Here is a 57671-nt window from a genome sequence, read left to right on the forward strand (position 1 = left end):
GGGATTGTTTAGATGCGATGAAAGACAAGGAATATATAATTTTTTGTGATGAATCTGCCAAGAAGGGAGAGTTTTACTCGAACTTCTATGGGGGTGTGATGGTCGGATTGTCGCAATACGATCGTATTAAGGAGCGGTTGGAGTCGAAGAGGGATGAGCTAGGCTTCAGAAATGAACTGAAATGGCAGAAGGTTACCGATGCTTATCTCGATCGATATATAAGTTTTATTCAGGTCTTTTTCGATGAGTTGCGCGCCGGAAACCTGAAAGTACGTATCATGTTTCGCCAAAACAGGTATGTTCGCAGATTCGATGACCCGGAGGAAAAGGCGCTTGAATATTTCAAGCTCTACTATCAGTTCATCAAGCATAGCTTTGGACTGAAACACATGGAGCATGCCCATCCGGAAGTTTACCTGCGTCTGTATTTTGACCAGTTTCCAGACACTTCAGAGCGGGCGGAGCAGTTCAAAGGATACCTCGGAATGTTGGAGGCAATGCGCCACTTTGAAAAAGCGCGCATCCGTATTCGGGAGGGTGATATTACTGAAATTAAGTCGCATGAGCACATTTTGTTGCAGGGATTGGATATTGTTCTGGGATCGATGTTTTTTCGGTTAAACGACCTGCATAAAGCCATCCCCGAAGGGAAGCATCGCCGGGGGAAACGAACCGTAGCCAAAGAAAAGCTCTATAAATTCATTCTATCTGAAATCAAGACGGTGTATCCCAATTTCAACATTGGAATCTCAACGGGGGCAAAGAGTGAAGATGCTTGCTGGAAGGATCCATATCGGCACTGGAAGTTCGTGCCAAGGGATCATGTAATAGATAAAAGCAAAGGAAAGCGGGCAAAAAAATAAACCCCGCCTTGCCTACGATGTATCTGACGCGGAGCGTTAGACTTCGGCTTGGTAGGGTCTAACGGCAACCTAAATGATTGCCGCTGTTAGTCAAACAATAAATTGGGCGAAATCGGGGATTTTAAAGGGGTCTGCACCTGAAAAAGGAAAACTGCACGTTTAACTATCGGTAACAATATGAGCTTATTTAGGGGGAAATTTGGGAAAGGGCGGAAGGAGAGTACCGTTCGGGCCGGGGCTAAGGTGAGCCGGCCGGAGAATCCGGCCGACGATCCCAACCTGATCAAGGTGTTCGATACATATGGCCGGGAAATGTTCATCACCCGCGAGGAGTGGCGCGATAATATTCTGATGGGCAACATCGAAAAGGCATGGAACAACCCCGACGAGTTGTATGGTTTGATCGTCCAATCGTTGCGTGATGAATTTGTCGAAGAAATCGTTCCCGCGTCGGAGCAGTTGCATAAGATTGATCCTGATCCCGCGCGCGGCGCCACCATTCTCGGCATTGCTTACATGGAAACCGGGCAGCTGAAAAAGGCTGAGCAGGTATTATTGGGCCACCTTTCCAAGCATGGAAAAAACGGGGTGGTGATGACCAACCTAGCCAAGGTTTATTCCACGCAAGGGCTTGGTGAGAAATCATTGAAAACGTTGTGGAACGCGCTGGAAGCCGATCCCAATCAGGATAACGGTGTTGGCTGGTATGAAGTGATTCATCGGGAGCAGGGCGGTGACCAAGCCGGGCAGGATGCGCTGCGTCGTATTGCCGCCATCCGCGGAAGCTGGCGCGCGCAATTGTGGCTGGCCCGTTCAGAACTTGAAAAAGGTGATCTGAACAAAGCGCTCGGTTTCTATAAGGAGAGTCTGGCCAATGCCGGAAAGCCCGTGCCCGTCGACCTGCTCAAGCAAATGAGCGGGGATCTGGGCAACAGCGGCCACCTGAAGGAAATCATTGAATGGGCCGAACCGCATTTCGATGCCGGAATCCACGGCATTATGGTGGGAAATAATCTGATCAAGGCCAACCTGGATCTGGGCAACCTCGATGCCGCGCGCTCTATTCTCAACCAGCTCTATGCCCTCAAACGTCCCGACTGGCGTGAAACGCTGAGCTTCTGGGATACCGAGCTGGGCAAGGCGCGTATTGGCGACGGAGCACCGCCCGAAGAGCCGCTTGGTGTCACCATGATGTCCATCGAAGGGCCGTTGTGGATGCGTTCCGGTTCTCCGTTTAAGGATTTGAATCCCGTGAAGGCCGAAGGTGTTCCTGTCATTGGAATCCTGGGCAGTACGGCCATTTATGCCCAACCGCTTGAAAAAGCCGTTACCCAACTGGCTGATACAACGGGCCGGTTAAGTCGTGCATTGCCGATCGCGTTGGTTGAGCAAATCCATTTTAGAACCGATGCCGCGGCCCATGCACTCATCCCCTGGGCGCAGGGGCAGGGATTCGCCCTGTTCGGGAAACCCTATGCCGACGAAGCGTTGCGCGAAATGGCATCCGGCCAAAAGCTCCCGATGGATTACTTGGTCTACATCACGGTTAGCACCGTCTCCAATCCCTGGAAGCTCAAGGCGCAGTTGATGCGGGTATCCGACGGCGAAATGGTCGGGGCCGTCACGGCCGAAGCCAATCAAAACAGTCCGGGAGTGGGCGTTGAAGAGTTTCTTTCCAAGGTTCGGAACCTGATCGTTAAATGGTCGAACGTAAGTAATGTCAAAGCGCCTGAATGGTACCAGTTGCCCCGGGGCGCTGAGCTTTCCGACTATCTGCTGCGGCTGGAGCAACTCCTGGCCGTCAACTGTCATAACCTTGATTTTCTTGAAGGCGGGGGGCTCTCCGGTGAACGTGAAATCCTCGACGGCACGCTTCAGTATTGCGTCCGCAATCCTCAAAACGAAACCGCCCGCATGTTGCTGACCCAAACCCTGCGGCAAATGAAAAAGGCACGCCCCGAAATCATGCCCGAATTTAAGGAAAAGATGGAGTCGCTACAGAATGAATTTCCCATGTCTGGGACAATCGGCGAACTCGCCTCTACGGCCATCGCGGAGGTGTTTGAAGGATGAGCGCTTCCAAAGGTTGGAAAACTGAACGGCTTGGGGATGTTGCGAAAACATCGAGCGGTGGAACACCGAAACGTGGTGTAACCGATTATTACGGTGGTGACATCCCGTGGGTGAAATCTGGCGAGCTTGGTGATGGTACGGTTTACGATGTTCAGGAAACGATAACCCAGTCTGGATTAGATAATTCATCCGCAAAATTATTTCCCAAGGGAACTCTATGCATTGCGCTCTATGGAGCAACTATTGGAAAACTTGGAATACTGGGAGTCGATGCAACGACGAACCAAGCAGTGTGTGGCATCTTTCTTCCTGAAGACATTGATACGCAATACGTGTTCTATTTCTTGGAGTCGATTCGCAAAGATTTGATCAATCAGGGCAAAGGCGGTGCCCAGCCAAATATCAACCAAGGCATCATTCGCGATATTCAACTTCCAATGCCGGGAACTCTCGACGAACAACGCCGGATTGTGGCGGAGATTGAGAAGCAGTTTACACGGTTGGATGCCGGGGTGGAGGGTTTGAAGCGGGTGCAGGCCAACCTCAAGCGCTACCGCGCCTCCGTCCTCAAAGCCGCCTGTGAAGGAAAGCTCGTCCCGACCGAAGCCGAACTGTGCGGAGCAGATTTAACCACAGAGACACAGAGACTCGGAGAAAATGGTAGGGACGCCTCTCCGCAGGCGTCCGATCAGTCGCACCGTTTTGGACGAGAAGATGGTTTGGCCACAAAAAGGCACAAAAAACACAAAGACGGGGAATCTGAAAATCTCTGCGATCTCAGCGACTCTGCGAGGGATAAATATGAATTCGAAACAGGATCTGAGCTCCTCGAACGCATTCTGATCGAGCGGCGCAAAGCCCACGAAGAGCAGCAGAAAAACGCCCCCCTCAATCCTCCTTCGCCAAGGCTTCGGCGGACAAAGAAGAAATACAAGGAACCCGCCGCCCCCGATACAAAAGATTTGCCCGACCTGCCCGAAGGGTGGGTGTGGGCGACTGCTGAACAACTCACGACGCTTCTGACTAGTGGTTCGCGGGGGTGGGGCAAGTATTACGCAGATAAGGGTTCATTATTCATTCGCGCTCAGGACATAAAAACGGACTCGTTAAATTTATCAGGCGTCGCGCATGTTTCATTGCCAGAGAAGGCAGAAGGCATGCGAAGCTCGGTTGAAAACAACGACCTGCTTGTAACTATTACGGGGGCAAACGTAACGAAATCAGCAATGGTAAAAGGACTGGATGAGGTCGCTTACGTAAGCCAGCATGTTGCCCTTCTGAAGCCTGTTCGCAACGAAACGTCACCATTTCAGTTTGTATGGATTGTTTCACCTGCACATGGTCGGAATAGATTGGAGAAGTGGGCATATGGTGCGGGAAAACCGGGCTTGAGTCTCGAACAAGTGCGTAGCTTGCCATTGGGTTTACCTCCCCTCGCCGAACAAAAACGAATTGTGGAAGAAGTAGAGCGCCGCCTGAGCGTGATCGAGGAAATGGAAGCCGCCGTCGAAGCCAACCTAAAACGCGCCGCCCGCCTCCGCCAGTCCATCTTGAAAAAAGCCTTTGAAGGGAAATTGGTTAAATGAGCATTCTGCATGTCAATCAGATCGCAACTCGTATCCGTGAATCGTTTGAAGAACACATTCCGAAAGATGATTTCAATCCGAATGATCCTGAGCTCGATGTGAAAATTCAAACCCGTTGTCTAGCTGCATATGCGGTCAAATCCATTGCAGGGTGTCCTGAGATAGACGCAGGGGCATCCGTTACCGATGGAGGTAACGATAATGGAATCGACGCGGTTTTCTATTCCTCCACCTACAATCGTTTGGTTTTGGTACAATCCAAGTGGATCAAGGATGGCAATTCCGAACCCGACAGTGGGGAAGTTGTAAAGTTCTGCAACGGCGTTCGCGACCTCGTCAACAGTGATTTTGATCGGTTTAATGATCGCGTGCGTCGCCGTCAGAGCAGTATAGAGAATGCGTTATCTAGCTTTGAATGTCAGGTTGTTTTAGTGCTGGCCCATACGGGCAGGTCATCGTTGGCCGTGCATGCAACTAGACAAATAGATGATCTGTTAAGCGAACTGAATGACGCGAGTGAAATCGCGATTTTCGAGAATCTGCCGCAGGACAAAATATACACCATGTTGGCAGAGGGGGCGGCAGGCGGTGCCAACGAGCTGGAGTTTGGGTTGTCTCAATGGGGAAAAGTAGAAACGCCCCATACAGCTTTTTATGGGATGGTGACTGGAACCGAAATTGCGGCGTGGTGGAAGCAATACGGTGAAAGGTTGTTTGCGAACAATCTACGAAGTGTTCTCGGTAACACAGACGTTAATAAGCAAATAGCTTCTACTGTGGATATTCGACCAGAAGATTTTTGGTACTTCAATAACGGCATTACTGTTACCGCGAAGGATGTAATAAAGAGTCCTGCAGGGGGCGGCACTCGAGATTTAGGAACGTTTAAAGCCTCTGGTGCGTTTGTTGTAAATGGCGCTCAAACAGTTAGTAGTTTGGGGCGCTATGACGGAAGCGCAGAGAATCTAGAAAATGTGCGGGTACCATTGCGGGTAATTTCACTCGAAGCAGCTAAAGAGGATTATGGAACGTTAATCACCCGGACGAACAATACCCAAAACCGAATCGAAGCACGCGATTTTGCCTCGCAGGATCCAGAGCAACATCGTATTCGCATCGAATTACAAATCGAAGGAATCGATTACAATATCGCTCGTTCTGATGGCTTTAAACGGTCGGATACCGCATTTGATTTGGAAGAATCAACTATCGCTCTCGCCTGTGCAGAAGGAGATCCAAATCTTGCAGTTCAGGTAAAAAAGGAAATTGGTAAGTTTTGGGTGGATTTAGAGAAGTCACCGTATAAACGACTCTTCAATCCAACAACAACCTCGTTTTATGTATATCATGCAGTTCTGCTCCTTAGGCTGGTTGAAAGGCGAATAGATGAAATCCTGAAATTGTTGACGCGAAAAAGCGGCAAAAGATACGGAGTGTTGGTTCATGGAAACCGTTTAATTGCATCGGTTGTGTTTAGACGCCACCAACTGCCCAAGCGACTAGGCAGCGCAGAACTCCAAGTGGAAGAGCATTACGATTCTATTTCATTGTCATCCCATAGATATTGAAAAAAAAGGCTGGCATGTGCCGTTGAAATCCTCCACTCGGAGGGTATGAAAAAACAACATAAACACAAGCCAGCCGGACATAGGTATACAACCTTGAAACAATTGTGCAATCTGATTCCCGGACACATGGTGTCGAGCCTTGCGCAGAAGCATGGCGTGGACATTCAAAGCCGGACGTACACGCCGTGGAGCCATGTGGTTTCTTTGCTGTACGCCCACTTCTCCCATGCACTCGGACTCAACGATGTGTGCGACGCGCTCCAGATGAACGCGGCGGCGCTCTCTACCATCCGCGGCGCGGTTCCTCCGTCGCGTAACAACCTGAGCCACGCGAACAAGATCCGCAACGCGGACATGGCCGAAGAGCTCTACTGGTGCATGATGAAGCATCTGATGGATACAGTCCCGGGCTTCGCGAAGGGCAAGGTTCGGCGCGGATACCTCCGGCGCTTCAGCAAGACGATCCATGCGCTGGACTCGACCACGATCCAGCTCGTCGCCAACTGCATGGACTGGGCGAAGCATCGCCGCCGCAAGGCTGCGGCCAAGTGCCACCTGCGCCTCGACCTGCAAAGCTTCCTGCCCCGGTGCGCCATCATCGACACGGCGAAGCACCATGACAGCACGATGACCCAAAGCCTGTGCGCCGAGCTCAAACCCGGTGAAATCGCCGTGTTCGACAAGGCCTACAACAAGTTCAAGCATCTTTTCGAGCTGACGGTGCGCGGTGTCTGGTGGGTTGGCCGGGCGAAGGACAACATGCAGTACAAGGTGGTGCGCACCCTCGAAACCACCGGGCACAAGCGCATCCTGCGCGACGAGGTCATCGAGATGGTGGTCGAAGCATCGAAGAAAGCCTATCCGTGCGAGTTGCGCCGGGTCGTGGCGCTGGTCGAGATTAACGGCAAGGATGTCGAAATCGCCTTCATCACCAATCACCTGGAGTGGAGCGCGTGGACGGTCGCCGAACTCTACCGTTGCCGCTGGGACATCGAGGTGTTCTTCAAGGAGATCAAGCAGACGCTCCAACTCTCCGACTTCCTGGGCTACAGCGCCAACGCCGTGCGCTGGCAGATCTGGATGGGGCTGCTGGTCCACCTGCTGATGCGCTGCCTCGCGTTCATGCACGGATGGGAGCACAGCTTCAAGCGGCAGTTCACTGTTGTGCGCGCGGTGCTTTGGCGCCGGTGGAACCTGCCCGCCTTGCTGGATTCCTATGGGACAGCCAAACCGCCCGGCCGCATACGGGGTGCGCCGGAACAGGCGTATCTGCCGGGGTTTGTCTAAGAGCTGTGGGACAGCCATATGCACAAAGCGCGGAACCATGGTTAACCTTCAACAAAAAATCGGAATTGACTAAATGAATCGGACATCAGAAACCTTAACAAAAACGGGGTTTTACTCTCCGTCAGCACCACCTATGGGATGAATGTGATTCTATTTCTAAGCTGGTTGACCAAGCTGTGGACTCTTTAGAAGAGATGGTGGAGGAGCGATATGACGGTAACTTCCTAGCCGTTATCTTCAAAAATCCCACCAAGTCCAAAGAGCTCTTCGACATGTGTGTCGATGGCGTTAGGCGCAAGCAGGTTCAGTTGGATCTGGGGATCTAACTAGATAATGAATCCATGATATTTAATTCATACATAGGCATCGATTACTCGGGAGCAGGCGAACCAACGGGGCGTCGTCGCAACCTTCAACTTTATTTGACTGAGGGAGGCACTGAACCCGAGCAGGTGAAGGCTTCCAATGATTGGAACTGGAGCCGTCAACTTCTCGCGGAATGGCTCGAAAATTACCTGGCGACACACGACCGGGTAATTGTAGGGATTGATCATGGATTTTCATTTCCAAAGAGCTACATGCAGCGAAACAATATTCACACATGGGATCAGTTTCTGGCTGACTTTTCCAATCATTGGAAAACGGAGTCGGCCTCGGTTGAATCTTTCCGGGAAAACAATCCGCGCAGCGGTGATAGCAAAGAGTTCCGACTGACCGAGCAATGGACTTCATCAGCCAAGAGCGTTTTCCTTTTTGATGTGAACGGGAGTGTGGCCAAGTCCACCCACGCAGGACTGCCATGGTTGCTTCAGCTTCGAAGCCGGTTGGGTGACCGCCTCCATTTCTGGCCGGTTGATGGCTTTGATATTCCTGAAGGCAAATCCGTTGTTGCCGAAGTGTATCCTTCCATCTTCCGCAATCGCTATGAGCGCGATGGCCGAACAGGCGACGAACAGGATGCCTACTCCTGCGCTGCCTGGATGCAGCAGATGGATCGCAACGGTTTTCTGACGCAATATTTTCATCCACCGCTAACGGATGAAGAAAAACAGGTTGCGGCGCTTGAGGGCTGGATTCTTGGAGTTTATTAAAATGCCATGGAATGGAGATCCTTATGAGCAGTAAAACCATTATGACACCCGTGTTGAAGTTTTGGGGATTTAAGCAGCATCCGTTTGACGACCGGGTTTTGCGCGGTTCAGAACTGGAGCTGTTTGTTGACCGTAAAACCGAGATAAGGCGCCTTCAGAATGCATTGAGCAACCCGTTGTCGGGTGTTTTTGGTGCGCAGGGGGCCGGCAAAAGCTCGGTGTTATATAAGCTGGAAGAATGGGCGATCAGCGAAAGCTATCCCGTCGTGGTGACCCAGATGAGTGGTGCCAGCGAAAATCTGCTTTATCGGGAAATTCTGGCGGCGATCCTTCAGGAAATTAAGGCCGGCAAGGTGAAGGTTCTGGCCAAGCTGAAGCTGAAAGTTGACCAAGAAATTGAGCGGGTGCAAAACAGCATCAAATATACTTCGGCAGTTGAAGCGGCTGGTGAGGCCGGATGGAAGGCGATGCTGAACCTTACCCTGAAAGCGGGAATCAAAGAACAGGAAGAACGCGAGCTGGCACAGCACACTGAGGAGAGCGCCCTGGCATTGATCAAGAAAATCGCCATGCATAAAAAGGCACCTTTCGTGGTGATTGTTGATAATCTTGAACGAGCCAGGTTCCTGCTTGATGACGAGGATGCCTATTTCCGATTTGTTACCAAATTTTCGCAGACCATTGATGGCATGTTCTCTGATTTGGGCGTGCCGTTTGTCGTCTCGCTAGACCAAATTTTTGCCGACCGGATCAATGACAACCTGCCGGGTACTGAGGAGGCCGCATCGTTCTCCTTTGGCAAGTTGGTCGAGTTGTCTGTTTTTCCTCCACCTGAGCTGTACAAGTTGATCGCCCGGCGCTTGGAATGCCGAAAATGGGAGGGAGCGGTGGAAGATTTTGTTGAGCGGAATGCATTCTGGGCGTTGGTCGGTGCCACCGGCGGGCATTCAAGGCGGGCGTTTGCTGTGCTGCGCGAAGCTATGGAACTGGTTGCGGAAAGAAGTTCTGACAAGACCATTGGGCTGGAGCAGATGCGTACGGCCATCGCGCAGTGCGGGGAAAAGCTGGATGAGAAGGATTTGCTCATTTTGCAGTTCATTGAAGCGAACGGTGCGCGGTCATCCTCCGACGAGGATTTTTCAAAGGCGGTTGGCCTATCCCGTGTGCAACGGGGAAGGCGACTTAATGAATTGGTAGAGAAAGGATTGCTCCGGGTTGAAGAACAGAGCAGTGGGAAAACGAAGAAATATACCTATTTTCTGGTGAAGATTGATGAGGATGGTTGATTCTCACGCTGATTACGCTGATTACGCTGATTACGCTGATTACGCTGATTACGCTGATTACGCTGATTACGCTGATTACGCTGTTCACGCTGTTCACGCTGTTCGCGGAGTGGGGATTCCGGAAGAATCCGGCAATTGATGGCCGCCGCCGAAATTAGTGAAAAGGTCATAAAACACGCGAATTTGGCAGTTTTCCTAATAGTGAAGACGAACGAATCCGGAAGAATCCGGCAATTTTGATGAAGGAGATGTATTGATGACCAACCCGCAACAACTGGTATCCAAACTTTGGAACTACTGCAATATTCTGCGCACGACGGTTTGTCGTACGGCGATTATGTCGAGCAGTTGACGTTTTTGCTATTCCTAAAAATGGCGGAGGAGCAGGCGCAGTTACGCGGTAAGCCGTCGGCGGTGCCGGAGGAATATGGCTGGCCGAGCCTGATGGAGCGCGACGGCGATGAGCTGGAGACGCATTATCGCCATGTGCTGGAAAACCTAGGCAAGCAAAAGGGCATGCTGGGGCTGATCTTTAAGAAGGCGCAGAACAAGATTCAGGATCCGGCCAAGCTTCGCCGCCTGATTGTGGAGCTGATCGACAAGGAGCAGTGGACATCGATTGCGTCGGACGTGAAGGGCGATGCCTACGAAGGGCTGCTGGAAAAGAACGCATCGGACGTGAAGGGCGGGGCCGGGCAATATTTTACCCCCCGCGCGCTGATTGCGGCCATGGTGGATGCGATGGCGCCGCAACCGGGGCAGACGATCTGCGATCCGGCCTGCGGTACGGGCGGCTTTCTGCTGGCGGCGCATGATTATCTGGTAAAACACCACGAGCTCGACCGTGAGCAAAAGAAGGCGTTACGCAACGAAACCCTGTTCGGCATCGAGCTGGTGGACAGCGTAACCCGTCTCTGCGCCATGAACCTGCTGCTGCACGGCATTGGCGGTGATACAGATGCCAAGGAGCTGCCGGTAACCACCAAGGATGGATTGTCGGGCAAGCATGGTGAATACGACATGGTGCTGGCCAATCCGCCGTTCGGCAAAAAGAGCAGCGTCACCATCGTGAACGAAGCCGGGGAACAGCAGAAGGAAGCGCTGATCATCAACCGCGACGATTTCTGGGCATCGACCAGCAACAAACAGCTCAACTTTCTCCAGCACATTTTCACCATCCTCAAACAACATGGCCGCGCGGCGGTGGTGCTGCCGGACAACGTATTGTTCGAAGGCGGCGCCGGGGAAACCATCCGACGCGAGTTGCTGAAGCAGGCCGATGTGCATACCCTCCTACGCCTGCCGACCGGGATTTTCTACGCCCAGGGCGTAAAGGCCAACGTCGTCTTCTTCGACCGCAAACCCGCACAGGAAAAGCCGTGGACTTCCAAGCTCTGGATCTACGATCTGCGCACCAACATGCACTTCACCCTCAAAACAAACCCGCTCAAGCGCTCCGACCTCGATGACTTCGTGAATTGCTATTTTGGTGGGGACGTATCTCCGCAGGCGTCCGCGGCGGGCTCGGAGAGCCAGCCCTACCTTGGCAACCGTCACGACCGCAAAGAAACTGACCGCTTCAAAAGCTTCGACTATGCCGACCTCGTAAAGCGCGACAAAGCCAATCTCGACATTTTCTGGCTCAAGGATGAATCCCTGGAAGACTCCGCCAACCTCCCCGATCCCGATGTCTTGGCCCTGGAGATCACCGAAGACCTAGAAGCCGCCCTCGAACAATTCGCCACCATCGCCGAGGATTTGAAGGAGTAACGTGAAGGCAGATAAAAGCGGAAAGGAATAACAGTCGTTCGTTCGTGATCAAGTAGGATCAGGTGTAGCAACATCCTGTAGATCCTGTAATCCCGTCCCGCGAGCGTAGCGCTCCGATATTTTTCGAAGAAAACAATGACCAGCGGTCATGGTTCATTCCTTTTGCGCGAAGAAGGCTTCGGCGGTGTTGGAGCCTTGCAGGTATCCGTGCGAAACGAGGAAGGCGTCGGTTTTTTTGAGGGTGTCGAGGAAGGCGGGATTGCCCTTCTCTTTATAATTAAAGAAGCCGTGCCCCTGGCCTTCGTAGGGGACCAGTTCCACTGGGTTCCCCTTTTTCTTTGCCTGCCGGGTAAACAGTTCGGCGGAGGAAAACGGGACGGTCTTGTCGGCCGTGCCGTGGAATATGATGGTGGGTGGAATGCCGGAGCCAATGTGGTGGTAGGGCGAAAGCTGGTGGGAGGGGACTCCCATGCGAGCCTCCATGCCGGCAAGTTTTTTCGGGTTCCCGGAGTCATAGCCTTCCACCGGCGCGAGGACAAGGGCGGGGTTGAAGAGAACAAGCGCGTTGGGCAGGGCGCTGATGGAGGGGTCTTCGGTGGGGTCGTCGAAGGCGCTGATGGTGCCGAGCGCCCCGGCCAAATGGCCGCCGGCCGAGCCGCCGCCCGCCGCGATTCGGTTGGGATCGACGCCGAGGCGTTGGGCGTTTTGCCGCACCCAGCGGATGGCGGACTTGGCGTCGCTGAAGCAGGAGACCGCCTTTACGCCGTGGCGGCTTTTCACACGGTATTCGGCGCTCATGGCCACCATGCCGCGCGAAGCGAGATAGGTGCACTGTTTTTCAAATTGCGAGGGGGAGCCGCTGTTCCATCCGCCGCCGAAAAAAAAGACGATGGCCGGACGCGCATCGCCTGCCTTGTGGCCGTTGGGCTCGAAGATATGGATGGGCAGTTTTACGCCATCGATGGATTTGTAGATTTCGGCCCGGGCGCCGGGCAGGGGGTTGGGGGCATCCTTGGGTGGGGCTGCGGAAACGGTTCCCGCCAAAAGCACCACCAGGCCGGAGATGATTGCAATATTCCTAATCTTCATGCGAAACCTCGGTTATTGAATTCAAGTACGTGTTATGGAACAAAGGGCGGCGCGGTGCAACCCTATCGGGGCAAATGCCTCATATAAAAGCCATCTGACCGATTGCAGCCATAAAAAACAAGGGAAGGCATCGCGCTGTCCAAAATGGGCCGACAATTGGCTTGGTGTCCAAACCCTTTTAGGTTAAACGTTTATTCTTTATGAGAGGTGAACAATGAAATATGGTGTTGTGTGTTTGTTTTTAGTGAATTCGCTGCTGGTTGGGGCGGGGGCGTCGAAGGTCCTGCCGAACATTGTGGTGATTGTGGCCGACGACCAGGGCGATGCGGATGTGAGCTATAATCCGCTCCATCCGCCGGAGGAGGAAACGCTCTACGCCGACTGGTTCGCGCAGATGGCCGAACCGGCCAAGGGCTCCAAGCACTACGACCCAACGGGGGGCGGCAAAAAGAAAAAGAAGGCGAAGGGGAAGACGGGTGAGTAGTTTCCGGAGCGGGAAGGCTGCCCCGATCCCAAGCTTCCGTTGGATGAAGGGCGTTCTGGGTTGGGTTGTTTTGGTTTCGGGGCTCCGGTTGGTTGCGGAGGCCGGCGAGATCCGTGCGATGACGTTCAACGTCCGCTACCCGGCGCCGCAGGACCTCAACGAGAAATCGTGGGACCTCCGCAAGGATCTGGTGATTGCGTCCATCAAGAAGCACAGGCCCGACTTCCTCGGCACGCAGGAAATCGTGGCGGAATATCTACCCTTCCTCGAAAAGGAATTGCCGGAATATGCCCACATCGGGCGTTTCCGCAAGGGGGACGGCGACCGGTTCGACGAATGCTCGAAAATATTCTACCGCAAGGACTGCTGGGAGATCGTGGGGAACGACCACGGTTCGTTCCAGTTGTCCGACACGCCGGAGGTGGTCGGATCCCGGGATTGGACGAGCATGGCGCGGGTGACGAGCTGGGCGCGCTTCCGCCGGATGGGCACCGGCGAAACCCTTTATGTCTTCAACACCCACTGGGACCACCGCACCGGGCGGGACGAGTCTTCGCGCCTGTGCGCGGAACGCATCGCCGCACGCAAGGCCCCGGACGATCCCGTGATCTTCATGGGCGACTTCAACCGCTACCAGGAAACAAACCCCATGCGCCATCTACTGGGTGAAAAGGTGTATGGAACGGAGCCGCCCATCGCAATGGCCGACACCGATCCCGGAGTGCAAAAAATCGACCATGTTCTGGTATGGCCGAAGAGCGCAAAGGTGATCAAGGCCGGGGTTGTGAAGGACCGCTACGATGCGGGGGCGCACAAACACGTGCGCCCGTCCGACCACGATCCCACGTTGGCGATCATCGATTTCCAGGCCAGGCGCCCCAACGTGGTGCTGATCCTGGCCGACGACCTCGGCTACGGCGACCTGTCCTGCTACGGGCAGCAGAACCATCAAACGCCGGCCATCGACCGGTTGGCCGCCGAAGGGGTGCGGGCAACGGATTTCTACGTGCCGGTTCCGTATTGCGCCCCGTCGCGCGCGGCGCTGCTCACCGGGCGGCATCCCTTCCGCAACGGCCTGACCCGCAATCCGCATCCGGGCATTCACGACGATCGCGGCCTGCGGCCCGAAGAGATCACGCTGGCCGAGGTGTTCCGGCAGGCGGGCTATGCAACAACCTGCATCGGGAAATGGCACCTCGGCCACACCGCGGCATTCCACCCGACGCAGCAGGGCTTTGATGAATATTACGGCATCCTCTATTCCAACGACATGCTTCCGGTCCAGGTCTGGGAGAACCACAAGGTGGTGGAGAATCCGGCCGAGCAGACCTTGCTGACCCAACGCTACACCGAACGCGCAACGGACTTCATCGAACGGAATTCGGACAAACCGTTCTTCCTGTACCTGCCCCATGCCATGCCGCACAAGCCGCTGGCGGCTTCGGCTCAATTCCATACGCCCGAAACGCCGGACGACCTCTATGCCGACGTGATCCGGGAGCTGGATGGGTCGGTGGCAACCATCCGCCAAGCCCTCGAATCCGCTGGGGTGTTGGAGCAAACCATCTTGATCTTCCTGTCGGACAACGGGCCCCATTACGGCGGCAGCACCGGCGGGCTCAAGGGGAAGAAGGCCACCTCGTGGGAAGGCGGCATCCGGGTTCCGTTCCTCCTGCGCTATCCCGGGGCGTTCCCCGCCGGGCAGGTGGTTTCAACGCCGCTGAGTTCGCTCGATCTCTTCCCGACCTTGCTGGGGCTAACCGGGGTGCCCATGCCCGCCGGCTTGAAGATCGATGGCGAAAACATTACGGAGGTACTCCAGGGAACCACGGATACGCACGGCCCGATCTTCAGCGCGCACAACGAAGAAATCATGACCATTCGCAAGGGCGGCTGGAAGCTCTTCGTCCAGGAACCCCGCTATCTTTCGAAGCGGGATCTAAACCCGGACTATGTCGATCGCGTCTGGCCCAATGGCATCACGATTCTCGGGCAGAGGGAACAACCGACCTCGATGCAATACCCGGGGGTTCCGCCCATGCCGCTGGGCAATCCCCGTCCCTTGTTCAATCTGGCCGCGGATTCATCCGAAATGACGGACGTGTCGGGGGCCCATCCCGAAATCGTTGAGCAACTAACCGCGGAATGCCAGCGGTTCCTGGCATCCATGCCAGGGTATACAAACACGAACGGGGAAGCATCCCCGGATAAAGGACAACCATGAACTATTCGGAAACACGCAATGAAACCATGCTCTACAACCGGGTGGGCCGCAGCGGCTTGAAGCTGCCGGCGATCTCGCTCGGGATGTGGCATAATTTCGGGGAAGGCGAAAACCTCGCCAACCAAGCGGCACTGCTGCGCACCGCCTTCGATGCGGGGATCACCCATTTCGATTTGGCCGACAACTATGGCGGCGGATTCGCCGAGGTGAACGTCGGCAACATGCTGAAGTCCGATTTCGAGGGGCACCGCGACGAGCTGGTCATTTCCACCAAGGCGGGGCATCGCATGTGGAGCGGGCCCTATGGCGACTGGGGCAGCCGGAAACATATCATGGCCGGGATAGACCAAAGCCTGGAACGGCTTCAGCTCGACTATGTCGATATCTTCTACCATCACCGCCCGGATCCCGAAACACCGATGGAGGAAACGGCGCAGGCCTTGGCCGATGTGGTTCGGCAGGGCAAGGCGCTATACGTCGGGATCTCCAATTATTATGGCGCGCCTTCCCGGCGCATGGTCGCGTTGCTCAAGGAGTTCGGCGCGCCCTGCCTGCTCAACCAGCTTCCGTTCAACATGTTCGACCGCAATGCCGCCGAATCCGGCGAGTTCCAGGGCTTGGTTGAAGATGGCGTCGGGGCCATCACCTTCAGCCCGCTCGCGCAGGGGCTGCTCTCGGCGCGCTACCTCCATGGAGTCCCGGCGGACTCGCGCGCGGCAACGGAAGGAACCTGCCTCGATCGGGAGCGCGTGAGCGACGAACTGTTGGAAAAAGTCCGTGCGTTGAACGAAATTGCACGGCAACGCGGGCAGAGCCTGGCCCAGATGGCACTTTGCTGGAACCTGGATTTTGCTCCCGTGGCCTCCGTTTTGATCGGCGCGAGCCGGCCGGAGCAACTGGTTGAAAACACGAAGGCGCTGGAGAACCGGACGTTTTCCGGGGAAGAGCGGAGCTTGATCGATTCCTTGACTGCGGCATAGGTTTTCCGGGGCCGCCTCCGGTAAATTAATGGCCTTGCTTGTCTGATTCCTTTGGGCCTAAAGCGTTTATTCAATTACTGGGAGCGGATGGCGTGAAACGAGTGGTCTCGAAATATATGGTGTTCGGCGCGATCGGCGCGTTGGTTTCGGTGGCGGGGCATGCCGCTTCATCGAAGCCGAACGTGGTGGTCATCCTCACCGACGACCAGGGCTGGGGCGATCTGGGCATCAACGGGAACACGGCGATCCACACGCCGAACATCGACCGCATGGCGCTCGCGGGGGCGCGCTTCGACCGTTTTTTCGTGAGCCCGGTTTGTTCCCCGACGCGCGCGGAGTTTCTGACCGGGCGGCACCATGTACGCTGCGGGGTATACAGCACGTCCGCCGGCGGGGAGCGGATCAATGCCGACGAGACCTTGATCGCGGAGCTCTTCAAGCGCGGGGGCTACAAAACGGCGGCGTTTGGCAAGTGGCACAGCGGGATGCAGGCCCCGTACCATCCCAACACGCGCGGCTTCGACGAGTTCTATGGGTTTTGCTCCGGCCACTGGGGCGACTATTTCAGCCCGATGCTCGACCATAACGGCGACATCGTTTCGGGCAACGGCTATGTGAACGACGATTTCACCGAACGGGCGATGGACTTTATCGCCACCCACCGCGCGGCTCCGTTCTTGGTCTATCTTCCGCTCAACACGCCGCATTCGCCCATGCAGGTTCCCGACCGGTGGTGGGACAAGTTCAAGGATATGGAGCTGACCCAGGAGCATCGGGACCGGAACAAGGAAAACATCGACCACACCCGCGCCGCGCTGGCCATGTGTGAGAACATCGATTGGAACGTGGGCCGCTTGCTCGCCAAGCTCGATGAATTGAAGCTCGCGGAAAATACCATCGTGGTCTATTTCTCCGACAACGGCCCGAACGGGAAACGGTGGAACGGCGACATGCGCGGACAGAAGGGATCGACCGACGAAGGCGGGGTGCGCTCCCCGTTGTTCATTCGCTGGCCCGCAAAAATCAGGCCCGGAACCGAAGTGCTGCCGATCTGTTCGGCCTACGATCTGCTGCCGACCCTGGCCGAGCTGTGCGGGGTGCCGTTGGCAGGAACCCAGCCGCTGGATGGAACCAGCCTCAAGCCGTTGCTGCTTGGCCAGACCGCCGGATGGAAGGAGCGGACGCTGGTGCACTATTGGCGAAATATTTCGGTTCGAACCCAGCGCCATCGCCTGGACTACAAGGGTAATCTCTACGACATGGTGGCCGATCCCGGCCAACGGAAACCGGTCAACGGCGAAGCTCCCGAGACCGCCGCATCGCTGGCCGCGTTCGCGGAAAATTGGCGCACTCAAATGTTGGCGGAGCATGGCAAGGCGTTCGACGGCCGCCCGTTCGTGATCGGCCATCCGGGAGCGCCCATCACCCAGATTCCCGCGCGCGACGGCGTGGGCCTTGGCGGAATCAAACGCTCGAGCAGGCATCCCAACGACTCCTTTTTCACCCACTGGAAAAACAAGGACGACGCCATCGAGTGGAATTGCGAAGTGGGCCAGGGCGGAACCTACCAGGTCGAGCTGTTCTATACCTGCCCCGCCGCCGACGTCGGATCGACCGTTGAACTGGCGTTCAACGCGGCCGTGTTGACCGGGAAAATCGTGGAGGCGCACGATCCGCCGCTGGAAGGCATGGAGCTGGACCGTGTTCCGCGCAGCGAATCCTACAACAAGGACTTCAAGCGGATGACGCTGGGTAGAATCCAGCTGCAAAAGGGCCCCGGAACACTCAGGCTCCGGGCCTTGGATATTCCCGGCGAAGGGGTCATGGACTTCCGGCTCATGCTGTTGACGCGGGTGGACTGAATGTGGAACTGTGGATAAACCTATAATGGAGACCGAACATGAAGATGAATAGAAAGCAGTTTGTTAAGGCCGGGGCCGCGGCCACCGTCGGGTTTCCGGCCATCGTGCGCGCCCAGGGGCTCAATGAAAAATTGCAGGTGGCCTTTGTGGCGGTTGGCGGGAAAGCCAAGACGCACACCAAGGAAGCCCATGCGCACGGGCTCCAGTGCGTGGCCTTCGCCGATGTTGACAAAAGAACGTGGGGCAGCGTGCACGACAAGGAGGGGTGGGGCGGTGCGACCGGCTACACCGACTGGCGCGAAATGTTCCAGAAGCAGCGCAAGGACATCGATGTCGTCTTCGTGACCACGCCCGACCATTCCCATTTTTCACCTAGCATGACCGCGGTTTCGATGGGCATCCATTGCTACACGGAAAAGCCGCTCACGTGGTCGGTGCGCGAGGCGCAACTGCTGACCCAGGCGTATGGTGAGCAGAAAAATGTCGTGACCCAGATGGGGAACCATGGCCATGCCATGCAGGGGTGGCGCGTGGCCTATGAATTGGTGAAGGGTGGGGCCGTCGGCGAGGTGAAGGAATTCCACACCTGGACCAACCGGCCGATTTGGCCGCAGGGCGGAAACCGCCCCGGCTACACCTCGCCGGTTCCGGATTATCTAAACTGGGAGGCCTGGATCGGCGCGGCCCCGATGCGCCCGTTCGCCGCTCCGCAAGAAGGCGCCCACAAAGGCTATGGACCCTATCATCCATTCAACTGGCGCGGCTTCGTGGACTTTGGTTCCGGCGCCCTGGGCGATATGGCCTGCCACACGACCGATGGCATCTACGCCATCATGAATCCGGGCTATGCCGCAACCGCCGAGCCCCTGGAGATGAACGGTTCCATTGGCGACCAATATCCCGCCGGCATGGTGGTCAAGTGCACCTACCGGGCAACGGCCGAGCGCCCCGGCTTCGCAACCTATTGGTACGAAGGCCAGGACAAGAAGGGTCAACCCTACATGCCGGAAACCCCCGAGGAACTGAAGGAGGATGACGCCACCCTGCCGCGCACCGGAAACCTGATTGTCGGCACCAAGGGCAAAATGCTGGTTCAGGGCGACTACTGGAACAGCCCGCGCATCATTCCCGAAGCCAAGCGCCGCGAGTTCGGACGCCCGGAACAGCTGCTCGACCGTTCCCCCGGCCACCACGCGGAATTCTTCATGGCTTGCCGCGGCGAAAAACCGCGCGAATTCAGCCAGTCCAACTTTTCCTATTCCGGGCCGATGACCGCCAATATCCAGCTCGGCAACCTCTGTGCCCGGGCCGGGAAAAAGCTCGTCCTCAATGAAGCCGGGGAAATCACCAGCGACCCGAAGATCAACGAGCTCGCCTGGCGCGAACCCCGCAAGGGCTGGGGGCCGCTGGAAAGCATCGTCTAGCGGTTGTTGCTCCGGTAGGCAAGGGGGCTTTGGCCAAAGTGTTGCTTGAAGCTGTTGCTGAGATGCGAGGCGTGCGGCAAGCTGCTGGCCGAGCTGCGCGATGCGGCGGCCACGGTTCAGCGGGAACCGGTGCCGGTTTCCAAACTGCGGATCGGCTTGAAGTGCGGCGGATCCGATGCCTTTTCCGGACTGACGGCGAATGCGTTGGTCGGGGCGGCTTCGGACCGGTTGATTGCGCGTGGCGGCTCGGCGGTGCTGACCGAAATCCCCGAGGCCTTCGGCGCCGAAACCATCCTGTTCAACCGCTGCGTGAACGAAGCGGTTTTCGACCGCGCGGTGGCGGTGGTGAACGATTTTAAAAACTATTTCATTTCGCATGGCGAACCCGTTGGCGAAAACCCGTCGCCGGGAAACAAGCAGGGCGGGATTAGCACTCTGGAGGACAAATCGCTCGGGTGTGTGCAGAAGGGGGGCACGGCACCCTTGGCCGATGTGATTCGATACGGTGAACGAATCAAGAGCGATGGGCTGACGCTGCTGGAAGGCCCGGGGAACGACATTGTTGCGGTCACGGCTTTGGCGGCGGCCGGTTGCCAGATGGTGCTCTTCACGACCGGCCGCGGAACGCCGCTGGGCGGGCCGGTGCCGGTGGTGAAGATTTCCTCGAACAGCGCGTTGGCGGAGCGGAAGAAAAACTGGACCGACTATAACGCCGGGGTGTTGCTGGAGGGCGCGGCGATGGATGACGTGGGCGATGCCTTCTTCGAGTATCTGGTGGATGTGGCGTCCGGCTTCAAAACCCGCAGCGAGGAAAATGGATACCGCGATTTTGCAATATGGAAACAGGGCGTGACGCTATAACAGGAATGATTTGATGACCGCGAAGGCGCAAAGAAACAAAGATTTAAAGGCTTTGCGACTTAGCGCCTTTGCGGTCAAAAACAGTGCAGGTGATATTAATATGAAAAAATGGATGATTAGTTTAGTTGCCGGGCTGGCGGTTTCTCCTTTTGGAGCACCGGGTGCGGAGCGGATTTATCTTTCGGGCCAGGGGCCGTCGGACGCGGTGGAGTGGGACTTCATCTGTTCCAAAGGCCGCAAGAGCGGGGAGTGGACGAAGATCCCGGTGCCGTCCAACTGGGAGCAGGCGGGGTTTGGCAATTATAACTATGGCCACGACGACCCCGCGACAAAACATGATGAGACCGGCACCTACCGCACCTCCTTCATGGTTCCCAAGGATTGGCAGGAAAAGCATGTGCGCCTGGTCTTTGAAGGTTCCATGTCGGAAACCTCGATCAAGATCAACGGCAAGAGCGTAGGGACTCCAAACCTCGGGGGCTACCTGCCGTTCCGCTACATTCTGAATAAAAAATCCAATTTGAAATATGGTGGGGAAAACACACTCGAAGTATTGGTGAAGAAAAAACCGGAGAACAGCAGCCTCGACCAGGCGGAACGCAAGGGCGACTACTGGGTGTTCGGCGGCATCTACCGGCCGGTCTATCTGGAGGTGCAGCCGAAGGAATTTGTCAATCGCTTGGCGATTGATGCCAGGGCCGACGGCACGCTGCGCCTCGATGTTTTTCCCCAGGTGCAGCATGAGAGCCGGTTCTGGAAAAAATCGAAGGGTTACGTTGACGAGCTCGTCGCGCAAGTCCAGACGCTGGAAGGCGAAAATGTGGGCCAACCCATGACGGCGGAAATGCACAATGGCACCGGCCGGATTCGTTTAAACACCAAAATCAAAAACCCGAACCTTTGGTCGCCGGAATATCCGAATCTCTACCAGGTCAAGGTCACCCTGAAGAAGGACGGGGAAATCCTGTCGGAAAAAACGGAGCGCTTCGGCTTCCGGACATTCGAGCTCCGGCCTCGGGATGGCCTATATCTGAATGGAAAGAAAATCATGGTTCAAGGCGTGAACCGCAATGTCTTTGATCCCCGGCATGGCCGCGCCGTGGATGCCGAAAAGGTTTGGAACGATGCCCGTGCGATCAAGGCGATGAATGCCAACCTGGTGCGTTCCCACATGCCGCCGACGACGGAGTTCATGCGGGCCTGCGATGAGCTGGGCCTGATGGTGATCACCGAGCTGTGCAACTGGCACGATCCCTATATCGACACGCCGATTGCGCGGAACATCGCCTATGAAATGGTGGTCAAATACCAGAACCATCCGTCGGTTGTTCTCTGGGCGAACGGCAATGAAAACGGGTTCAACCTGGAGATTGACGAGCTGTATCCGCTCTATGATCTTCAAGATCGCCCGGTGATTCACCCATGGACCTATTTTGACGGGATCAATACGTTCCACTATCCGGATTGGAAAGCGTTGCAGGTGCAGCTCAACCGACCGGCGGTCTATCTGCCGACCGAGTTCCTGCATGGCCTTTACGACGGCGGGCACGGCGCCGGGCTGGAGGACTATTGGAACGCCATGCGCGCAACTCCGACCTCGGCCGGTGGCGTGCTGTGGTGCTGGGGCGATGCCGCACTCATGCGTACCGACCAGGATGGCGAGCTGGACACGGCCGGCAACCAATCGGCCGATGGCATCGTTGGCCCTTACGGGGAAAAGGAGGCATCCTATTATTCCGTCCGCGAAATCTGGTCGCCGATCCAAATGGCGATGCCCCCGGATTTCGAAGGCAAGCTGGAACTTGAAAACCGCTACCATGAAACCGGCCTCGAGGAATGTTTGTTTGAATGGCGCTTGGTGAACTTTGCGGCACCGTTCGCCACCACCGTCGAAACCACGGTGGTTGCCGAAGGGAAGCTCCAGGGGCCGAAGATCAAACCCGGCAAAGTGGGAGCTCTCCAGCTTCCGCTTCCCAAGGATTGGAAAGAGGTCGACGGCCTGGAGTTGCGAGCACTCGGCAGCAACGGAGTGGAAATCATGCAGTGGGCATGGCCGTTGAAGGTAGCTCGCATATCTGATGCGAGTTTGTCCGAACGCGGATCGGATATCCGCGCTACACAGGGTGCAGAAACCGGGTTCCATTTTAAAATTGGCGATACCGAATGGAGGTTTTCCAAAACAACCGGACAGTTGCTGGGCGCTTCAGTCGATGGAAAAGATGTCGGACTTGGGATGGGGCCGATCCTCTATGCCGGCACGCTGGATGAAGTGCTGGAATTTTCCACGGACTGGAAGGCCGAGGTTTCGGAAAAGGATGGGGCGGTGGGCATCCAATCCGGGAATTCGGACGGTTCATCCTTCAAATGGACGCTTTCGGACGACGGCACCGTGGCGCTCGATTATTCGTTTGCCGCACTGACCAACGAGCTGGCCTATTGCGCGGTCGGCTTTGATCTCGCCGAGGAGAAGGTGGTCTCGAAACGCTGGCTGGGGCAGGGGCCGCACCGCATCTGGGGCAATCGGCTGAAGGGGCCGCAATTCGGATTGTGGGAAAATGAATACAACGATCGCATTACCGGCGTGGACTGGGGCGAGCCGGAATTCAAGGGCATTTTCGGGAACGTGGACTGGATGCAGATAGGCCTTTTGGATAATTCCTCGCTGCTGGTTGATCCTGATAGGTTCTCGTCCGTTGGTGTGTTGCTGCCGAGAAATGCGGAGGGCGAGCGCAATAAGAAAACATACACCAGTCCGATCCACGCCTGGTGGCACTATCCGGAAGCGGGCGGGCTGCATCTGTTCCACAAGCTTCCGGGAATTGGAACCAAGTTCGCGAACGCCTGGGAGCTCGGCCCGCAGGGGTCGCCAAGCGTGGTCGAGGGACCGATCAAAGGACGGGTTGTGTTTCGGGTGAGATGAGTAAACACAAAGGCACAAAGTTCACAAAGCTTGGTGCTCTGCGTGCCTTGGGCACGGCGGGTGTTGAAGGAGTTTTGATGACGTGTTCTGGATTAGCGATGGTGCTGTTGTGTGTTGGGAGTTCCGCGCTCGCCGTGGCGGGCAAGCCGAATGTGGTGCTTATCCTGTTGGACGATGTCAGCCATTATTCAGTGTCCGCGTATGGTGCGGAATCGATCAGCTGCGACCATCCAACGGAGCCATTCGAAAATGTGCCATTCGCGACGCCCCGCATGGATAGCTTGGCTGAAGAAGGCGTCCGGTGTGATTTGGGCAAGCGGCAATCCGGAAATCGCCACCGTGGATAAATTCGGCGTGCTGCATGCGCACCAGGCGGGCGAGGTCATCATCAACACCTATTCCTGGGACGATGCCAACCCCTCCGCAAAGAACGAAGGGGAGACCTATTCAACGTCCGGCATTAAAGGTGAGGTGCGGATCGTCATCGCGGAGTAGGTTTTAATGAGGGATGGTCCCGTCCTTTTAGCCAAGTGACAACGTTCGGCCGATATGGGACGTTGTGGGCTGATTGCGAAGGTTATGGAGGAAAGAGTCTATGAAGCATCTGTTTATCTTGATCGCGGCATCGCTGTCTGCGGGGCCTGCATGGGTTTCCGCCGCGCCATCGGGGCAACCCAATATCGTGGTGATTCTGGCCGATGATATCGGTTCCGGCGATATCAGTTTTTATCGGGAACGTTTCATGAAAATGGAACCCGTTCTGGAAACGCCGAACATTGATGCGTTGGCGGAAAACGGCATGTGGTTCACCGATGCCCATTCGTCGACTTCGCTTTGTGCGCCGACGCGCTATGCCATCATGAGCGGCAAGAACAACTACCGTTCGGTCGCGCCATGGGGCGTGTGGAACTCGTTTCTTGAAGGCGCGATCAAGGTGGGCGACACGACGCTTGGAACCGTTGCGCGCGATGCGGGCTATGCAACCGGCTTTGTCGGCAAATGGCACCTGGGGCTCAGTTTCAAGCGCTTGGATGGCAACGGATGCTATCGCGGTAACGACAAAGATCCGAAACCGGTTCCGGCGGACATGATGCAGATTGCCTACGGCGGCCCCAAGGACATGGGCTTTGATTATGGCTATGCGCTGCCGACCGGTGTGCAGGGGCCGCTCTATATGGCCTACGAAAATGAAAAGTGGGCGCCGTTCGAAGCGGATTCAAAAATGATCTGCTGGAATGAGCAAACGGCCACGGATCCGGCCACGGTTACCGCGGAAGATAAAAAGGCGCTGAACATCGAGGGCAACATGACGATCTCCGACAAGGGACCTGGCATGGGCGACTCCAACTGGGATACCTCGAAGATTCCGGACATTATCTCCCGCAAGGCGGTTGGCTTCATCAACGAGCATGCCAACAAGAAACCGTTCTTCCTCTACTACTGCAGCCCCGAGGCACACCGCCCGCACATGCCACCCGCGGAGATGGACGGCCAGAAAATCCGCGGCACGTTGCCGTCGCGCCACATGGAATGCATCAAGGTGCTGGATCTTGAGGTAAAACGCATTGTCGACGCGCTGAAAAAAAACGGTGTGTTGGATAACACGCTGGTCATCTTCACGGCCGACAATGGCGGCCTGACCTGGAATGTGCCGGGCACGATGGAGTCCGGACACAGGCCGAGCGGGCTATACCGCGGCGCCAAGAGCGCCCCGCACGAAGGCGGGCACCGTGTGCCGTTCATTGCCCACTGGCCGAAAAAGGTGAAGGCCGGAGCCATGACCGACGAGCTGGTGATCACCCACGACCTGATGGCGACGGTCGCCAAAATCGCCGGCACGAAAATGAAGGACGAGGAGACGCTCGACTCCACGAACATTCTCCCGGTGCTGCTCGGGGAAGGAAAATTCAACCCGCGCGATAAGCTGATCTGGCAGGCGGGCGCAAGCTTCGAGGTCATGTACCGCGAAGGCGGCTGGAAGCTGATCATCCAGAGCAGCCATCAGCTGGATAAATGGGAGCCGATCGCTCTGTTCAATTTGGAGTCCAACCAGGCGGAGAATGAAGAACGGAACCTGATCACACATCCTGAATACAAAGCCCGTGCAGAAAAAATGTTTAATGAATATATGCGCATCCGCGAGAGTGGTGTGCGAACGGCTCCGATGAACCCCTAATGGACCAATGGTTTGAAAAAGCAGATAATTCTCGCAATGATTATGGTGGTTGCCGTTCTTTCGGGAACGGCCGAGACACGCAAACCCAATGTGGTGATCATTTATACGGACGATCAGCCGATGGATTCGTTTGGGTTCATCCGGGGCAAGGCGCATACGCCGAACATTGACCGGCTGGCCAAGGAGGGCGCGTATTTTTCGAAGGCGTATGCAACGAGCAGCGTCTGTTCCCCGAGCCGCTATTCCGCCCTGACCGGGCAGTATGCGAGCCGCTGCCAGTCTCCCGAGTTCCGCCGGGAAATCAGCGAGGAAGGGGTAACCAAGGTGCTGTGGAACATGGGCATGTCGGAAGACCAATGGAATTTCCCGCGCGTGATGCAGGCGAATGGATACAAGACCGGCATGATCGGAAAGTGGCATGTGGGATCGAGCGGGAAACATGGCCATCGGAAAACCGTTCCGAATAACGATCCGAAAAACCCCGAGGTGAAAAAAGTCCTTCAATACAACCAGGAATATTACTGCAAGGACATCGCCGAGTTCGGCTTTGACTACGTGGGCGCGGCTTTTCATGGAAACCCGAACGACGATCCCAACCTGGTTAAAACCGGATGCAACGTGCACCTGCCGGAGTGGCAGACCAAGCATGCGCTGGAGTTCATCGAAACGTACAAGGATGAGCCGTTTGTGCTCTACTATGCGAGTACGTTGCTGCATGTGCCGGACTGCACGGCCGATCTGAAGAAAGACCCGCGCCTGACCCCGCTGGGCTGGATGGACGAACCGATCGCCCCGGGGGTTCTGCCGCCGCGCGAGGATGTGCTGCGCCGGGCCCGCGAAGCGGGCGTTCCGGACAGCCAGAATGGAAAGCTGATTGCGGCGACGTGGCTGGACGATGTGGTCGGCGCCGTGCAGGACAAGCTGATGGCGCTGGGTCTGGACGACAATACGCTGATCCTTTATTTCAACGACAACAGCACGGATGACCAAGGCAAAGGGTCGTGCTACCAAGGCGGCGCGCACGTGCCGATGATGGCCTATCTGCCGGGGGTGGTGGAGCCCGGCGAGCGCAAGGAGCTGGTGGCCAATATTGACATTGCGCCGACCATCTTCGACTACTGCGGGGTAACGCCGCCCGAAGAGATGCAACTGGACGGCGCCAGCCTGATGCCGTTGTGCCGCAATGAAACGGTGGAGTGGCGCGATTCCATGTTCCTCGAAATCGGCATCACCCGCGCGGTGGTCAGCGACGACGGCTTCAAGTATCTGGCGTTCCGTGTTCCGGAGAGCTACACCAACCGTCCGAAGGAGGAGATCCAACAGGAGCACCGCGAAGCATTGGCGAACATCCACAAGACGTTTCCATGGACGCAGGACCTGTGGCACGAGGAGGAACATCCCCGATACATGCACATGGGCATGGCGCCCGGCGGGCATCATATGGAGCGCTTCCAGCTCTACCTGAACCATCCGCCGTTCGAAAAAAACTATTTTGATCCGGACCAACTCTACGACCTGAATCGCGATCCGCGCGAAACCACCAACCTCGCCAGCAATCCCGAATACCAGGCCAAGTTGGAACGGATGCAGAAAAAACTCAAAAAGCTGCTGGCCGATGTGCCGGGCACGTTTGCCGATTTGAAGCCAACTGAATAGCTGGGCGCCGGGGCGGAGCTCGCATATCTGATGCGAGTTTCCGCCGAGTGGGAAACGCGGATCGGATATCCGCGCTACGTCGGCCAACATGCCCACATGGAAGTAGGAAATGATAATGTTTAAGAGGCCAGTATTATTGTTGTCAGCGGCAATCGTTTTCGGTGCGTCCGTTGAAGCGGCCGACTCGCCGTGGACGCGCGGCAACCGCATTGCGATCAGTACGGATGGAAATCCGGATGCCGATGCGGATGACGTCGGCGCGACCCCGTTTACGCTGACGGTGCTGGCCAAGGCCGGGCTGCAGGACATCCTGGTGCATTACGACTTCAACAACTCTCTGGAGTACAAGCGCATAGAGCCGGATCATCTGTGTTTAGCAGAGTTCATCCATAGTTTGTTTCCGATTGAAGAATATAGAATAAAGAGATCCAAAACGATCGGTTGGTGATATAGGTCATTTGGCCAGTAGGCTATGAGAATGTTATCATAATACAGTCGGGATTGATGGTAAATCCGGCTTTTAAGGAGGCCTCAGTGAAAGCATTCATTATTTCAGTCGCTATGATATTGGCTGCCGATTTGACCGTTTTGGCCCAGATCGCAGTAATTGATGAGAATTTTGATTCCCTTTCTCTGGGGGATATAACGGGCATTAACCAGGAGATTGCCGGTGCGGGGCTGCGGCTTCATAACCACGTTGTGGGTGAAGTGGTTACTCCTCATCCGGCTTTCACATCCTCGTCCGGAAATGCCTTCCAGCTGACAACTGGAACCAATCCAAGCGGCGGCTGGGGACTGTTATCCGCAGATAACAGCCCTCGCTCGGTCTCGCTGACCGTTGGAGAGGAAATCACTTTGTCGTTCGATATGTATGTCCAGGCTGTTCCGGGAAGCTCGACGGAGCCGGAACTGCAAATGATGCTGGACGGTTCCGAGGCCGCGGTACGCGAGTTTACTGAGCTTGCCGGGGCTTCCGTTGGCGATGTCATTCAAGTGAGCTGGGCGGTGCCCGTTTCCCCGACCATGGAATCTGCATCGGCTATCAGCCCCCGGATCGGCCTTGAAGGGCATAACAACAACTTTATAGATCCCGGGACCAATGTTGATGTAATCCAGATTGATAACCTTAAACTTTCTGTCGTAGCGGCAACACCGAACACCTATTATCTGGATGCCGATGGAGGAAATGATGGTAATTCAGGAACCTCGCCGGGTAATGCCTGGGCATCGCTGAGTAAAGCAGGCTCTTTTGCATTCAGTGCCGGAGAACAATTGCTGCTGCAACGCGGTGATACCTTTAACGGAAAGCTTGTACTGAGTGCGGATAGCGGAGCGAATGGAAATCCGGTTGTTATCGGGGCATACGGTTCAGGAAACCGGCCGGTCATCGATGCCGCCGGTTATCTGGCGGGCATTCAAATTACCAGCTGCGACCATCTTCTTATCCAGGATCTGGAAATTACGGGCGATGGCGGTGCGCATGTAGACGGATCAGACGGCACCGACCGTTATGGCATTTATATCAATAATACCAGCGGTAATGATTCCGATCACATAACGATCAGCAATGTCTATTTCCATGCGATTTATCCTTTCCTTGCGTCATCGCATGAGGGGCACAATCCGACGACCTATACCGGCTATGGTATCCTGGCGAGCGGACAGAATGGAAATCATTCGGAATACCTGACCGTGGTGAATTGTCACTTTGAAAACCTGGGGATGAGCTGCATCAACATGAGCCGCCAGAACAATATGTCGGTGCTCAAGAACCTTATGGAAAATATCGGTGGTCCGGCCATGGTGCCGAACCGGTGCGATGACCTGTTGGTGCGCGGCAATACGGTGGACGGTTCCGGGCAGTATACTGATCCGCGTATGCACGGACGCGGCAGCGGAATCTGGCCGATCAACTGTAACGGCGTGTTAATTGAAAAGAACGCCTTTATGCATGCGCGCGGCCGTTATGATTCCTGCGGCGTGCACCTCGATATCGGGAATACGGATGCCATCGTTCAGTATAACCTAAGCATGGATAACGAAGGCGGTTTTGTTGAAATCCTTGGCGTGAATGCGAACTGTTCCTATCGCTACAACATCAGCATCAATGATGGAAACCGCCGGCCGGGTGTGAACGAAAACGGTCTAACGCAGGGCAGTGGTCATACGATCCTCTTCAGCAGCCACAACTTCAGCGAGCAACCGCGGCATGGCCCCTATAACAGCTATATCTACAACAACACCATCTTCGTGAAGGATGGACAGCACGCTTCCTTCTCCATCGAGCAGGGTACGAAGGGTATCCTGATGGCCAACAACCTGTTTTATATCGAAGGAGAATTGGAAGATGAAAATCCTTATTGGCGCGGTGCCTATACCAACCTTCTGCCGGGAACCGCCATCTGGACCAACAACCTCTATCAGCGCGGCGGCATTTACCCGGAGAACTGGATTTTTGAGGAAGGAAATCCAATGTATGGAAATCCGCAGTTCCCGAATGCAGGGGGTTTTACACCGGAAGATTATATTCCAATGCCTGGAAGTATGGTTGAAGGGCGGAGCGTTGATATTCCGGTAATCCCTGGTGATCCGATCGGACTCGCAGTCGGTTTCGGGGTGACGGAGGACTTTTTCGGTAATCCGATTATCGGTCAGCCGGATATCGGCGCAGTCGAGATCGGTGGCGGCCTCTCAACGGAAATCGGTTCGGCGTTTGATCACTGGCCGGAAGAGCATGACGGCACGGTTGAAATGCATGCGGTTCCGAGACCAACCGGGGCCGAGTATTATTTTTCTGAAACCTCAGGGAATGCCGGTGGCGAGGATTCAGGATGGCAGATCTCGCCCAGCTATACAGACACCGGACTGCTGCCGAATACGCTATATACGTATACGGTCACCACACGCGATGCCGGAGACATGGTGTTCGGAACCAGTGTTGTTGAGGAGGTCATGCCGGTTTCCTTTTCGCCATACCCGAGTCACATTATGCTGGAAGAGGACTTTTCCTCTACGGTTGACCCGGATAACCACAGCTCGCCGTTCCCTGAAAATACCTGGTATCTGGTCGACGGCAGCGTAGGCCAGGAAAACCAGGATTCGTCGGTTGTTACCACAGACGGCGGACTGCAGCTTGGATTCGGCTATGAAGAAATGCTGGTTCAGTATTATTCGGACCAGACCTGGACCCTGAACCGCGATTATCAGTTTTCCGGCGACTGGGAAATTAAAACCCTCTTTGAAAACCACCTCGGCATAAAGGTAGGCTTCGGTGAATTCGATCCCGTTACCGGTGCGCTGATAAACAAATTCGGTGAAACCGATTTAGGCGACACGGTTTCGCCAACGGCAGGAGAAACCGGTTCATTCAACCTGACTGTGACATCCGCTGAACTGCAGACCGAAGGGGTTAATCCTGCCAACCGGGTTGGGATCTATTTCTACCGGGATAACGACGGCATTGTAGGAGCACAGACGGAAAATGCAAAAAACGATATCTACCTTGTGGATAACCTGGTCCTGCAGCAGGATGGAGCCGGCGTAGATACGGACGGCGACAGTATTCCGGACAGCATCGAGGACAGCCTCGGAGGCCTGGACCCCGAGGGAGACTACGACGCAGACGGTCTGCTGAATGCCGAGGAGATCCTGGTCGGGCAGCCCATTGATGTTGCGGGTTCACCGGTTATGGCCGGCATGACCAATGGCACTCAAATTGTGGTTTATGATCCGTGGGTGCTCTCCAATCGCGTCTATATTCTGGAACACAAAGAGGCGCTGCTCTCTTCCAATGCCTGGAAAGCGGTGGATGCCATGAGCGGATCGGCCGAAGCCGATAATGGCGATTATGCATTTCCAAACACTGGAACCGATACCCAGGCCTTCTATCGCATCCGTGTAGAGTGGGAATAAGCTGATTATTCGGATAGACGAGATGATGAAAAAGGCGGTTGGGCTTTTACTGCTGCTTGGATGCGGTCCGGCGGTTTGGTGGAAGCACCTTACGGAGCTGTTTGCGCAGACTGGAGAAGCAGATGAAAATAAAAAATCAGGCGATATGGGTATATGCCGTAATTCTTTTTACTTCGGCACATTTCAATGTTGTTGAAGCGGCCGACTCGCCGTGGACGCGCGGCAACCGCATTGCGATCAGTACGGATGGAAATCCGGATGCCGATGCGGATGATGTCGGTGCCACCCCGTTTACGCTTGCGATGCTGGCCAAGGCCGGGCTGCAGGACAACCTGGTGCATTACGACTTCAACAACTTTCTGGAATACAAGCGGATTGAACCGGCCGACAACCGCATGTGGCTGAGCGCCATGGGCGGGCAGGGCCGCTGGGGATTTGACCGCCGCCGGTTTTTTGATGCCTCCATTGATCCGGAAGGCGCCGTGGCGCATCTGGCGGCGGAAATCAATAAATCCACGCCCGACGATCCGTTATATCTGATTGCCGCCGGCCCGTTGGAATTGGTTTACCAATCGTTGGAGGCTGCCGATCCTGCGGCTCGGAAGCATGCCATCATCGTTTCGCATCATAACTACAATGAATATTTCAAGCCCCGCCTGTGGCAACGCAACTGGAACGATGTTCAAGATCTTGTTCCAGGCATTGGGTATCTGCGAATCAAGGACCAGAACGGTTGGAACGGCAATGGCCTCAAGGGGAAGGACGACTCGGACTTCCATTGGCTGCGGGACCATGCGGACCCTAACCTGAACTGGGTGTATGAGCGGGTGGTTGCCGGGAAACCCGATGTTTCGGATGCGGGGATGCTTTCGTGGCTGATCGGGATTAATGGCGACGACGAAATGGTCTCGATTGCGGAAATGCAGCGCTGGTTCGGAGCAGATCCGCTTCCCATGAATGGGAAGCGTTCAGCCATGCCGGACGTGCCGGCCGGCGTTGCTCCAAAAGTGGTTCCCCCGGAAACCCAGCATGTTTTTGCAGAGGTGGATGGAAGGATTGTGATCGAGGCCGAGCGCGTTCCGCTTTCGGATGCGTGGGAATTGGCGACAACGAAACCGGGATATAGCGGTTCTGGATATATCCAATGGATGCCTCGGGAAAACCATGCCGTCAGTCATCAGCATCAAGGTGTTTTGACCTACAAGCTGCGGATTACCAATGCCGGCAACTATCGCATGGCTCTGAAATCCGCGCACGATCGTGACGGTGTGCAGGATCAATGGAGCAGCTGCTTCACGGTCGTTGGACTCAACCCGGTAAGCCCCTATGGAATTACCCGCAAGACCGGATTCCAGGCCGGTCGGGGTGCGGGATTCAACTGGGTTGCCACCCATAACAATTATGGTTCCGTGCGGCATAAAGAGGGCGCGATGTCCGAACCCCTTTACGACTTGACTGAGGGCGATCACTATTTCTGGATCTGCGGCCGTTCCAGTGGATTCCGGATTGATAAAATCCATTTCTTTAAAGAGGGCGTTGACGGGTTTCAAAATGACGCAGTCCCGGAAACCCCCATCCTGCCGGGAGGCCCGGTGGATTTAAAACAGGAATAATAGGAGAGAGGTATGATGAAGAAACTTAAATGTCTAGTGGTGGGCGGGGTGTTGGCCGCGCTGGCGGCGAACGCAGCGGATAAACGCCCGAATATCTTGTGGATCGTTACGGATGATCAGCGGGCGGATTCATTGAGCTGTTTTAACCGGGCAGTCTATGGAACCGATGAAAACCTACTGGGTTATGTGGAGTCGCCGAACATCGATGCCCTGGCGAAGGAAGGGGTGCTGTTTACCCGCGCCATCTGCAACTCCCCGGCCTGCGGGCCATCGCGCGGTTCGATGCACAGCGGGCGCTACCCGTTCCGCAATGGCCACTATGCGTTTGAGCTGACGCACCAGAAGGCGGAGTTCGTGAAACCCATCGTTCACCAAACCATCCGCGAATACGGCTACAGCACGGGGGCCTTTGGCAAGATGGATTCCTATATCTACACGGTTCCGAACGCCTACAATACGGATGGGCTCTTTGGCACGCGCATCCATTTCAAGCATGACCTGCAGGCGAATGGCGTTGGCGACATCTACTCCCATGTGGCCGGGGGCAATGTCGATGGGCAATATACCGTTCTTGGGAACCAGGAAAAGGTCATGTATGCCGACGGTACGGTGCGTGAATACTTCATCAATCGAAAAGATGCCGAGCTCACTGCGGAAGATGTCGCCCACCAGAAGCAGACCGACCGCGAATTCGATTTGCTGCGCGCCTATCCCGAGGGCTTTTATTCGAAGACGCTGATCTATGGGGGGCGCAATCCGCAGACGGCCGATAAAACGCTCGATGCCTATATCGTCAAGGAGTTCAAGGACTACCTTGCCAACGCGGACAAACCGTATACCACCTCCTATGGCGAAACGTTGACGGGCGTGCCCTCGGATAAGCCGTTTATGATTGATGTCGGCCTGCGCCTGCCCCACACCCCCGTGTTGCCGCCGCAGTCGTGTCGCGACCGTTTCAAAGACAAGACCTACAACGTGCCGGAATTCGAACCTGCGGATCTGGAAAAGCTCCCGCCGCAGTTGCAGCAGATTTGTAAAAACATGAAAATCATCGCCACCACACCGGAAGATGTCGAAGCCAAGCGGGCCTATTCCGCTGAAGAGGTACAGAAGGCCATGCGCGACTACTTTGCCTTTTGTGCCCATGGCGATGCGGTGATCGGCGATGCCGTAAAAGCCTTCAAGGAATATTGCGCCAAGAACAAGCGGGACTATCTGATCATCTACACGGTCGGCGACCACGGTTGGCAGCTCGGCGAACAGGGCATTGAGACCAAGTTCACCCCGTGGCGGCAGTCCATCCATAATGCGGCGATCGTGGTGTCCTCCGACAAAACCAAGTTTCCCCCCGGCAAGGTCTATGACGGTATTGTTGAATACGTTGACTTCATGCCGACGATTCTGGCCGCCGGAGGGGTGAACATCCATGACGCCCAATATGATTATCTGGACGGCTATGATCTGGCCGAGGTCATCGCCGGCAAAGCCATCGACCGAGCGTATGCGCTGGGCGAAATGAACCTGATCTACGGGCCGCGCGCTTACCTGCGTTCCAAGGAGTTCGGATTCTCCATGCGCACCCGTCCCGGCAACGCACTCGCCAAGGAAGGCAACCTGAACAAAAACATCAAGTGGGCGCTGGAATGCCCGGTTAAAGCGGCGGAGCTCGCTCTCTATGACCTGCGGCAGGACCCGCTCGAACGCAACAATGTGGCCGCCGATCCGGAATACCGGGCGCTGGCCGAATGGTTCCGCCGGAAGCTCGGCAACATTGTGCTGGGCGATGGCCGTGTGGAGTGCGACTGGAGCAAGATGAACAGCTACAACATCAGCCTCTTTGCCAAGGGCGCGGATAACAAGAAACTCGATATTCCCGCCGGCCTGGTTCCAACGGTTAAAGGCGTGGAGTAATACCAAATTAAACTGATTTGTATTTTTTACCACAGAGTTCACTGAGACGCAGAGGGTGGCAGATATATTGGTTGCTCTGTGCCTCCGTGCGCTCTGTGGTGAGACTCTTCAGGTTAATTGCCTATAACCCGGCGGTTGGAGGTTTGATATGAAAAGGCTGGCTGCGATATTGATCGGCATTTCCGGAGCGGCAGGGTGGAGCCTGGCGGAAGACGTTTCCGGTGCATTCCCGTTTTTAATCCCGCCGGAAAAACCGGGCCGCCCATTGAGCGCCGCCGTTGAGCGGGCGTATGATGAATACGGAGGGTTCCGGCCGGAAAGCAACGAGCTGTTCACCGAGTTTAAATACACGGAGCTGAAAGGCTTCGACTATAACGGCGGCGATGCAACGGTATCGCGGCGCGATCCCTCCAAGGTCATCTTCGCCAACGGGAAATATTATGTGTGGTACACCGGCCGCAAAACACCCGTTAAGCCGGCCGGTATGTCCCGGGCGCATCTGGCGACGGATGAAGTCCCGTCGGCGGACTGGGATCTGGCCGACATTTGGTATGCCACCTCGACGGATGGCTTCACCTGGGAAGAGCAGGGGATTGCCGTGCCGCGCCCGCCCAAGCCGCAGCCCGGTTGGCGGTCGGTCACGACCACGGATATCCTGGAATGGGAGGGGAAATATTATCTCTACTACCAAGCCTTCATGGAGGCCAGCGGAACGCGGGGCGACTTCTGCCCGGTCGCCGTTTCCTATGCCGATTCCCCCGACGGCCCCTGGACGCCGCACGGGAAGATTGTCATCCCCAACGGCGCGCCCGGGGAGTGGGACCAGTTTTCCATCCACGATCCCTATCCGCTGGTGCACGACGGAAAAATCTACCTCTACTACAAGGCCGACTTCGACAAGCGGCCTGAGCTGAAACCGTCGAAGGTTCGGATGCAGGGGCTTGCAATCGCGGACAATCCTTTGGGACCATTCAAGAAACATCCGCTGAACCCGGTGATCAACTCCGGGCATGAAACCACCTTGTTCCCGTTCAAGGAGGGCGTGGCGGCCTTGGTCATCAAGGATGGGATGGAACGCAACACCATCCAGTATGCCGAGGATTGGGTAAACTTCGAGATCGCCTCCATGGTCGAACTCATGCCCGTTGCGGCGGGGCCATTCGTTCCCGATGCATTCACCGGCACCAAGGACGGCCGGGGCATCACCTGGGGGCTAGCCCACTTCGTGAATGCCGCTGACGACTGGCGCACTAACTATTCGATCCTGACCCGTTTCGACTGCGACCTGAGCCTCGATCTAGATGACCAGGAGATGAAGGGGCATTTCAAGCAATACAGCCCCGAGCACTATTATCGGCATGGGTTGTCCGGGAAACAGCGCGAGCGGCATTCGCTCGGGCGACCCTAAATAATATACGCGAGTCAATTGTTGAAATTGGAGAGATGAATATGGAACAAAAAGAAAACAAACGGCCGGAAGTGGTGTCTGGGTTCTGCGAACGGTTGACCGGCGTTGGCCGGATTCTCGAGGATCCCGGCCACCATGTGTGGGGTTGCTCGCCGATCTACGGTCCGGACGGAAAGGTGCACGTCTTTTATTCCCGCTGGAAAAACGAAGCCAACCATGAAGGCTGGCTGTCCGTCAGCGAAATCGCGCACGCGGTGGCCGACGATCCCGCCGGGCCGTACGAAACCGTGGATGTGCCGATCAGCGGCCGCGGCGGCGACTGGTGGGACTCGATGACCTGCCACAACCCGACGATCCACCAGGTCGGCGATCAATACGTGTTGTTCTACATGGGGAATTCAGACGGGCAGCCGGGGACAAAGCGCGTGGGCATGGCTACGGCCGATTCGTTACATGGCCCCTGGAAGCGTTCGGATGCCCCGATCATCGAACCGGATCCCGATCCGAATGCATGGAACTCCATGGTGACTTCTAATCCGGCCTTCCTTCAGCATCCGAACGGTGAACTGTGGCTCTACTACAAGTCGTGGCGCATTGCCGATTGGGAGCTGGACAAGGCGACCAACGATTGGCGCAACACCAACCGCCAATACGGCCTGACGATTGCGAAAGACCTGAACGGCCCATGGGTGAAGCAAGGCGATGGGCCGATGATCGATCTCCGCAAGGACGTTGAAAATGCGCAGAGCGAAGACGCCTATATCTGGGTGGAGGACAATACGTTTAAAATGATCATGCGCGACATGGGCTTCTGGAACCATGAATACGGGTTGTATTTCGAGTCGGACAACGGGGTGGATTGGAGTCCGCCCAAGATTGCGTTCTGGGATGCCTTCCGCTACTTCGACGAGCCGTCGACCGGCGCGTGGGGCGAAGGCCGTTTCGAGCGCCCGCAGCTGTTGATGCGCGGCGGGAAACCGGAATATCTGTTTGCCGCCTTCCGCGGCGGGAAATACGGCACCTCATCCGGCGCCGTGCTGAAGCTAAACTAGTGCTATGAAAAGTGTGTGGCTACGTCAGTTTAACCACAGAGCACTCAGAGACACAGAGGAGCGGGGTTGGCATATTTCTCTGTGCCTCCGTGTCCTCTGTGGAGAGACCATTCAAGTCAAGTTCCTGTGAGGCAGCGCCGGAAAGGTTCCCGGTTGCCAAGCGGGGCACCTGTTGGGCGGCTTTTGCTTTGTCCGGTTTTTCGGTGGCGGAATGGCGCATGTATTTTGCGCATTCGAGGGTGGCCGCGCTGTCCTGCATGGGGCCATTGCGACGTTTTGTTGCTTTTTCAATGAGGAGTTTGCTGATGAAGACGTTGCTGCTGATGGTTGCGCTGCTGTGCGCGTTTGGGGTGCTGGCAAAGGATTTCGAGACGGCCGGGAACGGGATACGCAACTTGGTTCCCGGCACGGTCAAGGGAACGCCGGTGTTGTTCGTTTCCGAGATCGACGGAGCGGTTTCGTGTTACAAGGCGGATGGCTCGTTGCTTTGGCGCAACCCCTCCGAAGATCCGGCGGTGATGTTCGAGATCGAAGCGGTGGATCTCGATGCCGACGGACGCGACGACTTGCTGGCGGCCAGTGGCGATGGCCATATCCATTGTTGGAATGCGGATGGAACGCTGAAGTGGAAATTCAATCCGGGCCACAAGGTGCGCTTTTCCGAAGTCGCCGTGGTTGGAACGGGCCAGCGCGCCCAAATCTTTGCGGGCGGCAACGACTCCACCCTCTATGAGCTCGATGCAACCGGCAAGCTGCGGTCCGAAACCCCGATCGACGGGGTGGTGCGCAAGATCGAGGCGGGCCATTTCCTGAACCGGAACAAACCCTCGCTTTTCGTAATGACCTACTCCCACGATAAGTTCCGCTGGGAGTTCATGGGCTTGCTCGATCCCGAAACAAAGAAGGTGCAGCGGCAATTGGATGGCAAGAATCCGCCTTCCAAGGATTGGGGAACGTTGATGGTCACCGATCTTTCCGTTGCCGACCTGGATCGGGATGGCCTCGACGACCTGCTCTTCTTCGGATCGTCGAAGGATGGGCTGGGCACGTTCATTGCCCTGGATGCCGGTTTCCGGGAACAGGCAAAACAGGTCGGGAGCCGGAAGCACAAACAGCGCTATGCCCACGTGCAGGGTCAATGCCTGCTGCCGGTCCGCGAGGAAGTGGCTTTCCAGTATGGCGGCGTGCTTTATGTCTGCGACCTGAAAGGCAACCTGATCGAAACCACGGGCGAAAAATACCGCGGACTCCTGTTCAACGATTTTGCGCTCGAACCGGTAACGGGGACGCTTTTTGCCGGTGGCCAGATCGGTGGCGGAAACACGGTCTATTCCTATCCCCTCAAGGGCGACGGCTGGTGGAAGGCGGAACATGTGCTCCGGGGCCGCCTGGCCGAGGTGGAACGGAACCTCGAAACGCTCTACCGCCAGGCGCTCGACTTTAAGCCGCCGACCTACCAGCAACCCGCCAAAAAAGAGTGGGTCATGATTACGGGCGTCGATGAATTGCCGGAGGTGGCCAGGCTGGACGCCGCCAAAATCACATTTGTCCAGCAGGTCGGCATGCAGGAAAACACCGACCGCGCCGAGCTGGTGGCGGCCATGGGCGAGGAGGCGTTGAAACGCGACAAGCGGATGGGCTACGACCAAACCCGCGAAGAGATCGTGGCACTGGCCCGCGAACTCGAAAAGAACGGCGAACCGTTTGTCGCCTGGGCGGGGCATGGCAACGACCCGTTCATTACGCAGATCGATACGATGGAGCAGGTGCTTGAGGTTGCGCCGAACACCTGCTACGGCTTCATCTACGCCGAGATGCACGACATCCACGATCCGCGCGTGCACCACTTCATCAACGAATATGTGCCGCGCCTGGCCAAGGCCTGCCGGAAGCACGGACGGGCGAAGCTCTACTTCCGCTACAAGAACGTGTTCTGGGCGGCCAGCTCGCACCAGGAGCCATGGAAGGATTTGTTCTTTTCGGGCAAGTATAACGACATCCTCGTGCCCTCCGCCGAGGATACCAACTCCCGCACGCAGGACATCAACTTCACCGGCCGCGTCGGCATGCTCGTTGCCGGCTACATCGACGATTTCGCCACGCGCCTGGTGGACGACAACCCAACCAGTTGGCGCCCACTCTCGCCGGGCGGGCAGCGGTCGGTCTCGCCCTACTTGCGCAACGGCGCGCTGCTCGCCGCCTATGGTGCGCGCTACGGCATCCTGTTCGGTATCGGCTATCTCGAAGACCCGGGCATGAACATCCTTTTCGCGCTGATGAAGTCCGGCGTGCTGCCGGTGGTCGATAAGGAGGACATTCTCTCGATTAGCTCATGGCACCTGATCCAGGAGGCCGACGAGGATCACATCCACACCATCGACGACGGCCACAACATGAAGACCTATTCGAAGGAAAACGAAGATGCCGTCCTTTCGGTCGCCCAGGTGGCCTGGTGCGGCGCGAGCCTGCCGGACCATGACTATTCCAAACAGGCGCTCGGTGTTGCATACCGCTGGCTCAACTTCCTGCCCGAAATGCCCAACGGCCTCGTGCCGATCGTGCCCGTGGAATATGCGCCGAAGCTCATCGAGCGCAAAACGCCGTTCACCGTCAGCGATACCAAGGTGGGTTTTGTGGATGGCGAAAAGGTTTCCGCCAAGGCGTTCGGCCCCCTCATCGGCAACGCCGCCAGGGAAGGGGCCGCCAAGATGCCCGTTGTTGTGAAGGGCGCTTCCTGGAGCGCGATCCGTCTCGATGCCAAACACATCCGCGTGGTGCTGATCGACCCCGGCTACATCGACCCGCAGGAGCGCGCCGCCACGATCCATTTCAATGGGAAGGCGCCCGCGAGCGCACTGGACATCCTCTCCGGCGAAAACCTATCGGTTGATGGTGCGTCCACCCAACTCACCGTACCGGCCGGTTCCATGCGCTTCATCGATTTGAGCTATTGATCGCTGCAAGAATACTAGGTTTGTTCCTGGGCTGCGCCCGGAACAAAAGGCCTTCGGCAGCCGATGCAAAGCCGTAGCTCGCATATCCGATGCGAGTTCACGCTGCCCAGGAAACGCGGATCGGATATCCGCGCTACGCCGAACAACATGTTGTGCTGGCCCTTCGGGGAAGGGCCTAAACTGGAGGGACGGGTTCCACCCCGTCCGCCGCTCGTGGGGGAACAAGGGTGTGGCAAGGCGTTGGCGGAAATCCACATATTTAATGTTGGATCCCATATATACGGGAGGGCGGGGGCATCATAGCGTATCGACTTGAATTGGGCGCTTTGTGGCTCCCTCATGCCGAGAAAAAAGGGAAACCAATGAAAATGAAAAAACAGATTGTTTTACTGGCGATGTCAGCTGCCATGCTCAGCGCACAGGCTGTTGTGATTGATTTTACAGACAACTCCGCGTATCCGGTTGGCAACCGCCTGCACGACCACTCGGACTGGTGGAGCCACGGCGCGGGTGCCGCCGAAAGTGTAACCAATACCGCCAGCGGTGCTTTGGTTTCCGGCAATGCCGACGCCGCATGGGACTCCTACCGCTACCTGGGCGAAGTCTACACGCCGGATATTGGCGACACGATTACCTCCAGCATCGATTTCACGTTCAATCTGACCGGTGGCAATGGCTGGGCGGAGGTGATAAACACAGGAATACGCAGTTCGGCCAACGACAACCTCATTGCCAATTTCAGCCGCGCAGGAAACGGCAACGGCCCAACCTCCGAATTCTCCCTTGAGTTTGGCGGTGGCGAAACCATCTTCTACGGTTCCGATCTTGGCTTTACCGGCTTGAACCAAGCCAGCGCTCTGCTGACGCTGACCTATGCAATGACAAAGACGGCCGATGACACCTGGGATGGAACCGCGACGATCTTTAGTGCCGCGACGTTATTCACCACGAATCGAACCGTAACCGGGATAAACTTTGCCGACACCGCATCGAACTATGGCGTTTGGGGCACGGGACGCGAAGACGGTGCCATCGGCCTCAATAGCCGCACCGTGAGTGAATTCACTGTGATCCCGGAACCGGCCACGCTTGGCCTGGTGGTTGCCGTGGGAACCGGCGTACTCTTTATCCGCCGCCGCTTCATGCTCTGATCAAATCCCGCCCCGGCAAAGCCGGAACCTGATATAAGCCACGGAAGAACACGGACAAACGCGGATGTATAACAGAAAAACGCTAAAGCATTTCCCGCTTATTTGACGCATTGCACTGACTCGTAAAAAAGAGCAGCAACGAATGTAGGTAAAACAACGAATCCGGCGTGCCGTGCTATTCGATGTTTTTCCTACATTCGTTGCTGATAATAATACAGTTTGGCCGATGGCACGTTTGCGACAAACTAAACCGAAGTTGCTTTTAAGATAGCGAAGCCAAGCAAACACATGCCTTTGTGCTTTTTCAGTGCGCAATTGCCACCGAAATTCCAACAGGATTGAACTCCCTGCCCATTCACTTCTCAGGGTGCGGAAGTGATACCAAATTAAACTGATTCGTTTTTTTACCACAGAGGGCACTGAGGCACAGAGGAGCGGGGTTGCTATATTTCTCTGTGCCTCAGTGTCCTCTGTGGTGAGACCATTCAAGTTAAGTTCCTATGATTCGTGCAATAACTTGCCACATCCGTACTACTATCCGTCAATTTCTTGTTTTCCTGGCAAATTTTTTACCACCCGCTGCGCTAGAGGACTCTGAGGCACAGAGGGTTAGGATGCTCTGTGTCTCTGAGATCTCTGTGGTAAAAAATCCGTGTCTTCGGTGTTCATCTGTAGCTTCATATAATTTGGTTGCGGCACCGCTGCTCCAGGTTTATCAGTGTTCATCTGTGGCCCATTCCCGCATCTAGGATAAAGCATTTCCGTTTTGTTGACGCAGGTGAAAGGCCGTGCCGCAGGCATCCTGCCTGCCCCGCCGCCAAGCCGCACCGTCGCCGCCTCGCCTGCCCGCCGCCAGTCCGTACCAAGGCGTCGCCAAGTCGTACCGCAGGCGGCCCGCCTGCCACGTCGCCATGCCCCGTCGCCTCCGGCATCCGGCAAAAACACATTCTATAGATGCGGTAACTAAATAGAGTGAGGATAACCACAAAGTTGCCCTTCCATATGCAAATTTTGCATATCCCCCGAATCCGTCGTTCAACTATGCCTGCTACCGCGCTTAATCAAGCTTTAAATCGACGGGTGGAACGGTACGCATTATGGTGTTTCCCTGTTTCAATCCTATAAAGACGACGTTCGTTCATTCAACGTTCGCCAGAAAACAACCTTGCCCTATAACGATATGCGTTATACCCTGCATTCCAATGATTGAAACATTCAAATGCAAAGAGACTGAAAAGATATATTCCAGGCAATACTCAAAGAAGTTGCCCACGAAAATTCAGCAAATTGCGTTTAGAAAACTACGCATGCTGAATCGAAGCTCAAATATTGATGATTTGCGAATACCTCCAGCTAATAGATTGGAGGCCCTATCCGGAAACAGAAAAGGACAGCACAGCATCAGAATTAATCAACAGTGGCGAATCTGTTTTCAATGGAAAGATGGTAATGCATTCAATGTTGAAATTGTTGACTATCATTGAGGTTATAACATGAGAAAAATTGCTCCAGTACATCCGGGAGAAATCCTGAACGAAGAATTCCTGAAACCAATGGAAATCAGCCAGAATAAATTAGGTAGAGATCTTGCCGTATCTCCCAGACGAATTAACGAAATCGTTCATGGGAAAAGAAGTGTAACTGCAGATACAGCATTACGTCTTTCTGTCTATTTTGGAAATTCAGCATCTTTCTGGCTAGGTCTTCAGATGGATTATGATCTCGATGTGGCAGAAGACACCGTGTCCGACAAAATTCATAAAGAAGTCCACCAGCTTGCCGTTGCATAATAATCGGCGAGCCAGGTTGGACTTTACGTGAAAAACGCAGGCTGATTCTTAACGACAGGCATCCCGCCCGCCCCGTCGCAAGTCCATACCGCGGGCGTCCCGCCTGCCCCGCCGCCAAGCCGTCCCGCAGGCATCCTGCCTGCCCCGTCGCCAGTCCGTACCAAGTCGTCTCGCCTGCCCCGCCGCCGGCCTCCGGCAAAAACACATGCTTTAGATGCGGTATCCCGTCAAAAAAATTCTAGCTGATACCTTTTGGGTACGGGATGAGCTCGCGCCAGCAGACGTGGCCGCCGCGGACGGGTGGGACACTCGTCCCTACCTCATTCACCTGTCTGGCAAAATGGCGTATGTTTTAAACGCATCGTTGCCTATTGTTGCCGGTGCGCAGGGTGTACACATACTGTTCTCTATAACTATTTAGGAATCGTGAAGGAGCAGGTGTGATGAAAAGGGCTTTATGGGTGGCTGTAGCGATGTTGGCGGCGGTTGTGGTGGATGCGCGCAAACCGAACGTGATCTTTATCCTGGCCGACGACCTCGGCTATGGCGACCTCGGTTGCTATGGGCAGACGATGTTCGAAACGCCGAACATCGATGCGCTGGCGAAGCGCGGGATGAAGTTCACCAACCATTATTCCGGATCGACCGTTTGCGCGCCGTCGCGCTGCGCGCTGTTGACGGGCTATCACATGGGCAACGCGGTCGTGCGCGGCAATGCCGAGATGAAACCCGAGGGCCAGCAGCCGATGCCGGCCGACACCTACACCGCCGCGCACCACTTCAAGAAGTCCGGCTACAAGACGGGCGTGTTTGGCAAGTGGGGGCTTGGCATGACCGGCTCCGGCAGCGACCCGATGCAGATGGGCTTCGACCGTTTCTACGGCTACAACTGCCAGCGTATTGCCCACTGCTACTATCCGGCCTGGATGTGGAGCAACGGCGAGCGCGAGTTCCTGTGGGGCAACGTGTCGTCGTTCAGCAAAGACTATGCGCCGGACTTCATCCACCAGGAGACGCTCAAGTTTATCCGCGAAAACAAGGACGAGCCATTCTACTGCTACTATGCCCTCGTGCAACCGCACGCCGACATGATTGCCCCCGAGGAATACATGCAGAAGCATCGCGGAAAATATTTGCCGGAACTCAACTATGAAGAGGACTACTACATTGGGCAGCCGGAAGGCCACGCCGCGTTTGCGGCCATGGTCAACATTCTCGACGACTATGTTGGCGAAGTGATGGCCGAGCTCGACAAGCTGGGCATCGCCGACGACACGCTCGTTATTTTTACGTCCGACAACGGCGCGCACGAAGAGGGTGGGGCCGACCCGGAATACTTCGACTCCAACGGCGTCTGGAAAGGCTTCAAGCGCGATCTCTACGAAGGCGGCATCCACGTCCCGATGATTGCCACCTGGCCGGGCAGGATTCAGGAAGGCGTCGTGAGCGACCACATTTCCGCCTTCTGGGATTTCCTGCCCACCGTAGCCGAGCTGACCGGCGAGCCATTGCCGAAGCCGGTGGATGGAAAATCCTACCTGCCGACGCTGTTGGGCCAGGATATCCAGGCCGAGCACGACTATCTCTATTGGGAGTTCGCCATGAAGGGCGGGCGCAAGGCGATCCGCAAAGGCAAGTGGAAGGGCGTCGTCTACGACATCCTTAAGCGGACCGACGCACCACTGGAACTCTACGACCTCGAAAAGGATCCCGGCGAAACCACCGACCTGGCCGGCGAGTTCCCCGAAGTGGCCTCCGAGTTGAGCACGCTTATCAAGCAGGCCCGCAAACCGTCGCACCTCGACAAATGGAACTTCCCCGAATTAAAAAAGAAGTAAACCACGGAATACACTGAATACACGGAACTGACTCGGCATCTGGTTTCCGTGTATTCCGTGTATTCAGTGTATTCCGTGGTCAAAATGGAGTTTGATCATGAGAATCGTAAAGTTGCTGAGTGTGTTTCTTTTGTCCGTGGTTGCGGTGCAGGCGGAGAAGAAGCCGAACATTATCATCCTGCTGGTTGATGACATGGGCTATGGCGATCTGGGTTGCTATGGGCAGGAAGTCATCAAGACGCCCAATCTCGATGCGCTGGCCGCAAAGGGGCTGCGCTTTACGGATTTCTATGCGGGGTGTTCGGTTTGCTCGCCGTCGCGCGGCGTGCTGATGACCGGCATCCACGCCGGGCATGCAACCATCCGTGGCAACAAAGGTTTCATTCCGGTGGATGGAAGCTGGGATCGGATTGCGCTGAAAAAATCCGAAGTCACCCTGGCCGAAATGCTGAAGGGTGCCGGATACCAAACGGCGTTTGTCGGCAAGTGGCACCTGGGCATTCCGCAGGATGTATCCACCTGGGCGACCGGGCGCGGGTTCGATTTTGCGGTGCAGGAACAGTGGGGGCCAACCCCCGAGGGCGGCCAATACGATGAACGCGACCATTGGGTGAATGGCTGCACCGAAAGCATCTTCCACGACTACACCCAGCACGACTGCCTGGATGAGTTCCGCACCGATATTGTTCTGGATTTTTTGAAGAAGGATCGCGATTCGGATAAGCCGCTCTTCCTGTTCATGTCCTACCGCAGCCCACATGCGCACGAATTCCATCTGCGCGAAACGGAGCGCTACAAGGAATTCGGTTGGCCGGAGATCGAGCGCCGCCACGCTTCGCGCATCACCATGCTCGATGAACAGATCCAGCGTCTGCTGGATCGGCTGGAGGCCATGGGCGAGCTCGACAATGCCTTCATTCTCTTCACCTCCGACAACGGCCCCCATGCGGAAGGCCCCAAGGGCGGCCCAAAGCATGATCCGCTGTTCTTCAAGAGTTCGCACGGATTGAAAGGGCACAAGCGCGATATGTATGAAGGCGGCATCCGAGTTCCCGGCTTTGTCTATTGGAATGGCAAATCCATCCAGGGGACGACCAGCCACCCGGCGACCTTCTACGATGTGATGCCGACGCTGGCGGAAGTGGCCGGCATCGAAGCGCCGGAGCAGACGGATGGCATCTCCTTCCTCCCCACCGTGCTCGGCAAGCAGCAAAAGAAGCATGACCATCTCTATTGGGAAATTGCGGAATCCAATTCGGCCAAGGCCTTCCGCCAGGCGACGCGCCGCGGCGACTGGAAAGCCGTGCGCTATGGACAACATGCAGACGTTGAGCTCTACTATCTTAAGGATGATCTTTATGAAACAAACGACGTCGCCAAGAAATATCCGGAGATCGCCGAACGCATGGAAAAAATCCTCAATGCGGAAACGACGAAGAGCGTGAACTATCCGTACGCGGGGGGGGGGGGTAAATGATGATCGGTGACGCCGGTTTGCGGAAGGTGTCGTGAAACATGGGGCTGCATCACATGCTGACTGTGTAGTGCCTTTGGCACATTGACTGTTGTTGGGTTTTATGCGGATATGAAAAAGGAAGGATGGAAGAAATGAAAAAGATATGGATTGTTGCGGCGTTACTGGTGGCCTTGGGTCTGGCGGGGTGCAAAGAGGTTTCGGAAAACACCATCAGCGTGAATGCGGATTGGAAGTTCCAGCGGTTGGAGAATCCCGAGGCGGACACCGCCGGATTCGAGGCGGTTGTGTTCGACGATTCCGCCTGGGAGATCGTAAGCCTGCCGCACTCGGCCTATCTGGAGCCGCTGGTCATCACCGATCAATGGCAAGGCGTCTGCTGGTACCGCAAGGATTTCGATGTTGATAAAGAATTACTCGGGAAAAAAATCATCCTCACGCTCGAAGGCGCGATGAGCCAGTCGCAGGTTTGGATCAATGGCAAACTGGCTAAGGAACGCGCGGGCGGCTATCTGCCGGTGGTGGTCGACGCGTCGGACTTCGTGAAGGAAGGCAGGAACCAGCTGGCGATCCGCCTCGACAGCCGCGACAATCCGTTAACCGGGCCCAAGCCGGTCAAGCGCCTCGATTTCTGCATGTACAGTGGTCTCTACCGCAATGTGCTCATTACCCTCAAGGATGAGCTGCACATCTCGCATCCGGTGCTGGCCGACAAGGTTGCCGGCGGTGGCGTGTTTGTCACCTTCCCGAAGGTGTCCGAGGATGAGTCGGTCGTGAAGGTGAAGACCCATGTCGTTAATGGGGACGACGAGGCCGAGACCGCAATCGTGCTCCACGAACTGTTTTTCGACGGCAAGCTGGTCGCCAAGCAATCGTCCGCGCCGGTTGAAATCAAGGCTGGCGGCGATGCCGAATTCGTTCAAGAGATCAAGGTGGCCGGCGCCCAGCTGTGGTCGCCCGATGCACCGAATCTCTACACGCTGAAAACCTCCGTGCTGGAAGGGGACGAGGTGGAGGATGTGGTAACCTGCCGGATCGGTATCCGCGCGTTCGAGTTTCGCAACGGCCACGAACTTTTCCTCAACGGCGAAAAGATTTTCCTGCGCGGCACCAACCGCCACCAGGACTATCCCTACATCGGCTACGCGCTCTCCGACAACGCGCAGTGGCGCGACGCCAAGCTGATCAAGGATGGCGGCTTCAACTGCATCCGCCTCTCGCACTATCCGCATTCGCCGGCCTTCATGGATGCCTGCGACGAATTGGGCCTGATCACGATCGATGCCATCATGGGCTGGCAGTATTACAACGACGACGACCGCTTCCGCGAATATTGCTACCGCTCCGCCCGCGAGCTGATCCGCCGCGACCGCAACCACCCCTGCGTGCTGACCTGGGAGGTTTCGCTGAACGAAACCAAGATGCCGGAATTTTTCATGGACGAGCTGCACCGCATCACCCATGCCGAGTATCCGGGGAACAACACGTTCTCCTGCGGTTGGATGGACTATGCCTACGACATCTTTTTCCAGGCGCGCCAGCACCGCATTCTGCATGGCTTCCATCCCAAGCTCGAAAAGCCCTACTTTGTTTCGGAATACGGCGACTGGGAATATTTTTCCAACAACGCCGGGCTCAACCAGGACCAGCTGGACAAGGCCCGCCGCCTCGAGACCAGCAGCCGCCAGGCGCGCGGCTTCGGTGAAAAGCGCCTGCTGCAGCAATGCTACAACCTGCAGGAATCGCACAACGACAACCTCGGCACCTACGCCTTCGGCGATGGCTACTGGGTGTGGAACGACTACAACCGCGGCTATGCCCAGGACATTGAATATTCCGGCGTCGTCGATCTCTTCCGCATCCCGAAGTTTGCCTATTATTTTTATCAGAGCCAGCGCGATCCCGCGCAGGGCGCCATGGTCAACGTAGCCAGCTGGTGGACGCCGGAATCCGCAACCGACGTGAAAGTGCATTCCAACTGCGAAGAGGTTGAGCTGCTCCTGAACGGCAACTCCGTTGCAAGGCAGAAGCCCGACTCGAATAAAAACACTACGAAACTTGGGCATCCGCCGTTCACCTTCACGGTGGTCACGTTTACACCCGGCACGCTCAAGGCGGTCGGCTACATTGGTGGCAAGCCCGTCGCCGAGCACGTCGTCCAAACGCCCGGCAAGGCCGTGGCGCTCAAGGTGTGGCTTGGCGAAAACGGCAAGGCGCCGGAAGCGGGCGTCAGCGACACCGTCTTTGCCTACATCGCCGCCGTCGATGAAAACGGAACCGTGGTTCCAACCTTCTCCGATGAAGTCAGTCTGAAGCTGACGGGGGATGTGAAGCTGATGAACGTCGATTGCATCATGGCCGAAGCCGGCATCGCCACCGCGCTGCTGCAGATCGGTGCGGAGGACGGAGCCATAAATTTGTCAGCCGAGCATGGTGACATGAAAGGAAGCCTCACCTTCCACGCGGAGTAGGTAGTATGAATGGAGGGACGGGTTTCACCCCGTCCGCCGCTTGAGCGGAGCCGGGCAAGGTGGAACTTGCCCCTCCAATCAGCTGTTGAGTTCAATCGTAGGCGCAATCTTTTCCTGCACGGGCTTGGGGAATTCCTGGGTGATCCATTCGAGGGCGGAGCGGAACTCGCACGGGTTTCCTGAATTGACGGATATGGCACTAGGTGCTATACATAGGGTATGAAAGATTTAATGACCCGACGGTTCAGCAAGTGGGTTTCCAAGCAGCCGATACAATCCGGCGAGTTGGCAAACGCCTTGGACGAGCTGAAAAGCGGGACGTTTGATGCCGCCCTCGGCGGGCACCTCTACAAAAAGAGGATTCGCTTCAAGGGCCGGGGAAAGAGCGGAAGCGGCAGGACCATTGTTTGCTACAAGAAAGGCAAGCGAGCCATTTTCATCCATGGCTTTGCCAAGAATGAAAAGGACAATCTCTCAACCAAGGAGCTGCTGGCATTGAAGGAATTCGCGGGAATACTCACAGCCCTGACCGAGGAACAGATCGCAACAGCGATCGAAAACGGAGACTTTAAGGAGGTCGCACCATGAGAAGCTCAATCGCAAAATCCATTACCGAAACCGTATCCGACTTGAATAAAAGCGGAATCGTCGACGAGATTACCATGAAAAACATCAACTCCCTCTGCATTCCCGATGTCCATGACTATCCCCCGGAAAAAATCATTTCCATCCGCAAGGCAAACCATCTCAGCCAGGCCGCACTGGCCGCCGTCTTGAACATCAGCCCCTCCACCGTCCAAAAGTGGGAGCGGGGAACGAAAAAGCCCGCCGGTGCTGCCAGAAAGCTGCTCGATATCGTCGAGCGCAAGGGCATTGAAGTGCTTGTGTAGAGCAGCTCCATGAACGGAAAACATCCGCGCTATTGCTCGAAGGCCTTGTAGAACATGCAATGGTTGGTCAGGCTGATGGGAATTTCCAGAACGGTGTTGGCGGCCTGCTGGTATTCGGTGGCGTTGACCCGCTCCGTTAGGGCGGCTGCACCGCAGGTCCTACGTGTTGATTTCAATTCCCGGCGCAATCTTTTCCTGCACGGGCTTGGGGAATTCCTGGGTGATCCATTCGAGGGCGGAGCGGAACATGGTGTTCCAATCCTGCCGGATGCAGATCAGGCCGGGGGTGTCGTCGGGCGCTTCGTTCCAGTCGGAGGTGATCAGGTGGATATCGCGCCCGTGCTTCAGGCCGCGTTCGTACATGCCGGCCATCACGTAGGGCGTCATGTAGTGGTCGGGGATGAACCAGCAGTCGGCCTTCAGGTCGAGCGCGCCGGAGACGGCCTGCATGATGCCGCTTTGGTCGCGCGCGGTCTTGCGCGGGCCGGAGACGAGCTTGAAGCCGTGGCGCGTGGCGGATTCATAGAAACAGATTTCGCGTTCGCTTAGATAGTATTCCAGCGGATTAAGGAAGGCCGGCATGATGCCCAGCGTGGCATCGGGCATCCGTTCTTTCAGCGCGTCGAGCGCGGTCTCCATCCCGTGCATGGTGTCGGTGGCGAACCAGTTGTGTTCCGGCACGGCGCGGTTGATGAGCGCCTGGGTATAGCCGGCCTTGCGCAGCTCCTCGATCACCCCGAAGCTGCTCAGGGCAGGGCGGTTCCAGACGATGCGCGCCATGCGATCCTTGCGGATGAGGTGCAGGTGTTTTTCCAGTTCGTGGCAACCGACCATGGTGAGGTTTTGCTGAAGGCCAAGTTCGCCGATCAGCATGTTCCATTGCCGCTCCATGAATTGGCTGTGCACGCACAAGAGTTCGGTGTTGAGGATCAAGTAGAGGTTGGGCGTCTCCCGGCCTCCAGCCACATAGGTTCCCGAGCCTTTGATGGAGACGAGCATGCCGTCGGCGCAAAGCTCGCCAACCAGCTTATCGACCGAGGCGCGGGCCAGTCCCAGCTCCGCCATCAGTTCGTGGCGCGTGGGCAGCCGGGCGCCCGGCGCATAGTCGCCGCGCTGGATTTTGCGGATGATCGCGGTCTTGGCCTGTTCAAGTTTGCTCATTCGAATGGATTTAGGGGTATGCAAATAAAAATATGCCTATACCTATTTCGGATTAATTCACGCTTGTCAAATAGGAAGTTTGCGAATAAACCTAGGCAGATTGGTTCATAAAGGTGCCTGATATGAATATATATATGCCTAGCATGTTTGGTAGGTTGCTCGCGGTGCTGCTGTGTTGTGTGGCCGTGCGGGCGGAGCGGCCGTTCTTTCCGTTCGACAACGGGCTGACGGATGTGAAGTCGGTTGAGGAGCAGGCGAAGCTGCTCAAGGAGCTGGGCTATGACGGCATCTGCACGCGGCCGCCAAACTGCACGCCCGAGCTGTTGGAGGCGTTCGACCGGCATGGCGTGAAAATCATGGCCAGCTATGTGACGCTCGCCCCCGATCCGGACAAGTTTCCCGGGAATCTGGAACAGCATTTCATGCAGCTCCAGGGGCGCGGCACCCTGGTTTGGCTGGGGATCAGCAATGCGAAGGCCAACGAAACGCCGGCGGTGGAAACCATCCGGAAAACGTGCGACCTGGCAAAGAAGTATGGGTTGGAGGTGGTGCTCTATCCCCACATTAATTTCCGCACCGATACCGTTGAACGCACGGCGCATCTGATGAAGTTGGCTGGCCGCGATAACCTGGGAATCAGTTTTAACGTTTGTCATTTCCTGGCCCAGAGCCCTGACGGGAAGCTGGAGGAAACCATCCAGTCAATCGCCCCCAACCTCAAACTGGTGCAGGTGAGCGGGGCCAACATGATTCCCGAACCAAAATCCGACTGGAACCAGCTGATCCTGCCGTTGGGCGAGGGCGACTTCGATATGAAGCGTGTTTTCAAAACCCTGGACGAGGTGGGGTATGCCGGGCCGGTCAATCTGCAGTGCTACCGGGTGCCGCTGCCCGCGAAGGAACAGTTGAACAAATCAATGAACGCTTGGAGAAAATACCATGAACAACCGTAGAACCCTTCTGAAAACATCGGCGGTCGCCGGAACCGCTTTCTCGATTCTTCCCGCCTGGGGGCAGGCCGCACCTTCGAAGCGCGTCAACATGGCGATGATCGGGGTCGGGCGCCAGGGAACCAACGCCAACATGGGAACCTTTCTTGGGATGGACAACGTCCGGGTCGTCGCCGTTTGCGATGTCGATCGCCTGCGCATGGTTCACGCCAAGAAAAAGGTGGACGAACGCTATGGCGACACCGCCTGCAAAATCTTCGGCGACTTCCGCGAGGCACTTGAACTGCCGGGGCTGGACGCCGTCATGGTTTCCACCACCGACCATTGGCATGCCATCATTGCGCTCGCCGCCATGAAGAAGGGACTGCACGTCTGCTGCGAAAAGGCGATGACGCGCTATTTCGACGAAGGCCGCGCGCTGGCCGACATGGCGAAAAAGAGTGGCGTGGTTTTCCGCCTCGATAGCGAATGCCGTTCGCACGCCTACATGCAGAAGACCGCCAACCTGGTGAAGAACGGATACATCGGAAACATTACCCGAATGGAAGTGGGGGTTCCGGTTGAATTCCAAAAGGGCGGTGGTGATCCCGCAGTGGTTCCCGTTCCCGAATATCTGGATTATGAAATGTGGCAGGGGCCGGCGCGGTTGCGGCCCTATTCGGTGGATCGCGTCCACAAGACCAATCCCGAAACCGGCGCGTGGATGGGGCGTCCCGGCTGGTTGCGTCTCCAGGACTATTGCTCCGGCATGATCTGCAATTGGGGAGGGCACCTGATCGATGTCGCCAACTTCATCAATGGTACCAGCCACACGGGCCCCGTTAGTTGCGAAGGGGCGGGATCGTTTGATTCGGGAGGTCTATGGGACACCATCAACGCGTTCGAGCTGCAATATAAATATGCCAACGGCGTGGTCATGGATTACAAGATCAAGGTGCCGTATCTGCGCATCGAAGGCGACGAGGGCTGGATCCAGGCGCATTGGCACAGCGAAGGCGGCCTGCAGGCGCACAACAAGGAAATTTTCCGCACCAAGTTCAGGGAGACCGACACGATGGTTCCGAGTCGTTCCGATAAGCGCGACTTCATCTCCGCCATTACCGAAGGCACGCCGGTCATGATCGATGCCGAGGCTGGGCACCGCGTCAACTCGCAATGCCTGCTCGGCCTCGCCACCGTCAAGGCCGGGACGCGGCTCGAGTGGGATCCGAAAACCGAGAAGGTGACCAACAGCGCCAAGGGCGAAGCGGCCATGAAGGAAACCTATCACCGCGGCGAATGGAAGCTGGAGAACTTCATTTGAAAATCGAAACGGTAGAGGTCTTCCCGCTCGAATATCCAACCAAGGGCTACTTTAAGTTTTTCACCACGCCGCTCGGCCATTCCGGCCGCCCGGCGGTGATGATCAAGTTGACGACGGCTGACGGGCTGGTCGGTTGGGGGCAGGCGGTGCCCATTGCAACATGGTGTTCGGAAACATTGGAAGCTTCGGTCATTGCCCTGAAAAACTATTATGCACCGTCGCTGATCGGGCAGGAGATCGAAACCATTGCCGATGCCCACCTGATCATGGAAAAGGCGATCCGCCCCGAATTTTCCACCAGCATGCCGTTGACGCGCGCCGGGATCGACATGGCGCTGCACGACCTCTTCGGCAAGGCGCAGGGCCAATCGTTGGCCGAACTGTGGGGGCGTCCGCGCCGCGGCAGGATGGAGTTAAGTTGGACGGTCAATGTGACCTCGCTCGACGGTGTCGGGGAATCGGTCAACGCAGGCAAGCGCTTGGGCTACCGCCACTTCAACGTCAAGGTTGCCCCCGATCCCGTGTTCGACCTCGAGGTGGTGAAAATGGTGCGCGATGCCGCGCCCGACGGTTTCTTGTGGACCGATGCGAATACGGCCTACACGGTCGACGACGCCTTGTCGGTTGCGCCCAAACTGGCCGACCTCGGCGTACAGGTTTTTGAATCCCCGCTGCCGCCCAACCGCATTAGCGGCTATCAGGCGCTGAAGAAACAGGGGGCACTGGATGTCTACATGGATGAGGGCGTTGTCAGCCCCGTCGAGTTGGAGGAGTTCATCAAACTCGGCATGCTCGACGGCATGGCGATGAAGCCCTCGCGCTGCGGGGGGCTGACCTCCAACAAGCGGCAGATCGAACTCTGCATGGAGCACGGCCTCAAGTGGGTGGGCAGTGGCCTGTGCGATCCCGACCTCTCGCTCGGCGCGGCGCTCTCTCTCTACGATGCCTTCGGCCTGCCCGAAGCCGCGGCGCTCAACGGCCCGCAGTTCCTCGATGCCTCGGTGCTCAAGAATCCCGTCGTGATCGAAAACGCGGTCGCCGAAGTTCCCGACGGCCCCGGCCTGGGACTGGAAGTGGACGAAGAAAAACTAAATGCCCTGTCTGCCGAAACGGCGGAGAGGTGGGGATTGAAGTAGCTCGCATATCCGATGCGAGTTGTTGCAGGCAGGGAACGCGGATCGGATATCCGCGCCACGAAAAAGGATGGATTGAATGGAAGTGTCACCCTCGGTTTATGAACATGCCGCTCGATTGATCGGGCGCACGCCGTGGGAGGTGTCGCGCGAGGGCGAGCTGGTTTTTCAGGCGCATGCGGCGGCCTATGAATTCTACCGGCATGCGCCGGTCATGCCGGGCATCGATATCTACAACCTGGAGCCGGAAGCCTATGGCGCGGTGGTATCGGAACCATCGGGGCACAATATTCCCGCCATCGGAACCCATCCATTGGAGTGCGTTGCGGATCTTTTGCAATTGGCGCCCTTGAACCCGGAAACGGACGGACGGATTCCGATGCAGATCGAGGTGGCGCGGTGGTTGAAGGACCGCTTTCCCGAAGCCGACATCCGGGTGCCGGTGAGCGGCCCCTTTTCCATTGCCAGCAACCTGGTGGGTTTCAACAACCTGCTGCTGGAGGCGGCGCTGGAGCCGGCGCTGGTGGCCAAGGCGATGCTGCATCTGGTGGATGGACAGGTGGCCTTTGCCCGGGGCATCAAAGAGGCCGGCGTGGATGTGGCCTTCTTCGAATCGGCCGCCTGCCCGCCGATGCTCTCGCCCGATCAATTCCGCGCCATCGAGCTTCCCGCGTTGCAGGAAACCATGCGCCGCATCAGCGAGGTGACCGGCACTCCCGTGCCCTGCATCATCGGCGGCAACACCGCGCCGATTGTCGATGCCATGCTCGAAACGGGCACGGGCTATCTGATTGCTCCGTTTGAAACCGACCAGGAGCTTTTCCTACAGCGCGTCGCGCAGCGCGAGGATGTTCGCATCCGCGTCAACATCGACCTGCGGCTCGTGGCATCGGGCTCCCATGCCGAGATCGAGGCCGAGGCCGACCGGGTATTGGCGCTTATCGGCGACCGGCCCAATGTTTGTCTGGGTACGGGGGCATTGCCCTACGAAACCGAGCCGGACAATGTGATTCACTTAATGGACTATGTTGGGAGAGTGGCAGGTGGCTAGGGGATTCCCTTGCCACCCGCCACTCGACACTATGGGAGTTGAACGATGTTTTTAGGTTTGGACATTATTATTTGGATCATTCTGGTGGTCTACTTTGCCGGCATGCTGCTGATGGGGTGGTGGAGCAAAAAAAGCGCCGGTTCGCAGGAAGGCTACCTGCTGGGCAATCGCCAGTTCGGGATTTGGATGATGATCATGCACGCCTTCGGCGCCGGTACCAATCCGGGCGACGCCGCAGGGGTGGTGACCAAAACCACCGCCACCGGCGCTTCGGGCATCTGGGTGTCGTGGATGTGGCTGTTCGGCACGCCGTTCTACTGGTTGATCGCGCCGGTCATCCGGCGCATGCGCTGCCTGACGATGGCCGACTTTTTCGAGGAGCGCTTCGGCAAGGCTTCGAGCGTGCTTTATATTTTCGTGGCCAGCACCGGCATGGCGATCTGCCTGGCGTCGGTCATGCTCGCCACCGTCCGCACCGTGCAGGGCATGATGGGCAAGCCGGGCGATCCCTGGTTCTTCGGCATCCTTCTCGTCACCACCATCACCTTCATGGTCTATGGCTATTGGGGCGGTATTGTTGCCGCGGTGCGTACCGACATGGTGCAGGGCATCATGATTATTGTCCTCTCCATTCTTGCCGTACCCGCCGCCTTCAAGCTCGAGGAGGTCGCCGGGTTTGGTGGCATGCTCGAAACCTTGAGAAGCACCGACCCAAGCCTGCTAAGCCTCTTTGATCCAAAGTCGTTCCAGCTGAGCAGTGTGATCCTGCTGTGCATCAGCGCACCGCTCACCGCGCTGGCCCTGCCGCACCTCGTTAGTGTTTGCGGAGCCGGCAAGACGGAATGGGAGGGCCGCATGGGCTTCACCTGCGGCAACATGCTCAAGCGCATCTGCACCTTGGGGTGGTCGGTGCTCGGTCTTGCCTGGCTGGCCTATCTCATTAAATCCGGTTCGCCCATCAATCCGGAAACCGCTTTTGGCGACTCCATCCGCGCGCTGCTCTCCCCGCCGCTGCAAGGGCTTATGCTCGCCTGCGTCATGGCCGCCGCCATGTCGTCGGGCGATGCGTTCCAGGTCACCGTGGCTGGATTGTTTTCGCAGAACATCTACAAGACCTTCATCAATCCCAAGGCCGAGGACAAGCAGCTGCTGGGCGTTACCAAGATCACGGGCCTGATCATCGTGATGGTCTCGCTGGTCATTGCCATCCTGATGCGCAAGAGCATGGTGAAGGCGATCCTCGACTATTTCAACATTCTCGGCCTCGTCGGCATTTCAGTGGCCATGGGCATGGTCTGGCGGCGCATGAACACCACCGGCATGTTTGCCTGCACGCTCTCGGCCATTTCGATCTTCGTCGTCTGTCGCTACGCGCTCGACCTTCCGCGCAATTTCACCGTGGGCCTGCCGCTGCTGGCCGGCATCCTTGGCGGTATCGTCGGCAGCCTTGCCACCCCGCCGCCGGAAAAGGAAAAGTCCGATGCCTTCTACCGAAAAATCTGCACCCCCATCGGCCAGGAGCATAAGCTGGGCCTCTCGCTCGATGAAGCCGTTCCCGAATCGGAGCGCCTCTGCACCGCCGCCGGCCTCTTCATCCTGAAACCCTCCCGCCAGACCTGGGGCGGTTTCCTTTTTTTCCTGACCGCCAGCTTTGCCTGCGTCCTTCTGATGGTTGTTCTGCTGAAGGTATAAAGCACGAAGCGCCAGCACCGATGCCGCTCTTCCGGTGGTACATGCGCTGCTAAATTTGCCGGAACGAGCGGGCAACCCTCTCCGCATGAGGGCGGCTTAGCGTCTTCAGCTTGCCGTGTTTTCGAACCATTGGTTCCTTGCCTGCGCCACGCATCTCGCGACGGCCGTCGTGAGATGCGTGGCATGGCTGGGGAGGTGGTGCTTATGGCTGGCATGGCAATAATCCGCACATGATTTACGCAATGTCATGTTTCATGCGTCCGGTGGTCTAGGGTATAACTCGTCCTTCAATTTATAGCCGAGGAACGATACATGAAAAGGACGACGATTTTGGCCTTGCTGGGCTTGGCGCTTGGGGCGCAGGCCGGGCGTGAGCGGATGGATTTCGACTTGGGTTGGAAATTTGCGTTGGGCGATCGTGCCGGCGCGGAAGCGGTCGGTTACGACGATGCCTCGTGGCGTATGCTGAACCTGCCGCACGACTGGAGCATCGAGGGCGAATACGACGAAAGCAACCCGATGGGCGACACCTGCGGCTACCTGCCGGCCGGCATTGGATGGTACCGCAAGACCATCGCCGTGGATCCGGCCTGGAAAGGCCGGCATGTCGAGATTGCGTTCGACGGCGTGTTCATGAACAGCACCGTCTGGGCCAACGGAAAGAAGCTGGGCGACCGCCCATACGGCTGGATCTCCTTCGCCTACGATGTCAGCGAG

The 57671-nt window shown here is 56.6% G+C and carries 41 protein-coding genes and 2 pseudogenes (1 of these 43 cut by a window edge); 40 read left to right on the forward strand and 3 right to left on the reverse strand.

The window, feature by feature from the left end; genetic code table 11:
- Positions 1-17: 17 nt before the first annotated feature.
- The 9 genes and pseudogenes from E9954_RS31225 (at position 18) to E9954_RS31260 (ending at position 11524) form a co-directional block, all read left to right on the forward strand.
- A complete protein-coding gene (locus E9954_RS31225; protein WP_136083231.1) occupies positions 18-863 on the forward strand; it encodes a DUF3800 domain-containing protein in 846 nt (281 codons plus the stop codon).
- A 177-nt stretch (positions 864-1040) separates the two neighbouring features.
- A complete protein-coding gene (locus tag E9954_RS32915) occupies positions 1041-2936 on the forward strand; it encodes a tetratricopeptide repeat protein (protein ID WP_187357974.1) in 1896 nt (631 codons plus the stop codon).
- Complete coding sequence (locus E9954_RS31235; protein ID WP_136083232.1) at positions 2933-4522, forward strand: restriction endonuclease subunit S; 1590 nt, start codon at positions 2933-2935, stop codon at positions 4520-4522. Before E9954_RS32915 ends, E9954_RS31235 begins: the two co-directional genes overlap by 4 nt.
- A complete protein-coding gene (locus E9954_RS31240) occupies positions 4519-6090 on the forward strand; it encodes an AIPR family protein (protein ID WP_136083233.1) in 1572 nt (523 codons plus the stop codon). Before E9954_RS31235 ends, E9954_RS31240 begins: the two co-directional genes overlap by 4 nt.
- Positions 6091-6135: 45 nt before the next feature.
- On the forward strand, positions 6136-7377 hold the full coding sequence (locus E9954_RS31245) for an IS4 family transposase (RefSeq protein ID WP_136077916.1): 1242 nt from the start codon (positions 6136-6138) through the stop codon (positions 7375-7377).
- Positions 7378-7718: 341 nt separating this feature from the next.
- A complete protein-coding gene (locus E9954_RS31250; protein ID WP_136083234.1) occupies positions 7719-8468 on the forward strand; it encodes a hypothetical protein in 750 nt (249 codons plus the stop codon).
- A 23-nt stretch (positions 8469-8491) separates the two neighbouring features.
- Positions 8492-9754 (forward strand): AAA family ATPase, encoded by a 1263-nt coding sequence (locus E9954_RS31255; protein WP_168442724.1) that lies wholly within the window; start codon positions 8492-8494, stop codon positions 9752-9754.
- Entirely contained in the window at positions 9751-9912 is a 162-nt protein-coding gene (locus E9954_RS32845; protein WP_168442725.1) for a hypothetical protein, read from the forward strand. Before E9954_RS31255 ends, E9954_RS32845 begins: the two co-directional genes overlap by 4 nt.
- A gap of 98 nt (positions 9913-10010) precedes the next feature.
- Positions 10011-11524: pseudogene (locus E9954_RS31260) on the forward strand (N-6 DNA methylase).
- Between the two features lie 153 nt (positions 11525-11677).
- Here the strand turns inward: E9954_RS31260 and E9954_RS31265 are convergent.
- Positions 11678-12613 (reverse strand): alpha/beta hydrolase, encoded by a 936-nt coding sequence (locus tag E9954_RS31265; protein ID WP_136083236.1) that lies wholly within the window; start codon positions 12611-12613, stop codon positions 11678-11680.
- Positions 12614-12827: 214 nt separating this feature from the next.
- On the opposite strand from E9954_RS31265, the gene E9954_RS31270 reads away from it, so the two are divergent.
- The 25 genes and pseudogenes from E9954_RS31270 to E9954_RS31390 all read left to right on the forward strand — a co-directional run bounded on the left by E9954_RS31270 (position 12828) and on the right by E9954_RS31390 (position 49664).
- Positions 12828-13097 (forward strand): hypothetical protein, encoded by a 270-nt coding sequence (locus E9954_RS31270; protein WP_136083237.1) that lies wholly within the window; start codon positions 12828-12830, stop codon positions 13095-13097.
- Complete coding sequence (locus tag E9954_RS31275) at positions 13090-15321, forward strand: sulfatase-like hydrolase/transferase (RefSeq protein ID WP_136083238.1); 2232 nt, start codon at positions 13090-13092, stop codon at positions 15319-15321. The genes E9954_RS31270 and E9954_RS31275 overlap by 8 nt, the downstream gene beginning before the upstream one ends.
- The gene (locus E9954_RS31280; protein WP_136083239.1) at positions 15318-16301 is read left to right on the forward strand and encodes an aldo/keto reductase; all 984 of its coding nucleotides are present in this window, start codon (positions 15318-15320) and stop codon (positions 16299-16301) included. The genes E9954_RS31275 and E9954_RS31280 overlap by 4 nt, the downstream gene beginning before the upstream one ends.
- 92 nt (positions 16302-16393) lie before the next feature.
- The gene (locus E9954_RS31285) at positions 16394-18163 is read left to right on the forward strand and encodes an arylsulfatase (RefSeq protein ID WP_222847386.1); all 1770 of its coding nucleotides are present in this window, start codon (positions 16394-16396) and stop codon (positions 18161-18163) included.
- Positions 18164-18201: 38 nt separating this feature from the next.
- The gene (locus E9954_RS31290) at positions 18202-19587 is read left to right on the forward strand and encodes a Gfo/Idh/MocA family protein (RefSeq protein ID WP_136083240.1); all 1386 of its coding nucleotides are present in this window, start codon (positions 18202-18204) and stop codon (positions 19585-19587) included.
- 78 nt (positions 19588-19665) lie between these two features.
- A pseudogene (locus tag E9954_RS31295) lies at positions 19666-20448 on the forward strand (UxaA family hydrolase); the annotation flags it as partial.
- A 100-nt stretch (positions 20449-20548) separates the two neighbouring features.
- Entirely contained in the window at positions 20549-23368 is a 2820-nt protein-coding gene (locus tag E9954_RS31300) for a glycoside hydrolase family 2 TIM barrel-domain containing protein (RefSeq protein ID WP_136083242.1), read from the forward strand.
- A gap of 303 nt (positions 23369-23671) precedes the next feature.
- Entirely contained in the window at positions 23672-23863 is a 192-nt protein-coding gene (locus E9954_RS32850; protein ID WP_168442726.1) for a hypothetical protein, read from the forward strand.
- Positions 23864-23963: 100 nt separating this feature from the next.
- Positions 23964-25544 (forward strand): sulfatase family protein, encoded by a 1581-nt coding sequence (locus tag E9954_RS31310; RefSeq protein ID WP_136083244.1) that lies wholly within the window; start codon positions 23964-23966, stop codon positions 25542-25544.
- Between the two features lie 12 nt (positions 25545-25556).
- A complete protein-coding gene (locus E9954_RS31315; protein ID WP_222847388.1) occupies positions 25557-27200 on the forward strand; it encodes a sulfatase family protein in 1644 nt (547 codons plus the stop codon).
- A gap of 115 nt (positions 27201-27315) precedes the next feature.
- The gene (locus E9954_RS31320; RefSeq protein ID WP_222847389.1) at positions 27316-27648 is read left to right on the forward strand and encodes a hypothetical protein; all 333 of its coding nucleotides are present in this window, start codon (positions 27316-27318) and stop codon (positions 27646-27648) included.
- Positions 27649-27734: 86 nt separating this feature from the next.
- Positions 27735-31112 (forward strand): right-handed parallel beta-helix repeat-containing protein, encoded by a 3378-nt coding sequence (locus tag E9954_RS31325; RefSeq protein ID WP_168442727.1) that lies wholly within the window; start codon positions 27735-27737, stop codon positions 31110-31112.
- Positions 31113-31234: 122 nt separating this feature from the next.
- Positions 31235-32725: a hypothetical protein gene (locus tag E9954_RS31330; protein WP_222847390.1), complete on the forward strand. Its 1491-nt coding sequence runs from the start codon at positions 31235-31237 to the stop codon at positions 32723-32725.
- 12 nt (positions 32726-32737) lie between these two features.
- The gene (locus E9954_RS31335) at positions 32738-34636 is read left to right on the forward strand and encodes a sulfatase-like hydrolase/transferase (RefSeq protein WP_136083246.1); all 1899 of its coding nucleotides are present in this window, start codon (positions 32738-32740) and stop codon (positions 34634-34636) included.
- Between the two features lie 148 nt (positions 34637-34784).
- Entirely contained in the window at positions 34785-36044 is a 1260-nt protein-coding gene (locus E9954_RS31340; protein WP_136083247.1) for a glycoside hydrolase family 117 protein, read from the forward strand.
- A gap of 41 nt (positions 36045-36085) precedes the next feature.
- The gene (locus tag E9954_RS31345) at positions 36086-37096 is read left to right on the forward strand and encodes a glycoside hydrolase family protein (protein WP_136083248.1); all 1011 of its coding nucleotides are present in this window, start codon (positions 36086-36088) and stop codon (positions 37094-37096) included.
- Between the two features lie 305 nt (positions 37097-37401).
- Positions 37402-40050 carry a PQQ-binding-like beta-propeller repeat protein gene (locus E9954_RS31350; protein ID WP_136083249.1) on the forward strand — a complete coding sequence of 883 codons (2649 nt, stop codon included), beginning with the start codon at positions 37402-37404 and terminating at the stop codon, positions 40048-40050.
- 362 nt (positions 40051-40412) lie between these two features.
- Positions 40413-41201 carry a PEP-CTERM sorting domain-containing protein gene (locus E9954_RS31355; protein WP_136083250.1) on the forward strand — a complete coding sequence of 263 codons (789 nt, stop codon included), beginning with the start codon at positions 40413-40415 and terminating at the stop codon, positions 41199-41201.
- 1202 nt (positions 41202-42403) lie between these two features.
- The gene (locus tag E9954_RS31360) at positions 42404-42685 is read left to right on the forward strand and encodes a type II toxin-antitoxin system RelE/ParE family toxin (RefSeq protein WP_136083251.1); all 282 of its coding nucleotides are present in this window, start codon (positions 42404-42406) and stop codon (positions 42683-42685) included.
- A 9-nt stretch (positions 42686-42694) separates the two neighbouring features.
- A complete protein-coding gene (locus tag E9954_RS31365; RefSeq protein ID WP_136083252.1) occupies positions 42695-42991 on the forward strand; it encodes a HigA family addiction module antitoxin in 297 nt (98 codons plus the stop codon).
- Between the two features lie 443 nt (positions 42992-43434).
- Complete coding sequence (locus E9954_RS31370; RefSeq protein WP_136083253.1) at positions 43435-44829, forward strand: arylsulfatase; 1395 nt, start codon at positions 43435-43437, stop codon at positions 44827-44829.
- Between the two features lie 97 nt (positions 44830-44926).
- A complete protein-coding gene (locus tag E9954_RS31375; RefSeq protein ID WP_136083254.1) occupies positions 44927-46306 on the forward strand; it encodes a sulfatase-like hydrolase/transferase in 1380 nt (459 codons plus the stop codon).
- 131 nt (positions 46307-46437) lie between these two features.
- Positions 46438-48774 (forward strand): glycoside hydrolase family 2 protein, encoded by a 2337-nt coding sequence (locus E9954_RS31380; RefSeq protein ID WP_168442728.1) that lies wholly within the window; start codon positions 46438-46440, stop codon positions 48772-48774.
- A gap of 219 nt (positions 48775-48993) precedes the next feature.
- Complete coding sequence (locus E9954_RS31385; RefSeq protein WP_136083256.1) at positions 48994-49362, forward strand: type II toxin-antitoxin system RelE/ParE family toxin; 369 nt, start codon at positions 48994-48996, stop codon at positions 49360-49362.
- A complete protein-coding gene (locus E9954_RS31390; protein ID WP_136083257.1) occupies positions 49359-49664 on the forward strand; it encodes a helix-turn-helix domain-containing protein in 306 nt (101 codons plus the stop codon). Before E9954_RS31385 ends, E9954_RS31390 begins: the two co-directional genes overlap by 4 nt.
- Before the next feature lie 29 nt (positions 49665-49693).
- Here E9954_RS31390 and E9954_RS32855 read toward each other — a convergent pair whose 3' ends face one another.
- Together E9954_RS32855 and E9954_RS31395 are read right to left on the reverse strand one after the other, a co-directional pair.
- Positions 49694-49840: a hypothetical protein gene (locus E9954_RS32855; protein ID WP_168442729.1), complete on the reverse strand. Its 147-nt coding sequence runs from the start codon at positions 49838-49840 to the stop codon at positions 49694-49696.
- The gene (locus E9954_RS31395; protein WP_136083258.1) at positions 49824-50825 is read right to left on the reverse strand and encodes a GntR family transcriptional regulator; all 1002 of its coding nucleotides are present in this window, start codon (positions 50823-50825) and stop codon (positions 49824-49826) included. The genes E9954_RS32855 and E9954_RS31395 overlap by 17 nt, the downstream gene beginning before the upstream one ends.
- Before the next feature lie 122 nt (positions 50826-50947).
- On the opposite strand from E9954_RS31395, the gene E9954_RS31400 reads away from it, so the two are divergent.
- The 6 genes from E9954_RS31400 to E9954_RS31425 form a co-directional block, all read left to right on the forward strand.
- On the forward strand, positions 50948-51778 hold the full coding sequence (locus tag E9954_RS31400; RefSeq protein ID WP_136083259.1) for a sugar phosphate isomerase/epimerase family protein: 831 nt from the start codon (positions 50948-50950) through the stop codon (positions 51776-51778).
- Positions 51765-53078, forward strand: a complete 1314-nt coding sequence (locus E9954_RS31405; protein WP_136083260.1) for a Gfo/Idh/MocA family protein — start codon at positions 51765-51767, stop codon at positions 53076-53078. The genes E9954_RS31400 and E9954_RS31405 overlap by 14 nt, the downstream gene beginning before the upstream one ends.
- Positions 53075-54214 (forward strand): mandelate racemase/muconate lactonizing enzyme family protein, encoded by a 1140-nt coding sequence (locus tag E9954_RS31410; protein WP_168442730.1) that lies wholly within the window; start codon positions 53075-53077, stop codon positions 54212-54214. Before E9954_RS31405 ends, E9954_RS31410 begins: the two co-directional genes overlap by 4 nt.
- A gap of 76 nt (positions 54215-54290) precedes the next feature.
- Entirely contained in the window at positions 54291-55262 is a 972-nt protein-coding gene (locus tag E9954_RS31415; protein WP_136083262.1) for a uroporphyrinogen decarboxylase family protein, read from the forward strand.
- Positions 55263-55307: 45 nt separating this feature from the next.
- Positions 55308-56954, forward strand: a complete 1647-nt coding sequence (locus tag E9954_RS31420; protein WP_136083263.1) for a sodium:solute symporter family protein — start codon at positions 55308-55310, stop codon at positions 56952-56954.
- 312 nt (positions 56955-57266) lie between these two features.
- On the forward strand, positions 57267-57671 hold the beginning of the coding sequence (locus E9954_RS31425; protein WP_136083264.1) for a glycoside hydrolase family 2 TIM barrel-domain containing protein. 2631 nt of this gene lie beyond the right edge of the window; only the first 405 of its 3036 coding nucleotides appear in the window; the start codon lies at positions 57267-57269; its stop codon lies off the right edge, out of view.

It is taken from the genome of Pontiella desulfatans (assembly GCF_900890425.1).
Lineage (GTDB): Bacteria > Verrucomicrobiota > Kiritimatiellia > Kiritimatiellales > Pontiellaceae > Pontiella > Pontiella desulfatans.

Coding starts and splice junctions, on each gene's coding strand:
- E9954_RS31225 (WP_136083231.1), top strand. CDS start 18: ATGAAAGACAAGGAATATATAATTTTTTGTGATGAATCTGCCAAGAAG.
- E9954_RS32915 (WP_187357974.1), top strand. CDS start 1,041: ATGAGCTTATTTAGGGGGAAATTTGGGAAAGGGCGGAAGGAGAGTACC.
- E9954_RS31235 (WP_136083232.1), top strand. CDS start 2,933: ATGAGCGCTTCCAAAGGTTGGAAAACTGAACGGCTTGGGGATGTTGCG.
- E9954_RS31240 (WP_136083233.1), top strand. CDS start 4,519: ATGAGCATTCTGCATGTCAATCAGATCGCAACTCGTATCCGTGAATCG.
- E9954_RS31245 (WP_136077916.1), top strand. CDS start 6,136: ATGAAAAAACAACATAAACACAAGCCAGCCGGACATAGGTATACAACC.
- E9954_RS31250 (WP_136083234.1), top strand. CDS start 7,719: ATGATATTTAATTCATACATAGGCATCGATTACTCGGGAGCAGGCGAA.
- E9954_RS31255 (WP_168442724.1), top strand. CDS start 8,492: ATGAGCAGTAAAACCATTATGACACCCGTGTTGAAGTTTTGGGGATTT.
- E9954_RS31265 (WP_136083236.1), bottom strand. CDS start 12,613: ATGAAGATTAGGAATATTGCAATCATCTCCGGCCTGGTGGTGCTTTTG.
- E9954_RS31270 (WP_136083237.1), top strand. CDS start 12,828: ATGAAATATGGTGTTGTGTGTTTGTTTTTAGTGAATTCGCTGCTGGTT.
- E9954_RS31280 (WP_136083239.1), top strand. CDS start 15,318: ATGAACTATTCGGAAACACGCAATGAAACCATGCTCTACAACCGGGTG.
- E9954_RS31290 (WP_136083240.1), top strand. CDS start 18,202: ATGAAGATGAATAGAAAGCAGTTTGTTAAGGCCGGGGCCGCGGCCACC.
- E9954_RS31300 (WP_136083242.1), top strand. CDS start 20,549: ATGAAAAAATGGATGATTAGTTTAGTTGCCGGGCTGGCGGTTTCTCCT.
- E9954_RS31310 (WP_136083244.1), top strand. CDS start 23,964: ATGAAGCATCTGTTTATCTTGATCGCGGCATCGCTGTCTGCGGGGCCT.
- E9954_RS31320 (WP_222847389.1), top strand. CDS start 27,316: ATGTTTAAGAGGCCAGTATTATTGTTGTCAGCGGCAATCGTTTTCGGT.
- E9954_RS31330 (WP_222847390.1), top strand. CDS start 31,235: ATGAAAATAAAAAATCAGGCGATATGGGTATATGCCGTAATTCTTTTT.
- E9954_RS31335 (WP_136083246.1), top strand. CDS start 32,738: ATGATGAAGAAACTTAAATGTCTAGTGGTGGGCGGGGTGTTGGCCGCG.
- E9954_RS31340 (WP_136083247.1), top strand. CDS start 34,785: ATGAAAAGGCTGGCTGCGATATTGATCGGCATTTCCGGAGCGGCAGGG.
- E9954_RS31345 (WP_136083248.1), top strand. CDS start 36,086: ATGGAACAAAAAGAAAACAAACGGCCGGAAGTGGTGTCTGGGTTCTGC.
- E9954_RS31350 (WP_136083249.1), top strand. CDS start 37,402: ATGAAGACGTTGCTGCTGATGGTTGCGCTGCTGTGCGCGTTTGGGGTG.
- E9954_RS31355 (WP_136083250.1), top strand. CDS start 40,413: ATGAAAATGAAAAAACAGATTGTTTTACTGGCGATGTCAGCTGCCATG.
- E9954_RS31360 (WP_136083251.1), top strand. CDS start 42,404: ATGATTGAAACATTCAAATGCAAAGAGACTGAAAAGATATATTCCAGG.
- E9954_RS31365 (WP_136083252.1), top strand. CDS start 42,695: ATGAGAAAAATTGCTCCAGTACATCCGGGAGAAATCCTGAACGAAGAA.
- E9954_RS31370 (WP_136083253.1), top strand. CDS start 43,435: ATGAAAAGGGCTTTATGGGTGGCTGTAGCGATGTTGGCGGCGGTTGTG.
- E9954_RS31375 (WP_136083254.1), top strand. CDS start 44,927: ATGAGAATCGTAAAGTTGCTGAGTGTGTTTCTTTTGTCCGTGGTTGCG.
- E9954_RS31380 (WP_168442728.1), top strand. CDS start 46,438: ATGAAAAAGATATGGATTGTTGCGGCGTTACTGGTGGCCTTGGGTCTG.
- E9954_RS31385 (WP_136083256.1), top strand. CDS start 48,994: ATGAAAGATTTAATGACCCGACGGTTCAGCAAGTGGGTTTCCAAGCAG.
- E9954_RS31390 (WP_136083257.1), top strand. CDS start 49,359: ATGAGAAGCTCAATCGCAAAATCCATTACCGAAACCGTATCCGACTTG.
- E9954_RS31395 (WP_136083258.1), bottom strand. CDS start 50,825: ATGAGCAAACTTGAACAGGCCAAGACCGCGATCATCCGCAAAATCCAG.
- E9954_RS31400 (WP_136083259.1), top strand. CDS start 50,948: ATGAATATATATATGCCTAGCATGTTTGGTAGGTTGCTCGCGGTGCTG.
- E9954_RS31405 (WP_136083260.1), top strand. CDS start 51,765: ATGAACAACCGTAGAACCCTTCTGAAAACATCGGCGGTCGCCGGAACC.
- E9954_RS31415 (WP_136083262.1), top strand. CDS start 54,291: ATGGAAGTGTCACCCTCGGTTTATGAACATGCCGCTCGATTGATCGGG.
- E9954_RS31420 (WP_136083263.1), top strand. CDS start 55,308: ATGTTTTTAGGTTTGGACATTATTATTTGGATCATTCTGGTGGTCTAC.